General features: G+C 42.2%; 65 protein-coding genes and 1 tRNA gene. 7 read left to right on the top strand and 59 right to left on the bottom strand.

Going from position 1 to position 50,765, the window contains the following annotated elements; genetic code table 11:
* The first annotated feature begins 139 nt into the window (after positions 1-139).
* A complete protein-coding gene (locus HZA08_06580) occupies positions 140-463 on the top strand; it encodes a hypothetical protein (GenBank protein MBI5193092.1) in 324 nt (107 codons plus the stop codon).
* A gap of 151 nt (positions 464-614) precedes the next feature.
* Here HZA08_06580 and HZA08_06585 read toward each other — a convergent pair whose 3' ends face one another.
* The 12 genes from HZA08_06585 to HZA08_06640 form a co-directional block, all read right to left on the bottom strand.
* A complete protein-coding gene (locus tag HZA08_06585) occupies positions 615-1,019 on the bottom strand; it encodes a hypothetical protein (GenBank protein MBI5193093.1) in 405 nt (134 codons plus the stop codon).
* Between the two features lie 453 nt (positions 1,020-1,472).
* Entirely contained in the window at positions 1,473-2,324 is an 852-nt protein-coding gene (locus HZA08_06590; GenBank protein MBI5193094.1) for a M23 family metallopeptidase, read from the bottom strand.
* Positions 2,325-2,379: 55 nt separating this feature from the next.
* The gene (locus HZA08_06595; protein MBI5193095.1) at positions 2,380-3,648 is read right to left on the bottom strand and encodes an insulinase family protein; all 1,269 of its coding nucleotides are present in this window, start codon (positions 3,646-3,648) and stop codon (positions 2,380-2,382) included.
* A gap of 99 nt (positions 3,649-3,747) precedes the next feature.
* Positions 3,748-5,862, bottom strand: coding sequence for a polyribonucleotide nucleotidyltransferase (gene pnp, locus HZA08_06600; GenBank protein MBI5193096.1), 2,115 nt, complete (start codon positions 5,860-5,862; stop codon positions 3,748-3,750).
* 225 nt (positions 5,863-6,087) lie between these two features.
* Positions 6,088-6,357 carry a 30S ribosomal protein S15 gene (gene rpsO, locus HZA08_06605; GenBank protein MBI5193097.1) on the bottom strand — a complete coding sequence of 90 codons (270 nt, stop codon included), beginning with the start codon at positions 6,355-6,357 and terminating at the stop codon, positions 6,088-6,090.
* Positions 6,358-6,409: 52 nt separating this feature from the next.
* Positions 6,410-7,351: a tRNA pseudouridine(55) synthase TruB gene (gene truB, locus HZA08_06610; protein MBI5193098.1), complete on the bottom strand. Its 942-nt coding sequence runs from the start codon at positions 7,349-7,351 to the stop codon at positions 6,410-6,412.
* Positions 7,352-7,409: 58 nt separating this feature from the next.
* Positions 7,410-8,381 carry a bifunctional oligoribonuclease/PAP phosphatase NrnA gene (locus tag HZA08_06615; protein ID MBI5193099.1) on the bottom strand — a complete coding sequence of 324 codons (972 nt, stop codon included), beginning with the start codon at positions 8,379-8,381 and terminating at the stop codon, positions 7,410-7,412.
* Positions 8,378-8,731 (bottom strand): 30S ribosome-binding factor RbfA, encoded by a 354-nt coding sequence (rbfA, locus tag HZA08_06620; protein MBI5193100.1) that lies wholly within the window; start codon positions 8,729-8,731, stop codon positions 8,378-8,380. The genes HZA08_06615 and rbfA overlap by 4 nt, the downstream gene beginning before the upstream one ends.
* A gap of 46 nt (positions 8,732-8,777) precedes the next feature.
* A complete protein-coding gene (locus HZA08_06625; GenBank protein MBI5193101.1) occupies positions 8,778-9,059 on the bottom strand; it encodes a DUF503 domain-containing protein in 282 nt (93 codons plus the stop codon).
* Positions 9,060-9,061: 2 nt separating this feature from the next.
* A complete protein-coding gene (gene infB, locus HZA08_06630; protein ID MBI5193102.1) occupies positions 9,062-11,599 on the bottom strand; it encodes a translation initiation factor IF-2 in 2,538 nt (845 codons plus the stop codon).
* A gap of 65 nt (positions 11,600-11,664) precedes the next feature.
* The gene (gene nusA, locus HZA08_06635; GenBank protein ID MBI5193103.1) at positions 11,665-12,783 is read right to left on the bottom strand and encodes a transcription termination/antitermination protein NusA; all 1,119 of its coding nucleotides are present in this window, start codon (positions 12,781-12,783) and stop codon (positions 11,665-11,667) included.
* Positions 12,784-12,871: 88 nt separating this feature from the next.
* Positions 12,872-13,330: a ribosome maturation factor RimP gene (locus tag HZA08_06640; protein MBI5193104.1), complete on the bottom strand. Its 459-nt coding sequence runs from the start codon at positions 13,328-13,330 to the stop codon at positions 12,872-12,874.
* A gap of 305 nt (positions 13,331-13,635) precedes the next feature.
* Between HZA08_06640 and HZA08_06645 the strand changes: the two genes are divergently transcribed.
* A tRNA-Leu gene (locus HZA08_06645) sits at positions 13,636-13,722 on the top strand.
* 73 nt (positions 13,723-13,795) lie between these two features.
* Here HZA08_06645 and HZA08_06650 read toward each other — a convergent pair.
* A complete protein-coding gene (locus HZA08_06650; protein ID MBI5193105.1) occupies positions 13,796-13,996 on the bottom strand; it encodes a hypothetical protein in 201 nt (66 codons plus the stop codon).
* Between the two features lie 298 nt (positions 13,997-14,294).
* On the opposite strand from HZA08_06650, the gene HZA08_06655 reads away from it, so the two are divergent.
* From HZA08_06655 to HZA08_06665, 3 genes are read left to right on the top strand one after another with little or no spacing between them, the layout of a single operon-like run.
* Positions 14,295-16,283: a cation:proton antiporter gene (locus HZA08_06655; GenBank protein ID MBI5193106.1), complete on the top strand. Its 1,989-nt coding sequence runs from the start codon at positions 14,295-14,297 to the stop codon at positions 16,281-16,283.
* Between the two features lie 39 nt (positions 16,284-16,322).
* On the top strand, positions 16,323-16,673 hold the full coding sequence (locus HZA08_06660) for a hypothetical protein (protein MBI5193107.1): 351 nt from the start codon (positions 16,323-16,325) through the stop codon (positions 16,671-16,673).
* Positions 16,657-17,220 (top strand): hypothetical protein, encoded by a 564-nt coding sequence (locus tag HZA08_06665; GenBank protein ID MBI5193108.1) that lies wholly within the window; start codon positions 16,657-16,659, stop codon positions 17,218-17,220. Before HZA08_06660 ends, HZA08_06665 begins: the two co-directional genes overlap by 17 nt.
* A 73-nt stretch (positions 17,221-17,293) precedes the next feature.
* Here the strand turns inward: HZA08_06665 and HZA08_06670 are convergent, their stop codons facing one another.
* The 7 genes from HZA08_06670 to tatA all read right to left on the bottom strand — a co-directional run bounded on the left by HZA08_06670 (position 17,294) and on the right by tatA (position 21,709).
* Positions 17,294-17,635: a hypothetical protein gene (locus HZA08_06670; protein ID MBI5193109.1), complete on the bottom strand. Its 342-nt coding sequence runs from the start codon at positions 17,633-17,635 to the stop codon at positions 17,294-17,296.
* Between the two features lie 198 nt (positions 17,636-17,833).
* Positions 17,834-19,111, bottom strand: coding sequence for a molybdopterin molybdotransferase MoeA (locus tag HZA08_06675; GenBank protein MBI5193110.1), 1,278 nt, complete (start codon positions 19,109-19,111; stop codon positions 17,834-17,836).
* Between the two features lie 282 nt (positions 19,112-19,393).
* The gene (locus tag HZA08_06680; protein MBI5193111.1) at positions 19,394-19,993 is read right to left on the bottom strand and encodes a molybdenum cofactor guanylyltransferase; all 600 of its coding nucleotides are present in this window, start codon (positions 19,991-19,993) and stop codon (positions 19,394-19,396) included.
* 49 nt (positions 19,994-20,042) lie between these two features.
* On the bottom strand, positions 20,043-20,531 hold the full coding sequence (locus HZA08_06685; GenBank protein MBI5193112.1) for a MogA/MoaB family molybdenum cofactor biosynthesis protein: 489 nt from the start codon (positions 20,529-20,531) through the stop codon (positions 20,043-20,045).
* A gap of 133 nt (positions 20,532-20,664) precedes the next feature.
* Positions 20,665-21,177 carry a molybdopterin-guanine dinucleotide biosynthesis protein B gene (mobB, locus tag HZA08_06690; protein ID MBI5193113.1) on the bottom strand — a complete coding sequence of 171 codons (513 nt, stop codon included), beginning with the start codon at positions 21,175-21,177 and terminating at the stop codon, positions 20,665-20,667.
* Between the two features lie 97 nt (positions 21,178-21,274).
* Positions 21,275-21,511, bottom strand: coding sequence for a TatA/E family twin arginine-targeting protein translocase (locus HZA08_06695; protein MBI5193114.1), 237 nt, complete (start codon positions 21,509-21,511; stop codon positions 21,275-21,277).
* A 21-nt stretch (positions 21,512-21,532) separates the two neighbouring features.
* Positions 21,533-21,709 carry a twin-arginine translocase TatA/TatE family subunit gene (tatA, locus tag HZA08_06700; protein ID MBI5193115.1) on the bottom strand — a complete coding sequence of 59 codons (177 nt, stop codon included), beginning with the start codon at positions 21,707-21,709 and terminating at the stop codon, positions 21,533-21,535.
* Between the two features lie 180 nt (positions 21,710-21,889).
* Here tatA and HZA08_06705 point away from each other — a divergent pair, with 180 nt between their 5' ends.
* Entirely contained in the window at positions 21,890-23,062 is a 1,173-nt protein-coding gene (locus HZA08_06705) for an N-acetylmuramoyl-L-alanine amidase (GenBank protein MBI5193116.1), read from the top strand.
* 109 nt (positions 23,063-23,171) lie between these two features.
* Here the strand turns inward: HZA08_06705 and HZA08_06710 are convergent, their stop codons facing one another.
* Both HZA08_06710 and HZA08_06715 read right to left on the bottom strand, forming a co-directional pair.
* Positions 23,172-24,599 carry a hypothetical protein gene (locus tag HZA08_06710; protein MBI5193117.1) on the bottom strand — a complete coding sequence of 476 codons (1,428 nt, stop codon included), beginning with the start codon at positions 24,597-24,599 and terminating at the stop codon, positions 23,172-23,174.
* Positions 24,600-24,641: 42 nt separating this feature from the next.
* Positions 24,642-26,810: a hypothetical protein gene (locus HZA08_06715; protein MBI5193118.1), complete on the bottom strand. Its 2,169-nt coding sequence runs from the start codon at positions 26,808-26,810 to the stop codon at positions 24,642-24,644.
* Between the two features lie 332 nt (positions 26,811-27,142).
* Here HZA08_06715 and HZA08_06720 point away from each other — a divergent pair, with 332 nt between their 5' ends.
* Positions 27,143-27,712, top strand: coding sequence for a cob(I)yrinic acid a,c-diamide adenosyltransferase (locus HZA08_06720; protein MBI5193119.1), 570 nt, complete (start codon positions 27,143-27,145; stop codon positions 27,710-27,712).
* A 279-nt stretch (positions 27,713-27,991) separates the two neighbouring features.
* Here the strand turns inward: HZA08_06720 and HZA08_06725 are convergent, their stop codons facing one another.
* The 37 genes from HZA08_06725 to tuf all read right to left on the bottom strand — a co-directional run.
* Entirely contained in the window at positions 27,992-29,419 is a 1,428-nt protein-coding gene (locus HZA08_06725; protein ID MBI5193120.1) for a hypothetical protein, read from the bottom strand.
* Between the two features lie 40 nt (positions 29,420-29,459).
* Positions 29,460-31,778 carry a hypothetical protein gene (locus HZA08_06730; GenBank protein ID MBI5193121.1) on the bottom strand — a complete coding sequence of 773 codons (2,319 nt, stop codon included), beginning with the start codon at positions 31,776-31,778 and terminating at the stop codon, positions 29,460-29,462.
* Between the two features lie 337 nt (positions 31,779-32,115).
* Entirely contained in the window at positions 32,116-32,493 is a 378-nt protein-coding gene (crcB, locus tag HZA08_06735) for a fluoride efflux transporter CrcB (GenBank protein ID MBI5193122.1), read from the bottom strand.
* A 109-nt stretch (positions 32,494-32,602) separates the two neighbouring features.
* Positions 32,603-34,231, bottom strand: a complete 1,629-nt coding sequence (gene groL / locus HZA08_06740; protein ID MBI5193123.1) for a chaperonin GroEL — start codon at positions 34,229-34,231, stop codon at positions 32,603-32,605.
* 56 nt (positions 34,232-34,287) lie between these two features.
* Complete coding sequence (gene groES / locus HZA08_06745; GenBank protein ID MBI5193124.1) at positions 34,288-34,572, bottom strand: co-chaperone GroES; 285 nt, start codon at positions 34,570-34,572, stop codon at positions 34,288-34,290.
* 194 nt (positions 34,573-34,766) lie between these two features.
* Positions 34,767-35,141 (bottom strand): 50S ribosomal protein L17, encoded by a 375-nt coding sequence (gene rplQ, locus HZA08_06750; protein ID MBI5193125.1) that lies wholly within the window; start codon positions 35,139-35,141, stop codon positions 34,767-34,769.
* 5 nt (positions 35,142-35,146) lie between these two features.
* Positions 35,147-36,181, bottom strand: coding sequence for a DNA-directed RNA polymerase subunit alpha (locus tag HZA08_06755; GenBank protein ID MBI5193126.1), 1,035 nt, complete (start codon positions 36,179-36,181; stop codon positions 35,147-35,149).
* Positions 36,182-36,249: 68 nt separating this feature from the next.
* Positions 36,250-36,882, bottom strand: a complete 633-nt coding sequence (rpsD, locus tag HZA08_06760) for a 30S ribosomal protein S4 (GenBank protein MBI5193127.1) — start codon at positions 36,880-36,882, stop codon at positions 36,250-36,252.
* Between the two features lie 11 nt (positions 36,883-36,893).
* Positions 36,894-37,277 carry a 30S ribosomal protein S11 gene (gene rpsK / locus HZA08_06765; GenBank protein MBI5193128.1) on the bottom strand — a complete coding sequence of 128 codons (384 nt, stop codon included), beginning with the start codon at positions 37,275-37,277 and terminating at the stop codon, positions 36,894-36,896.
* Positions 37,278-37,306: 29 nt separating this feature from the next.
* Positions 37,307-37,675 carry a 30S ribosomal protein S13 gene (gene rpsM / locus HZA08_06770; GenBank protein MBI5193129.1) on the bottom strand — a complete coding sequence of 123 codons (369 nt, stop codon included), beginning with the start codon at positions 37,673-37,675 and terminating at the stop codon, positions 37,307-37,309.
* A 98-nt stretch (positions 37,676-37,773) separates the two neighbouring features.
* On the bottom strand, positions 37,774-37,887 hold the full coding sequence (gene rpmJ, locus HZA08_06775) for a 50S ribosomal protein L36 (protein MBI5193130.1): 114 nt from the start codon (positions 37,885-37,887) through the stop codon (positions 37,774-37,776).
* 78 nt (positions 37,888-37,965) lie between these two features.
* Positions 37,966-38,184, bottom strand: coding sequence for a translation initiation factor IF-1 (gene infA, locus HZA08_06780; GenBank protein MBI5193131.1), 219 nt, complete (start codon positions 38,182-38,184; stop codon positions 37,966-37,968).
* A gap of 101 nt (positions 38,185-38,285) precedes the next feature.
* Entirely contained in the window at positions 38,286-39,032 is a 747-nt protein-coding gene (gene map, locus HZA08_06785; GenBank protein ID MBI5193132.1) for a type I methionyl aminopeptidase, read from the bottom strand.
* A gap of 6 nt (positions 39,033-39,038) precedes the next feature.
* Positions 39,039-39,680, bottom strand: a complete 642-nt coding sequence (locus HZA08_06790) for an adenylate kinase (protein ID MBI5193133.1) — start codon at positions 39,678-39,680, stop codon at positions 39,039-39,041.
* A gap of 12 nt (positions 39,681-39,692) precedes the next feature.
* Positions 39,693-41,006, bottom strand: a complete 1,314-nt coding sequence (secY, locus tag HZA08_06795) for a preprotein translocase subunit SecY (GenBank protein MBI5193134.1) — start codon at positions 41,004-41,006, stop codon at positions 39,693-39,695.
* Position 41,007: 1 nt separating this feature from the next.
* A complete protein-coding gene (gene rplO, locus HZA08_06800) occupies positions 41,008-41,448 on the bottom strand; it encodes a 50S ribosomal protein L15 (protein MBI5193135.1) in 441 nt (146 codons plus the stop codon).
* Positions 41,449-41,478: 30 nt separating this feature from the next.
* On the bottom strand, positions 41,479-41,661 hold the full coding sequence (rpmD, locus tag HZA08_06805) for a 50S ribosomal protein L30 (GenBank protein MBI5193136.1): 183 nt from the start codon (positions 41,659-41,661) through the stop codon (positions 41,479-41,481).
* Positions 41,658-42,170 carry a 30S ribosomal protein S5 gene (rpsE, locus tag HZA08_06810; GenBank protein MBI5193137.1) on the bottom strand — a complete coding sequence of 171 codons (513 nt, stop codon included), beginning with the start codon at positions 42,168-42,170 and terminating at the stop codon, positions 41,658-41,660. Before rpsE ends, rpmD begins: the two co-directional genes overlap by 4 nt.
* Positions 42,171-42,239: 69 nt before the next feature.
* Entirely contained in the window at positions 42,240-42,587 is a 348-nt protein-coding gene (gene rplR, locus HZA08_06815) for a 50S ribosomal protein L18 (protein ID MBI5193138.1), read from the bottom strand.
* A gap of 29 nt (positions 42,588-42,616) precedes the next feature.
* Positions 42,617-43,156, bottom strand: coding sequence for a 50S ribosomal protein L6 (gene rplF, locus HZA08_06820; protein ID MBI5193139.1), 540 nt, complete (start codon positions 43,154-43,156; stop codon positions 42,617-42,619).
* A 176-nt stretch (positions 43,157-43,332) separates the two neighbouring features.
* Complete coding sequence (rpsH, locus tag HZA08_06825) at positions 43,333-43,731, bottom strand: 30S ribosomal protein S8 (GenBank protein MBI5193140.1); 399 nt, start codon at positions 43,729-43,731, stop codon at positions 43,333-43,335.
* A 26-nt stretch (positions 43,732-43,757) separates the two neighbouring features.
* Complete coding sequence (locus HZA08_06830; GenBank protein MBI5193141.1) at positions 43,758-43,943, bottom strand: type Z 30S ribosomal protein S14; 186 nt, start codon at positions 43,941-43,943, stop codon at positions 43,758-43,760.
* Positions 43,944-44,001: 58 nt separating this feature from the next.
* On the bottom strand, positions 44,002-44,541 hold the full coding sequence (rplE, locus tag HZA08_06835) for a 50S ribosomal protein L5 (GenBank protein MBI5193142.1): 540 nt from the start codon (positions 44,539-44,541) through the stop codon (positions 44,002-44,004).
* Between the two features lie 39 nt (positions 44,542-44,580).
* On the bottom strand, positions 44,581-44,901 hold the full coding sequence (locus HZA08_06840) for a 50S ribosomal protein L24 (GenBank protein MBI5193143.1): 321 nt from the start codon (positions 44,899-44,901) through the stop codon (positions 44,581-44,583).
* On the bottom strand, positions 44,901-45,269 hold the full coding sequence (gene rplN / locus HZA08_06845; GenBank protein ID MBI5193144.1) for a 50S ribosomal protein L14: 369 nt from the start codon (positions 45,267-45,269) through the stop codon (positions 44,901-44,903). The genes HZA08_06840 and rplN overlap by 1 nt, the downstream gene beginning before the upstream one ends.
* Positions 45,270-45,283: 14 nt before the next feature.
* Positions 45,284-45,547: a 30S ribosomal protein S17 gene (gene rpsQ, locus HZA08_06850; protein ID MBI5193145.1), complete on the bottom strand. Its 264-nt coding sequence runs from the start codon at positions 45,545-45,547 to the stop codon at positions 45,284-45,286.
* The gene (rpmC, locus tag HZA08_06855) at positions 45,544-45,738 is read right to left on the bottom strand and encodes a 50S ribosomal protein L29 (protein MBI5193146.1); all 195 of its coding nucleotides are present in this window, start codon (positions 45,736-45,738) and stop codon (positions 45,544-45,546) included. The genes rpsQ and rpmC overlap by 4 nt, the downstream gene beginning before the upstream one ends.
* A gap of 1 nt (position 45,739) precedes the next feature.
* Entirely contained in the window at positions 45,740-46,150 is a 411-nt protein-coding gene (rplP, locus tag HZA08_06860) for a 50S ribosomal protein L16 (GenBank protein MBI5193147.1), read from the bottom strand.
* Positions 46,137-46,793, bottom strand: coding sequence for a 30S ribosomal protein S3 (gene rpsC / locus HZA08_06865; protein ID MBI5193148.1), 657 nt, complete (start codon positions 46,791-46,793; stop codon positions 46,137-46,139). Before rpsC ends, rplP begins: the two co-directional genes overlap by 14 nt.
* 32 nt (positions 46,794-46,825) lie before the next feature.
* Entirely contained in the window at positions 46,826-47,167 is a 342-nt protein-coding gene (gene rplV / locus HZA08_06870) for a 50S ribosomal protein L22 (GenBank protein ID MBI5193149.1), read from the bottom strand.
* A gap of 82 nt (positions 47,168-47,249) precedes the next feature.
* Positions 47,250-47,537: a 30S ribosomal protein S19 gene (gene rpsS, locus HZA08_06875; GenBank protein MBI5193150.1), complete on the bottom strand. Its 288-nt coding sequence runs from the start codon at positions 47,535-47,537 to the stop codon at positions 47,250-47,252.
* Positions 47,538-48,362 carry a 50S ribosomal protein L2 gene (gene rplB, locus HZA08_06880; protein MBI5193151.1) on the bottom strand — a complete coding sequence of 275 codons (825 nt, stop codon included), beginning with the start codon at positions 48,360-48,362 and terminating at the stop codon, positions 47,538-47,540.
* A gap of 6 nt (positions 48,363-48,368) precedes the next feature.
* The gene (gene rplW, locus HZA08_06885; protein MBI5193152.1) at positions 48,369-48,659 is read right to left on the bottom strand and encodes a 50S ribosomal protein L23; all 291 of its coding nucleotides are present in this window, start codon (positions 48,657-48,659) and stop codon (positions 48,369-48,371) included.
* Positions 48,656-49,279, bottom strand: a complete 624-nt coding sequence (rplD, locus tag HZA08_06890) for a 50S ribosomal protein L4 (protein MBI5193153.1) — start codon at positions 49,277-49,279, stop codon at positions 48,656-48,658. Before rplD ends, rplW begins: the two co-directional genes overlap by 4 nt.
* A gap of 128 nt (positions 49,280-49,407) precedes the next feature.
* Positions 49,408-50,040 (bottom strand): 50S ribosomal protein L3, encoded by a 633-nt coding sequence (rplC, locus tag HZA08_06895; protein MBI5193154.1) that lies wholly within the window; start codon positions 50,038-50,040, stop codon positions 49,408-49,410.
* Positions 50,041-50,058: 18 nt separating this feature from the next.
* Entirely contained in the window at positions 50,059-50,370 is a 312-nt protein-coding gene (rpsJ, locus tag HZA08_06900; GenBank protein ID MBI5193155.1) for a 30S ribosomal protein S10, read from the bottom strand.
* A gap of 127 nt (positions 50,371-50,497) precedes the next feature.
* On the bottom strand, positions 50,498-50,765 hold a 268-nt coding region (tuf, locus tag HZA08_06905), incomplete at its 5' end, for an elongation factor Tu (GenBank protein ID MBI5193156.1).

Here is a 50,765-nt window from a genome sequence, read left to right on the forward strand (position 1 = left end):
ACGTACTTCGGCTATTTCCTCATGGGCGAATTCTCTGCCACGATATCTGACCGCCATCTCCATTCATCATGTTGTACCATAGATGGCAACCAGAACGCAAGTAGTTTTTTCGTGTCACCACGCCTCACTGAAGGGTTACATGGCTACTATTATTCTCGTTGACCGCATAGGCGTAAACAGCCGAATTGAGAGCATGGCAAAAGATGTACATGGTACAATTATTCAAATGAGTGCGGGATATTGGCCGAGACAAGTTGCCCAAGTATTGAACAAAACATTTGGATTTAAGCACGAGCTGATTCACATGGACGACAGCAATACAGAAAAATATTTGCGCAAAGCCATTCGGAAAGTTCCTTTAGAGCAATTTATCGGACTGTCCGAAAACTTTAGAAATCAGTATGTGAGAGAAGAACAACCGCAATTCAATGTGCTCGACGAAAATTTTGAAGACGACGAATGAGCAACAAATATTAGGTGATTTCGGGGACACTGGAATTCCGGAGACATTATATCGAATTCCCCGGATTATGTATGGTACGCAAAGGGGAATTTGATTTGCATGGTTATGGGCGTATCTTTTAATCGAATATCTGATTTTTGTAGCACAGTTTTCATAGATTGATTTTATTATATTCTTTATTATGATACAAGAAAACTTTATTGAGGATTATTATTTCTGTTATCCCGCAAAATAAGAGTAAGAATGTTAATGGCTCCGGTACCTGGGTTATTGTCTCTGTTGGAGTAGCAATAAAACCATGGTCGCCATTTCCCCAGTACCTTCCAACGATTTGTCCGGCATTATTTACTCCATGGGCTGAGCTCCATACTGCGCCAGGATAATCTATCGTATTAAAAGAATAATTTGATGCAAAGCAGTATGGTGGAGCATAGTTCAGTATCAGGATAATTATAAAACACACTATTAATCTTACAGGTCTTATATTCATTTTCAGTGTCATAAGCCCTCCCATGGTTATTGTTATGATGGCGATTAAATCATAAGTCAGGGACAACCATTGGTCAGTGTGACTCGATAGAATCTTTCCTGATTTTTATCATATAACTTCTGCAAATCTTGTATAATATAATACCCATGCTGAAACGTCTTTTGACAGGGCTTATCCTTGTAACCTACTTGTTTTTAACCCTGTCAGGGAAAATGTACCTGATATAACTTATTTAAATAACTACGGCCGTGCCCCGCCTGCATAGCATTTCCTTATTTCTAAATCAAATCATATTTTAATTAATTTCAGGCTTTCAATTTTATATTTTGATAACCCTATGGCTATGTGCGGAGCTTACAAATGAAAAAGTATATGTTTTTTATATTTTCAGCTTTATTGACCCTGTTAATCTATAGTTCAAAGGCCCTTGCAGCAGGGGAGTGCGGTCTGTCATGTTGTCTTGCAGGTGCTGCAACTTCAGGGGTGACGCTTGCAGGGAGATTTGGTCTTTCGGTAAAATCACTTCTCCCGCTTATCCAGAAGCGATGCCGGGTTTACCCTGGCACCGTTAAGTCTCATCCCCCAGTGCAGATGCGGGCCTGTGGCCCTGCCGGTACTTCCAACCTTTCCGATGACCTCTCCCTTTTTGATGGGCTGTCCCTCTTTTACAAGGATGTCCGAGAGATGAAAATACATGGAAAATAATCCAAGCCCATGGTCAATAACAATACTCTTTCCGCTGAAGAAGTGTTCACCGGTAAATATAACCCTGCCATGATTGGCTGCACTTATGGGTGCCCCCCCGGATGCAGAAATATCCACGCCGCTATGCGGCTTCCTCGGCTCCCCGTTGATAATCCTTCTCAAACCGAAGTCCTCCGATAGTTCACCCTCAACCGGCAGAATAAAATTCCCCTGCCAGAGATGTCCCTCTGTGATGATTCCCCAAATCTTTGCTATCTCCTCTTCTTCGAGCTTTATCCTTTTCAATGTCTCCTCATCCGGCTCTGCCTTTTCCTTTGGAACAGTCAATTCCTGTTTCCCGAACCCGGCAGAAATAACCTCAATCCCGTAATCCTTTTTTATCTCTGCACCCTTGTCATCTTTAAGAGATAAAGAAAGTGGATATTGTCCTTCTTCTGTTTCCATATCAACGCCCGCTAAGGCTGAGTAATAATCAGTGCCCGCCTCCGTATAAAAGCGGATGGGTTTATTGAACAGGCTTCCGGAAATATTATCTTTTCCCGGCTCTGCCTTCACTGTAATAAGAATTATATCCCCCTGTTTTATCTTGTCCGGTTTAACAGATACATTCAGAGAAGGCTCAGCAAAGACAGGGGTTGAATAAAGAAGTGATATGAGGATTAACAAATAAACAACAAGACAGCTCTTCACCATGGTTAATGAGTTATTTCTTTTGTGTTTTTTAGATTCTCAACAGGCCGTCGGGAATTTTTTCCCTGCTGACCGGGCCGAGGACTACAAGGGAGAGGTATTCAGACTTAAATAATTCATCTGTAAGGTGTTGTACCTTTGCAGGGGTTATCTTCTCAATTTCACTGATTATCTCTGCCGGCGAACAGTATTTACCGAGGTACATCTCGTCTCTGGCAAGACGGCTCATCCTGTTGCTTGTACTTTCAAGACCCAGCATTAGGTTACCCTTCATCTGGTTCTTAACCCTCTTCATCTCATCTCTGGAAATCCCGCTCTTTTCTATCTTACGTATCTCTTTCATAACAAGTTCCAGCACCTTTGGAAGGGCCTCGACGCTTGTACCTGCATAAATATTCAAAAGACCGGCATCTGTAAATGATGCAACATAAGAATAGATAGTATAAACCAGTCCCCTTTTTTCCCTTACCTCCTGAAACAAACGGGAACTCATACTGCTGCCAAGGATTGAATTCATCGCGTAAAGGGCATACCGGCTTTTGTGGCCCTGTGGTAATCCCATAGTACCAAGACAAAAGTGGACCTGCTCTGTTGTCTTTTTCTTTGTTAATATTCCGCTTTTAAGTGAAGGTGGAATACGTTTATTTAAGGAACCCGGATTCCTGAATTTCCCGATGCTCTTATTAAGGAGCTTTATAAGTTTTGTAAATTCAAAATTGCCTGCTGCTGATATTACAATATTATCAGGATGATAGTGCCGGCTTATATATTTAATTAATCCGTCTCTCTTCATACCCTGAATAGTTTCAACAGTCCCGAGGATAGACCGCGCAAGGGGATTCCCATCCCATACCATCATGGAGTGCATATCGTGAATGAAGTCTTCAGGGTCATCCTCTACCATCTTAATCTCTTCAAGGATTACCTGTTTTTCTTTTTCCATCTCCTTCTTTAAAAATGCGGAGTGGAGAAAAATATCAGATATTATATCAATACCCTTTGACAGATGTTCATCAAGTATCTTGACATAAAAGGTAGTGCTCTCTCTTGTGGTGAAGGCATTTAGTTCACCCCCTATAGAATCAATCTCCATTGAGATATCATGGGCACTGCGATGAGATGTCCCTTTAAAGAACATGTGCTCGATAAAATGGGACATCCCGCTCTCTATATCAGACTCATCCCTTGAACCGACACCTACCCATATACCGAGAGATACTGATTTTACCGAAGGTATCTGTTCAGCAACAACTCGAATACCGTTATCGAGATGTATTTTTTTGTATTCTATGTCGTGCACCTGAAAATAACCCCATCCCCACCCTAACCCTCCCCTTGAAGGGGAGGGAATAAGGACGTTTAACTTCTATTCACTATTCACCATTCACTATTCACTGCCTTATTTCCCCTTCTCGTCCTCGATACCCCGCTCCTTCAGTGCATCTTTCCTGCTGAGGCGTATCTTTCCCTGTTTGTCTACCTCTAAGACCTTAACAAGTACTTCATCGCCTTCTTTTACAACGTCGGTTACCTCTTTAACCCTGAAATCCGCCAGTTGAGAGATATGGACGAGGCCGTCGGTATTGGGAAGTACCTCTACAAAGGCGCCGAACTCCATGATCTTCTTAACCTTGCCGAGGTATATTTTACCTACCTCAACCTCCTCAAGTATCTTCCCTATAATATTCATTGCCATATTGGCAGACTCTTCGTTCTGCGATGCAATATTGATGATGCCTGCATCATTTATGTCTATCTTAACACCCGTCTTCTCAATAATACCTTTGATCACCTTACCGCCGGGGCCGATAACCTCACCTACTCTGCCGGGCTTTATCTTCATGGTATAAATCCTTGGTGCATGAGCCGACAGTGTGGTGCGTGGAGATGGAATTGCCTCAAGCATCTTGCCTAAGATGTGAAGCCTGCCGTCACGTGCCTGCTCAAGTGCCTTTCTCATTATCTCATGTGTTATGCCGGCAATCTTGATGTCCATCTGTATAGCAGTTACACCGGTAGCAGAACCTGTCACCTTAAAATCCATATCTCCGAGATGGTCTTCAAGACCTAAGATATCCGAGAGTATAACTACATTATCCCCTTCTTTTATCAGCCCCATTGCAATTCCGGCTACCGGCGCCTTTATAGGGACACCTGCATCCATAAGAGCAAGTGTACCGCCGCAGACTGTAGCCATTGATGAAGAACCGTTTGATTCAAGAATATCAGAGACAATCCTCAGGGTATATGGGAACTCCTCTTTAGCTGGGATTATGGGCTTAACAGCCTTCTCAGCCAGCGCCCCATGACCAATCTCCCTGCGGCCAGGGCCGCGAAGCGGTTTTGTCTCACCGACGCTGAACGGCGGAAAATTATAATGGAGCATAAATGCCTTTGTTGACTCACCTTCAAGTGCCTCAATAAGCTGTTCATCATCAGCAGTACCAAGGGTTACAACTGCAAGGCTCTGTGTCTCACCCCTTGTGAATAACGCCGAACCATGCGTCCTCGGCAAAATACCTACCTCACACGTAATCTGTCTTATGTCGGTCGTACCCCTGCCGTCTGCCCTTTTCCCTTTAAACAGTACCATATTCCTCATCTCTCTCTTTTCTATATGATGGAATATAATCCTGATATCCCTGCTCTTGTCCCCTTCCTCTCCAACAGGATTGATCTGTGAAAGTACATCTCCGAGTATCAGGTCCAGAGTAGTCTGCCGTTCCGACTTATTTGGAATAACGAGGGCATCCAGTACCTTGTCAAGACACAATCTCTCCACACTGGACAGAAGCTCCTCATCTAATGCCGGTACAGCAATCTGAATCTTTTCTTTCCCTGCAAGTCTTCTAAGTTCAATCTGTGCGTCTATCAGCTTCTGCATCTCTCTGTGGGCAAGGCTGATACCATCCAGTATGGTATCCTCATGAACCAGCTTTGCAGCGCCCTCTACCATCATCACAGCATCTCTTGTCCCTGCTACAACAAGATTCAACTCACTGCTCTCAAGTTCATTGAAACCTGGATTTATTACGAACTGCCCGTTAATTAAACCGATCCTTACTGCACCTAATGGGTTATCATAAGGAATCTGAGAGATATAAAGGGCCGCAGATGAGGCCATTATACCGAGCAGGTCTGATGTATAACTGAAATCAGCAGATAATACAGAAGAGATAATCTGTGTATCATTATAGTATCCCTCAGGAAATAACGGCCTGATGGGTCTGTCTATAAGCCTGCTCCTTAATGTCTCCCTTTCTGTAGGCCTGCCTTCTCTCCTGAAGAAACTCCCCGGTATCCTCCCGACTGAGTAAAATTTTTCCTGATGGTCAACCGTAAGCGGCAGGAAGTCTATACCTTCCCTCGGTTTTTTACCTGCAACAGCAGTTGAGAGGACTACGGTATCTTCATACCTTGCAACTACAGCCCCATCCGCCTGTTTAGCCATCCATCCGGTTTCAAAAGTTATTTTTTTACCGCCAATCTCAGTCTCTATTTTATGTATCATTATTTGTTACCTCTCTTTTTTAAGTTGTTATTCCCGCATGGTTTAACACATGATTAAACATATAACTAAACAGGGAATGGATATGACATAGTTTCTGCAAGTACCGCCGCATGGTAGTATGGAGCCTCAAAACTGAGGCCCCATATCCGGTATCAGAACTATTACCTTTTGCACAACGATATTTCTCAGGACTCATAATTTCGAAGTGAAGATATATAAGGCAATGCACTATTTTCTCAAACCAAGCCTTGCAATAACATCAGTGTACCTGACCGGCTCAGTATTCTTAAGATACTGGAGCAGTTTTCTCCTCTGATTTACCAGCTTTAAAAGTCCCATCCTTGAATGATGATCTTTCTGATGGACCTTAAAGTGTTCAGTAAGATAGGCTATCCTGTTGCTTAAGATGGCAATCTGTACTTCAGGAGAACCTGTGTCAGAGGTGTGCCTGGAGTATTCCCTGATAATGTTTTGTTTTACCTGTTTTTCAAGACTCATGCTAAAAATCCCTCCCTTTTAAAAATACATTATTCATTTTAATTAATTGGCATTATACCAGAACTCTTTCAACTTTTAAAACATTTTCACCATGAATGTTTATTATCTCATCACTATTGTAAAGAGATATCCCTATAGAAAGAAGTTCCCCCTCACTTCCCGTTATCCTTATCCGGTTATCCTTACTAAAATTACCACTTATCGTTTCTATGGCATCTGTAGTTATTGACCTGCCGTTCCTTACCGCACCCTCCCATGAACCCTTTACCTTAACACAAGGCATCCATGCAATCATCCCTTCTAAACTAATAAGTTTTGATTCAATCTGACCTGTTTTCCTAAGTCCCTCCACCTCGTCAAGGGTTACCGAATCCTTTATATTAAAAGCACCGGAGGCAAGCCTCTCAAGTCTGTGAGTATGTGCACCAACCCCAAGATATTCTCCAATATCATTACACAGTGTCCTTACATAAGTCCCTTTTGAACATACAACATCAAACTTTACAAACCTCTCCGAATAATCAAGGAAGTTTATCTCTCTTATATTTATTTCACGCGGCTCTCTTGCTATCTCCTTGCCTTTCCTTGCCATCTTATAAAGAGGTGTGCCGCCTATTTTTACTGCTGAGTACATAGGCGGAATCTGTTTTATTGTACCTGTAAATTTTTTAAAAGCCTCCAGTATATTCTCTTTAGTAATATTGAAATCCTTTACCTCTTTTATCACAATGCCGGAGGCGTCCTGTGTATCTGTAACCTCCCCCAGCTTCATCACAACCCTGTATTCTTTTTCAGATTCCGATGTATACCGGGCAAGCTTTGTTGCCTTCCCGATACATACACAAAGGACACCCGTTGCGTCAGGGTCAAGTGTCCCTGTATGGCCTATCTTCTGTATCCCAAGTATCCTCCGCAATCTATCAACCACATCATGCGATGTAATCCCCTTTGGCTTATTAATTAAAAGCAGGCCATCCATGTTATTTCCAATCAAGTGAGCAGTAAACAGTAAGCAGTTAGCAGATAAAAACCTTCCTTTTACTGCTTACTGCTTACTGTTCACTGTTTATTGCCTCTTCAATCCTTCCTAAAACCTTCTCCTTCACCTCTTCCAATTGCCCTTTTACAAGGCATCCGGCTGCCATGCTGTGGCCGCCTCCGCCGAACACAAGGGCGATTGTTGAGACATCTACTTTTCCGTTAGATCTCATGCTGATCTTATAGTCACTATTTGATTCACGGAACAATACCGCAACCTCTACCCCGATAATAGAACGCGGGTAATTTATAAAATCTTCTACATCATCCTTTGTAGTCCCTGTTTCTTTATACATCGCTTCCCTGACTGTTATCCATGCAATCTTCCCGTTATCATGAACTGTAAGGTTTGACAGTACCAGGCCAAGCAGGTTAAGCCTTCCCATGCTGTTTCTGTTGTAAATATTTTCAGCAATAATCCACGGGTTAGCCCCGGCCTTAACCATATCTGCCGATAGTCTGAATGTATCAGCATCCGTATTTGCATATCTGAATGACCCTGTCTCTGTAAGCAGTGCAGTATAAATACAGACCGCAATATCTGCATTAAGAGGAATGTTCAGCCTCTCCATTATTTCATATACAAGGCCGGCAGATGCAACAGATTCCTCAACAAAATTAACATCCCCGAATCCTATATTTGTAATATGATGGTCAATATTAATAAGTATGTCTCCTGGAATATTTCCTTTTTGAAGGAATCCGACCCTCTCAAGGTCCCCGCAGTCCACAGAAATGACCGCATCAAATCTTGTGGAAATATCTTCAACACCTTTTATCTGCTGAACATTATCACTGTGCGGAAGGAACTTTAAGTTAGCAGGAACAGGGTCTCTTGTGATAACCGACACCTTTTTTCCGGCAGAAGAAAGGGCATGGTATAGTGCAAGTGAAGAACCTATTGCATCCCCTTCAGGATTGATATGCGTAGTTATTAAAAAGGTCTCCCTATTTTTTATTTCCTGAACTACATCTTCTATGCTCATTTATTTTCTTCCTTTTCTAATTCACTAAGAATACTCAGGACATGTTCTGCCTTTTCCAGAGACTCGTCTAATCTGAAGTGCAGATCAGGTGTAAATTTAAGTGTTATCCTGTGCCCCACCTCTCCCTTTATAAATCCGGCGGCGCTCTTCAATCCCTTCATTGTCTCTTCCTTAGTCCTGTCATCGCCGAATACACTGACAAATACCTTGGCATGTCTTAAATCCTCACTAACTTCAACAGCAGTAACTGTAACAAAGCCGACCCTCGGATCATGCAGCCGCCGGGCAATAATATCAGATACCTCAACCCGTATCTGATCCCCTATTCTCTCTATTCTTTTAAATGACATGAATCAGTATCTTTCCTGCTACCTGCTTACTGCTTACTGCTACCTTTTACAAAATCTCTATCTTATAATTCAGTAGTTCTGCTGAACGGTTTTCCTGAACAAAGTTGACTATCTTGTCCAGCATACCGTTTATGTAACTCTTATCTGTGCCGATGCAGGCTACGCCGATAACATCCCTCTGCCAAAGGTCATGGTCGGCAATTTCTGCAACTGATACATTATAATTATTCCGTATCTTATCTTTTAAGCTCTTGATTACCTGCCTCTTTGCCTTGAGTGACCCGCTGTCAGGTATGTATATCTCTAAGGTACAGATCCCTACGAACATTTCTATAATTTAGCCGCTATCTTCTCTATTATAAATGCCTCGATTATATCCCCTGATTTTATATCGTTAAAGTTTTCTATACCGATTCCACATTCATAACCTGCGTGAACCTCTTTAACATCATCTTTAAATCTTTTCAGAGAACCGATCTTACCCTTATAAACCTCCACATTATCCCTGATGAGCCTGACTCCCGTGCTCGCACGTGAAATTGTTCCATCTAAAATATAACAACCTGCAATTGTACCGACTTTGGAAACTGCGAATACCTGCCTTACCTCTGCCCGGCCTGTTACCTGTTCCTTAAACGTAGGCTCAAGTAACCCCTCCATAGCCGCCTTAATATCTGCCACTGCATCATAAATTATATTATACAGTCGTATGTCCAGTTTTTCCTTCTCAGCAATTGAAAGCGCCTTGGGTTCAGGTCTGACATTAAATCCTATTATTATTGCATTGGATGCGGATGCGAGCATAACATCGGTTTCTGTTATCCCGCCGACTCCACCATGTATCATTCTGACTTTAACAACATCAGTACCCAGCCTTTCAAGCGCCTCACCTACTGCCTCAACAGAACCCTGCACATCCGCCTTGATGATAATATTTAATTCACGCATAGCCCCATTTTTGATCTGACTGTAGAGTTCATCAAGTGTCACCTTCTTTGCCTTCTCAAGCCCTGCAATCCTCTGTTTCTGTAACCTTGAGGCTGCAATGGATTTTGCTATATGCTCGTCATCAACAACAGCAAATGTATCTCCTGCCTGCGGAACACCTGAAAAACCTATAACCTCAACCGGCGTAGCAGGCTGAGCAACCTGAGTCGGTTTACCTTTATCGTTTAACAGCATCCTTACGCGGCCGGAGAATGTACCGCACACAAAAGAATCACCCTGCATTAAAGAACCGGACTCAACCAATACGGTTGCAACAGGGCCCCTTCCTTTGTCCAGTTTGGCCTCGAGTATCACACCTTTTGCATTCTTGTCAGGATTGGCCTTCAACTCAAGCACCTCTGCCTGCAGAAGCACCATCTCTATCAGGTGTTCAAGTCCAATCCTCTGCTTTGCAGAGACCTCAACAAAGATATTCTGGCCTCCCCATGCCTCAGGAACCAGTCCATATTTAGTCAGCTCCTGCCTGATCCTTTCAGGATTTGATCCGGGTTTGTCAATCTTGTTAATCGCCACGATTATCGGGACATTGGCCGCCTTTGCATGGTTAATAGCCTCAATAGTCTGCGGCATAACACCGTCATCAGCCGCAACTACAAGAATAACTATATCAGTAACCTTTGCACCCCTTGCCCGCATTGCAGTAAAAGCCTCATGACCAGGGGTATCAAGGAATACAACCCTCTTCTCCCCTGTCTCCACAACATAAGCACCTATATGCTGGGTAATACCGCCGGCCTCTCCCTCTGTCACCCTTGTCTTCCTGATGGCATCGAGAAGCGATGTCTTTCCATGGTCAACATGGCCCATAACCGTCACAACAGGTGCCCTTGGTTTCAGAACCTCCTGAGATTCTTCCAGACCCTCTTCAATATATTCTTCGAGGCTCTTCTCCGCAGCCACCTCGACCTTCAATCCATAAGTATCAGCAATAAGCACTGCTGCATCTATATCAACAGGATGATTGATTGTTACCATCATACCCATGTCTATGAGCTTTGCCATAATCTCACTGGACTTGATGCCAATCATGTCGGCAAACTCCTTTACTGTTGTCCCTTCATAAAGCTTTATAACCTTTTTCCGCGGCTTTGTAATTTCTACAGGCTGTTCAGCCTGTTTAAGCCTCCTATGTGCAGCGCCGAACCCCTTTCCCTTCTTTTCTTTCTTGGGTATTGTCTTAAAACTCTTCCAGCGGTGTGAGATTAAGGTCTCATCCTCAGGCTCAGTAACTATGACCTTGAGACCCTTCTTTTTCTGTTCTTTTACGCCTGCCTTTTCAACCTTATCGGGAGTACCTTTTTCTTTCGGCTTAACAGCTTCAACTGCCGGTTTCAATCCCAGTTTCACAGATATAGGGGATACGGGTTCAACTGCTTTGCCTTCGGACACAGAAGGAATAATAATCTCTCCAGGTTTCTCTATTGAAGTTGCAGACTCCGCGGGTGATTCCGTAGGTTCTTCTTTTTCTGATGGTATTATGAGCTTTTCTTCAACCTCTGTCTTTAACGCAATTCTTTCTTCAGCGCCGGCCGTTGAAACCGGAGACTCAACAGTAACAATAGTAACAGAAGCGGGTTGTTCTGCCTGTGTAACAGGGAGTTCTTCAACTGCTTCAGGCTTTACCTTTTTCTTAATAAGTATAGCCTTGGTAGAGCTTTTTACCCCTTTAAACACCTCACTTATTTTATGTGATTCTTCCTCTTTCAGGCTTGCCTTGTTTTTAATCATATCGAGGGTTTTATCATCAAGAACTGTCATGTGGCTGGAGACAGCTATACCGAGCTTTTTTATGTCATCAATAAGTTCCTTACTGCTGACCCCTAAATCCTTTGCTAATTCAAAAACTCTTTTTCCACTCATAGTTTATTTCACTCCGGGAAAATATAACAATACATGTTAGTGATTTGTTCACTATTCACTATTCTCTATTCACTATTCTCTCCACTTTCTACTTTCATCTCCCTTGCCATGCTCTGCTCTATCTCATTCTCCTTTTCTTTATTTCTCTTCGCCTCATAATCCGTCTCGCTGATAATATCTATTTTCCAATTAGCAAGTTTTGCCGCCAATCTTACATTCTGCCCCTTCTTACCTATTGCCAGTGATAACTGCTGATCTGTAACTACAACGAGTGCTGATTTTTCTTCCTCATTTATACCGACCCTTTCAACCACTGCAGGGCTGAGTGCCTCAGCAATAAACACCCTCGGATCTTCAGACCATGGTATAATATCAATCTTTTCTCCGCGTAACTCACGCACAACTGCCTGAACTCGGGACCCCTTCATACCCACACATGCCCCGACAGGGTCAACGGATGGGTCCTTGGAATTAACCGATATTTTAGTCCTGTCTCCAGGCTCCCTGACAACATTCTTTATTTCAACAATCTTTTCGTATATCTCAGGAACTTCTATTGCAAATAATTTGCTTACAAACTCAGGATGGCTTCGGGAAAGTATAAGCTGAGGGCCTTTAGACGAAGGCTTTACCTCACATAACATCGCCCTGACGCGGTCCCCCCGCCTGAATGTCTCCCGTGGGATCTGCTCTTTAAATGGAAGCAGTGCCTCTGTCTTTCCCAGGTCAACAATATAATTCCTGCTCTCCTGACCTAATATTACGCCATGAACAATATCACCCTGACGGTGAATGAAATCCTTGTATACAGTGTCCCATTCCGCTTCCCTTACTTTTTGAAAGATTACCTGTTTTGCTGTCTGTGCGGCTATTCTTCCAAAGTCACCTATCTCTATCAATGCACCTATTTCATCACCAAGGTCTGCCTCGTTGTCAATCTTTCTGGCCTCTTCAAGGGTAATCTCTTCTTTTGGATTTACAACATTTTCAACAATCCTTTTTATAAGTATAACCTGAATCTCCCCTGATTTGTTGTCAATCTCAATCTGTATGTTATCAGAGGCACCGAAACATTTCTTTGCCGCGGTTGTAAGGGCGGACTTTACAGCGCTTATTATTGTTTCGCTGTTTATCCCTTTCTCCCTGCTTATCTGTTCTATAACATTAACAAGTTCCCGATTCATGACTACTTCTTCCTCCTAATTAAATGATAGATAAATGATGGAAATTTAAAATTTTAAACTCAATTTAAACTCAAATTGGCGGGCAATACTAAAACTCAACAACGAGCTTTGCATTTGCCGCGTCAGAAAATAATATATCAATTACATCTTTATTTTCATTTTCTATTGTTATCTTTTCCCCTTCAACTGAAATAATCCTGCCCTTAAAAGAAGTCACGCCATTATAAGGTTTCCGTGTATTTATCTTAACCAGTTTACCGGTGAACCTTGAGTAATCACTAATCTGTTTAAGCGGCCTGTCGAGCCCAGGCGATGAAACCTCCAAGACATAAGCATGCTGAATAAGGTCCTCTGCATCAAGCGTACGGCTAAGCTCAGAACTCACACCTGCACATTCATCCAGAGTCACGCCACCTTCTTTATCAATATATATACGCAGAATCCACCTCTTCCCCTGCGTAATATATTCCATATCAAACAACGTAAGACCAAAAGAATCTACTACTGACTTAATGATGTCTTGAATATTTTCTGTCGAGTAGGTCATTCCGAAAATCTCCATAGCTCAGCCCCACCCTGACCCTCCCCCCTCAAGGGGGAGGGAATAATTTTGGCGATCCTTTTCCTCATGGGAGTTTTTTCTTACTTCTTATATCTTACTTCTAACTTCTTACTTCTCCCCGCCAAGCTCTTCCCCCCCCAAAAAAAAAGTGGGCTAAACCTCCGCCCACTTGAAAAGTCGAGCTCAATTGTACGGACTACATATAGCATATCAAAGAAAAAAAAGCAACCAAAAACAGGGTTGACATTTAGAACTGATTTAGGGATTATATGTAGCATCAGAAAAAACCGGCCGGAGTGGTGAAACTGGTAGACGCACGGGACTCAAAATCCCGCGAGGGCAACCTCATGTCGGTTCGATTCCGACCTCCGGCACCAATTACCCCCAAAAAAATAAAGGCCCAATGGTTTGTTCCCACTGGGCCTTTTATTACAACATACAAATACTTTATTACTTTCCAGCCGGTGCTGCAGGTGCTGCCGGCGCTGGTGCACCAGGAGCTGCAGGAGCCTGTCCTTCTGCTGGAGGAGCTGGCTGAGTCTCTGATGGAGGAGGCGGCGGTGGAGCCGGCGCTTCTTTTTTCTGACAACCGGCAATAGCGATAGAACCTGCCATAACCAGTGTTAACAACATTATCAGTCCTTTTTTCATTTTATTCTTTCACCTCCTTTCTGCATTATGAATTGTAATCACTTGTTTAATTATTAAATGACATCTTTTTCTCAAGTAGTTTATCTTGCGGATAACCGCAGGGCAGGAAATATTGTCTTATTATTATATCCATATAAATACCGGTAATGTTACCGACATGATATTAAACATGAACAAAAAGCCATTGTCAAGCTAAATTTATCATATCTCAAAACTCCCTTGCATCCGCTGTGTTGTTTTTGTATAGTAGACAAACAAAAATAGAATAAAAATAAGAAATGCCCTGCCTTCTCCAAGTATGGAATTTGAATTCTTAAAATCACTCGTTGCTATCCTTGGTGTCTCTGCAATTGTAGTATTTATCCTCGGCAGGCTGAGGGTCTCTTCAGTCGTCGGTTTCCTTATAGCAGGTGTAATCTTAGGACCTCACGGATTCGGACTTATTAAGAACGTACATGATGTTGAAGTCCTTGCTGAAATCGGAATCATTCTCCTGATGTTCACAATCGGGATGGAGTTTTCCTTAAAGAATCTCCTTCAACTGCGTCATGCGGTTTTTGGGGGCGGGCTGTTTCAAATTATTTTCACTACCGGTGCGGTTACTATATTAAGTATCCTGTTTCTTCATAACAGTATTAGTACGGCAATATTCAGCGGATTTATTGTATCCCTCAGCAGTACCGCCATTGTTATGAAAATACTCCACGACCGTGGAGAGATATACACACCGCACAGCCGCATGTCGCTCGGTATCCTGATATTTCAGGACCTTTGTGTTGTGCCGTTTATGCTGTTTGTGCCCATTTTGGGAGGTAATGGAGGCAGTGTATCAGACATCGTTTATACCATGTTTACCGCATCAGTTGTGATTGGGATCGTCCTGCTTGCTGCAAACTGGGGAGTACCTCATATACTGCATCAGGTTGTCAGTACACGAAGCCGTGAATTATTTGTTATTACTATTATATTTCTATGCCTCGGCACAGCCTTTCTAACGTCCAGATTGGGACTATCCCTTGCACTCGGCGCCTTTCTTGCGGGTATTGTCATTTCAGAATCAGAATACGCATCTCAGGCTGTATCAGACATCCTCCCATTTAAGGAAAGCTTCACAGGCCTTTTTTTTATTTCAATAGGCATGCTTCTCGAACTAAATTTATTGCACACAAACCTTATAACGGTTACAACAGTAGTCTTAGTTATATTTTTCTTAAAGATTATTATTACTGCTATGTCCGCGTCTGTTTTTGGTCTCTCTTTAAGGAGTTCAGTTCAGACAGGGCTATATCTCTCACAAATAGGGGAATTCTCTTTTGTCCTTGCTGCATCAGGTAAAACCTACGGACTGATAACTTATAACACCTACCAGATATTTCTGGCGGCATCCGTTATAACAATGATACTAACCCCGTTCATGATCTCTTCTGCACCGCATATATCCTCATGGCTAATCTCCATGCCGTTTTCACGAAGGTTTAAGAGGGTCAGACGGACACTGGAAAGGGATGTGCACAGCCGCAGGACTAATCATGTTATCGTTATAGGCTTCGGCATAAACGGGCGGCACCTTGCAAGCGTGCTTAAAGAATCGGAAATACCTTATGCTGTTTTGGAGCTGAACAGCAGTACAGTAAAAAAGATGAAAAAAAAGGGTGAACCTATCTCTTATGGCGATGGGACAAGGATCGAGATACTTCATAAACTCGGTATTGATAGTGCCAAGGTGCTTGTAATAGCAATATCCGATGCAGCAGCAACAAGGAGGATAGTACAGATTGCAAGAAAGGAGAATCGAAACCTTTATATCATCGTGAGGACCCGTTATATTGCTGAGGTAGATGACCTTATAAGAACAGGGGCCAATGAGGTTATACCTGAAGAGTTTGAAACATCTATAGAGATATTTTCAAGAGTACTTGATCATTATCACATCCCGAAAAATGTAATTACTGATCATATAGAAAACATAAGAAAGGATTGCTACAGCGTGTTAAGAGGAGTAGAACTTCCAGGTAAAGACCTTGCCGCAAGATATGAACTGTTAAAGGGGGTAGAAACAGAAACCTACCTTGTAAAAGAACGGTCCATGGCCGCAGGACATTCCCTCAAAGAATTAAACCTGAGGGCTGAGACCGGGGCAACTATTATTGCTGTTAAACGCGGAGAGATGCTTCATCAAAACCCACCACCTGAATTTGTTCTGACATCAGGAGACATTCTGCTTTTTATAGGAAAAAGAGAAGATATTAACAGGGCGATAGGGTATGTTGAATCATCATCAAAATAAGGTTGTAATTCCCTATTAGAGTGTCCTATAATTATCAATATGAAACGGCTTCAAATTGTATACCTTGATTCCATATCGGCCAATGAAATCAATAATACTGAAGACATAATCAGTGATGAGAGACTTCTAAAACATCTCTGGCTCGAACTTATTTTAAACCCTGAAATAGTAGTCAGGCTAAAACCTTATGCAGAAAATATTAAAATAAAAAAAGCAATAATTGATGCATTGAGCTGGTATCTTGCATTCAGATGGATATTCCCTGAAAATACTTCACTTGAAAATACATACAAATATGGCGGCGCAGTTCCCTACAAAATAACAGCAAGGATTTACAGGCAAAAAAACAGAGAATTCCTGAAAGGCCTTTTACATGCAGGACTTTGTTAAACCTTACATAGAAAAGATTGAGCGATTTGCAAAATCCGCAGAGTCCCCAAAGTCCCCAAAGTCCCCAAAGTCCAATGACAAACAAATAGAACTGCTGATTATCGGGGGACTTGCACTGAGCCTTTATGGATTGCCAAGGTATACAATTGACATAGATGCTGAAATCAAATGTGACAACGAAACCTATTTTGAGTTCCTTGAGTACATGAAGGGTGAGGGGACTGCCTTTAATATCAGTGACAATATCAGCGGATGGGGCATTGTGCCACTGCCGGCAGGTTATCGGGACAGGGCAAAGACTATTTACAGCAGTGACAACCTGACTATTAAGGTTCTGGATCCTGTAGATTTTGTATTCGCAAAGCTTATGAGAGGAACAGAGGAAGATATGATAGATATAATGGATGTCATCCGGAAGTTTAATATAACAAAAGAGTCGCTTGCTGAAAGGAAAATGTTTATAAATTTTCCAAAGGATCCTGAGACATTGTTTTTCAACAAGAAATTTCAGTATTTGTTGGAATTAATGAGTAAGCCAGAACATTAGGTTTTTTGTTAAATTCTGGGTCCATACTTAATTTAGAATAAAGAATTTTAATTATGTATGGATGTCCCCAGAATTAAACAACTAATGCCCCATCCTTGCATGAGAATATGCATGGATGGTCAGGACATTCTTTACATCCTGCTTTATCCTCTATCAGTATTGGAGTACCTATCCTTGCATCTTCATCTGAGTCCGAGCCCCTTATGCAGAAGTGGGGACATACTTTGATACACTCGTTGCATGTGGTGCATAGTTTATTAAATAATGATTCTTCAACAGCACCGGGCGGACGGGGGATTTTCTTTGTAGATGTAGTACGGCCCTTCTCTTTTTCAAAATCAAGGACTGCACTTACGATATCTGCAAAGGCGCTTTTGAAGAATTGCCTGCGGTTTAATGGTTTTTCATCGTGCATACAAATTTACCATTGCTCACCCTCCCCCTAACCCCCTCCCGTCAAGGGAGGGGGAATATTCTATGCACCCTCTCCCCTGGCGGGAGAGGGTCCGGGTGAGGGGGGTCTATTTTCATCATCCTTTGTGATCTGCCTTCTTGCTTCTAACTTCTGCCTTTAATCTGCTCACTGCTAACCGCTTACTGCTCACTATCTTTATTAACAGCAATCATGTCCATGCTCTTTTTTAATCGCAGTATCTCCTGAAGGCTGTTTTCCGTAATCCACAGGTCTTCCCAATAACTGTACCTTTACTGTTTCACCGGCCAGTACCTTTTCCTTGTCAGCCGGGAGTATAATGAAGCAGTTGGCGTAGGCCATTGACATGAGGATGCCGCTCCCCTGACTGCCGGTTGATTTTACATAGTATTTGCCGTCGTTATAACGGATTAATGATCTTACGTAGTGTGTCCTGCCGGGGCGGTCACTGAATTCATCCTCAGCAATTGCATCTACAACAGGTCTGAACAGGTTGGTGTGTCCGCACATCTTCTGTAATGCCGGCCGTGCAAAGACCTCAAATGTTACCATTGTGGAAACAGGGTTTCCGGGAAGACCGAATATCGGTTTATCACCGACTAATCCGAAGGCTATAGGATGCCCCGGCTTTATCCCTACTGTCCAGAACTTCATGTCAATCCCATACTCCTTCAAAATATCTTTAACAAAGTCGTAATCCCCAACCGAGACACCGCCGGATACAATCATCATGTCTCCTGAAAGCCCCTGTCCTATCTTTTCCCTGAGACTTTCCTTATTGTCCCGTGCAATACCAAGTACATGAGGGGTTGCACCTGCCTCAAGTACCTGCGAGGCAACTGCATAACTGTTGCTGTTAGGAATCTTATTCTCTGTGAGGGCTTCATCAAAGTCAGCAAGTTCATCGCCCGTTGACATTACCGTCACGACCGGTCTTCTGTATACCGTTACAACAGGTTTACCAACCATTGCCATGCTTCCAAGCTGGCCCGGGCCGATTGACGTTCCCTTTGTAAGGACAAGGTCTCCTTTTTTAACGTTCTCTCCCCGTTTCCTGATATTCTCACCCTGCCTGCTTGCCTTGAAGATACTAACAATCTTATCTTCAGTCTTCGTGTCCTCAACCCTTATTACAGTATCCGCTCCTTCCGGTACGGGGGCACCAGTCATAATCCTTATTGCCTCTTCATCCCCCACAGGTTTATCAGGCAAAAGCCCTGCACGGATGTCACCTACCACATTCAGTTTTGCCGGATTTTCTTTTGCCGCATTTTTTACATTTTCCCATCGGACTGCGTAACCATCCATAGCAGAATTATTCCATGGCGGCAGGAATAAATTGCTGTAAACATCCTCCCCAAGTACACGCCCAAGTGAATCCTGTATTGGGATTCTTTCTGTCCCAAGCACTTTTATGTTATCAAGAACCGTCTTCAACGCCTCTTCTACTGACCTCATAACCCATTCCCCCTTTCCTGATTGTTGGCTTTTTTCTTACTACTCGAAAATAACCCCATCCCCCCCCCTAACCCTCCCCCATTTAGCGTCGGGGAGGGAATAAACTTAGCACCCTCTCCCTCAGGGAGAGGGTCCGGGTGAGGGTGGGGGGTCAGTCTTTTCTTACTTCTTGCTTCTTGCTTCTAACTTCTTACTTCTTGCTTTCTTTGCTGCATAAGTGAATCTCCATAGCTCACCCTCCCCCTAACCCCCTCCCGTCAAGGGAGGGGGGATATTCACTATTCACTGTTCACTATTCACTGCCTTTAAATTCGCCTCTTGCCATTCTTCTAATGTATTCATATTAAATACAGTCTGCGCCCACACATCTTCCTGATTTAATCCGGTCATCTGAATCTTTTTTACAGTGAGTTCATCAGTCTCAGTAATAAACCTTGTTATATTCCTCTCTTTGTTTTCAATCCGTTTAATGATATACGGCATACATCTCTTACTGTATACTGCGTGAAGCGGATGCAGTCTTCCGCTGATCTCGGGGACTACTATATCATATTCCTGAGCCTCGTTTATAATAGCCGTGACTGGTGTGGAATGAAGAAATGGAAGGTCACATGATGCCGCAAATACCTTATCTGATTTTGCATAAAATAAACCAGTGTATATCCCACCCATCGGGCCGCTCTCCGGTATAAGGTCAACAACTTCATGATAACCGTAATCTGCAAATTTCCCCTTCTTGTCTGTTACAATAAGTATCTCATCAAATAAAGGCTCAAAGACATCGAGTATCCTGCGGAAAACCTTTTTCCCTCCTACAGACATAACTGCCTTATCCTGCCCCATCCTCCTGCTCTTCCCGCCGACTAAGATTATCCCTGTCATTTTTTTTGTTACACGTTAATGGTTATAAGTTATAAGTGTAAACAACCGTTTACCTGGCGCACTCTCCCTCATCCCCCTGCAGCTTCTCAATCACATGGGGAATGGTAGTCAGTATCACGTTCAACCCCTCCTTCACACCTTTCGGACTGCCCGGAAGGTTCACTATTAATGACCTGCCCCTTATCCCTACAAGGCCGCGTGATATTGCCGCCCTTATGGTCTTCTTGCACCCCTCTGCTCTCATAACCTCTGCAAGTCCCGGAATCTCCTTGTCCAATATATTCCTCGTAGCTTCCGGCGTAATATCTCTTGGGCTGACACCGGTTCCGCCTGTTGTTATTATCACATCAGCCTTCAGATTATCTGCAAAGTGCCTCAGCCGTTCTTCAATTATCTTCTGTTCATCAGGTATAACCTCATGCGTTATTACATCACCGGAAATCTCCTTCACCATCTCGCAAATCAGCCTGCCGCTCTCATCCTCCCTTTCTCCCCGGGAGCCTTTATCACTCATTGTTAATACAGCAACCTTTATCATAAGTTAATCCTCCTGTTTATATTCAAAAATCTCCATAGCCCACCCTCCCCCTACCCCCCTCCCGTCAAGGGAGGGGGAATAAAACTATGTACCCTCTCCCCTGGCGGGAGAGGGTCTGGGTGAGGGGGGATTTTCACGGTAAAAACGTCTTTTCTATAAAATCTGTTATAACTTCCGCATCATTTATGTCGAATACCGGTATTCCAACATTCGGAGAATCATCCGATGCCAGTGCTATAATTGACGGATCATTTATACATCTCAAATCTCCTGATATACCTTTTCTATACACCTCAATCTTTGGATACTTATCCTTTTTAAAACCTTCAACTATCAGGATGTTTGTATCTTTATAAATAAATCTTTCCGCCACCTCTTCTATTGTTAATTCATGGTCTGTATCCGACATCACGGCAAACTGCAGCGGCGATGCAAGTACAACTGTTTTTGCCCCTGCTGTTTTGTGTTTATAACTATCCTTTCCTTCTGAATCCATTGCAAACTCTTTATGGGTATGTTTAACAGTTGAGACATTATAACCCCGTTGTGCGAGCATGCTGATTACTTTAGTTATAAGTGTAGTCTTGCCGCTGTTTGATGTTCCAACAAAACAAAGGACTGGTATGGGCTGTTTATCTTTTTGCATCTGTCACCCCCCTCACCCTTACCCTCTCCCCTAAGGGGAGAGGGTAAGGGTGAGGGGTATTCGTTCCCTGCGGGGGTAAGGAGAGATTAAAAACTCTCTAATTTATCTTTTCTTCTTTATTGCCTTTTTTTGCTTCCTCAGTTGTTTGTTCAACCTCTTTGCCTGAATTCTCTATCTCCTTTGTGATGCTCTCTTTAAATTCATCTGATGCACTTTTAAAACTCCTGTACGCCTTACCTAACTCACGTCCTATCCTCGGCAAATCCTTTGGGCCAATAATAAGAAGTGCAAGTATCAGGATTACTATAAGCTCCGGTGTCCCTATTCCAAACATTTTTGCTTAAACACCTCTTACCTATTTATTAGTGTCTTTTTTTTCGTCTTCAATCTTTGTTGTATCGTTCATGCCCTTTTTAAAGCCGCTGACGGCTTTGCCGAGGCTTTCCCCGATTTGAGGAAGTTTTCCACCCCCAAATATGATAAGAACAATAACAAGGATTACTAATAGTTCCGGAAAACCTAATCCAAACATAGTAAATCTCCTTTCCCTGAAAAATACTTTTTACATATCTCAGGTAAACCGATAAAGTTGTGAATCCCTTTTTGTAATTTAGAACCTATTGTAAATCTTATGGATAATTGCCGTCAAGCAAATTATCTATATTCTATTTTTTTTGTTGACAATGAGATGCAATTAGGTTAATTATAAGACATGCTGAAGTACCCGAAAATTGTAGTGTTTTCAATATTATTCTCTTTATTTTTTTTACTTAATCATTCTCAGGCAAAATCTCCGGAAAGTTCCTCCGTTTTTTTAAATAACATCAACTACTCTCAGGAAACAGATTTTACAAGAATAACTATTGAGATCAGCAATCCGGCAGTCTATCATGAAAAATACCTTTCCAATCCTGACAGGATTTATTTAGACATCGAAAATACAAACCTTTCCGGAAATATAAGGCCAATACTGATTGACAATGGAGTCTTAAAACAGGTACGCACAGCCCAGCATGACAAAGACACTGCAAGGGTAGTATTGGAATTAACACGTCATGCGGATTATAATGTTACTGCATTAACCTCTCCTGACAGGCTGGCCATAGATATTTATAATGGGAAGCCGGTTAAGAAGGCCGTAAAAAAGGAAACAACCAAAACACAAAAATCATCTCATAACTTTGTTAAACATATAATAGTGATTGACCCCGGACACGGGGGTAAGGATCCGGGTGCTAAGGGTAAAAGCGGCCTGCAGGAAAAGGATATTGTGCTTGATGTCGGCCGCCGCGTAAAGAAACTTATTGAAGAAAAACTCGGCTCTGATGTAGTAATGACACGAGATGACGATGTATTCATTCCGCTAGGTGAGAGAACGGCAATTGCCAATAAAAAGGATGCTGACCTGTTCGTTTCTATTCACGTAAACTCAGCCCCAAGAGAAGGTGCAAGGGGTGTTGAAACCTACCTGCTCGGAAGGGCTACAGACAAGGATGCAATGGACCTGGCGGCACGCGAGAACAGCACTGCTGATAAATCATCATTAGATGACCTTCAGTTTATACTGACTGATTTAGTTACAACTGTAAAAAAGGATGAATCTTTCAGGCTTGCCCATTATATTCAGGAAAATTTGATAGATACTTTGGAACCACGGTATAACACCATGAATCTCGGTGTAAAGCAGGCGCCTTTTTATGTACTGGTTCACACAAAGATGCCGAGCATACTTGCAGAGATATCATTTGTCAGCAATCCTGAGGAAGAACGCCTTATGTATGAAGGTAAATACCGTCAGGAGATTGCAGAATCCATATTTGACGGCATCAAGGAATATCTTGATGCCACGCCATTATTAGCCTTTCCAAAAGAAGCCCGGAAATAAAACTATTTGATAAAATGAGGCCGTCATTCCCACTTTCGCCCACTTTAGTAGGAATGACATTTGTTTTCTTGCCTCTTACTTCTAACATCTAACTTCTTATTTCTATTCACTACTTACTTGGTTTTATAAGCTGTTGTACACACATATTTGCCTGTCTGGTTGCTTCTTCCTTCAAACCGAGTTGATCAGTTGTATCAGCCACTATCCTGAAATACCTGATTGCACTCCCGCAATCACCGGAATCCCTGTACCTCTGTGCGAGTTCCAATTGTATTGCAAGCCTCTCATCTCCTGTTGCAACATTTTCTACACTTTGCAGATGAGTCATGGCATTATTTTGATGCTGTAGGCTAACCTTTTTTGCATCTATAATGATTGCATCTTTCACATCCGGGCTTGCGGCTAAAGCAGCTGCGGCCTCAGCATTCTTTATTACCATCCTTGCATTTGTATCTTCACTCTGTGCAGCTCTTACAGCAGAACTTACCTGAGGATTAGCAGAGTTGGCAAGGTCTACCGGTAATATAAAAAGCTGGACACCAGGGGCATGAACTTCTGAGGCCCCTGAACGGGTTATTAACTCCACATTAGTGTTAATAGTAGCACCCACATTAACATTAAAACTGCCTTGTTGAAGTACAATAACGCCATTAGAAAGACCACCTGCGTTCAGTGCATTCTGAAGATTTTCATAAGGAAATACAAAAGAGCCGGTCTGTATCCACCATGCAAATGGGGCGTTACGGTTCACATAAATTGGCATCCTAGTGTAAAGCCTGGCCCTGTCAGTATCCCCCTGTGAACTCATCCTGTCCATCTGACATGGCGAGATGCGGCGCTGCGGTTCACTTGTATGGTACGACATAATATTGTTAAATGTCATGTTCACCTGATCCTGCTGTGTTGCATTTAAATTGGCATAAGTCGTACCAAAATTGTTCTGTGCTATCTGATCCTTAGTCCATCCCGTATTATCCGTGAGGGTATCCGTGCATTCGTCCTGGTTAGTGCAGCATGGCTCATGTGTATGCATGAGGTTAAAGCTGTGCCCCATCTCATGGAGGATGCATGACGGTGTATTGCCGCACCACTGGTTCATCAGGATCATATTATTATTTGGCGGAAAGTCACTGCAGGCGCTGCTGGTTCCGCCGTTTATATAGATATTTAATGCATCGGTCCGCCAGTGATAAGTCGCTGGGCTGGCAATTGCCGCATTCCTGAGATTGCCGAGCTGTCCGCATGCATCTGCGCTATACCATTGGCTCAATCCTGACAGGTCTACAAACTCAATAGTATCAATACCGTATTCAGTAATCACCTCCCGAAGAATTGAGTCCCCCTGGTTTATTTCATTCCAGATTTCCGCATCCGTATTCAGATTCCCGAATCCAGGACGGTTACCATTAACATCAAGTATAAACTTCACGGAAATCCTAAGCGGCACTGCTGCCATTGAAGTATAGGCAACGGCTATTAAGGAAAGGCAGACCATGACGGTCAAAACATATTTCTGTATTTTTCTTGTTGATAACATTTGTTATTTACCTCCTTTCTCTCAAAAAGGGGAAAAGCCTGATTATTGTAATGAAACCAATACCAGTACAAGTCCCTTCCCTTCAGTCAATGTTGACATTGCCTTTCCTATTATTGCACCCTGTGCCTTATTATAATCTGTGACCTTCATGGCATGTCCGGGGGTATCTGATGTTGTTAACAGGTCTCCCGGTTTTACAGCCCCGTAAGATGCGTCAACATAAGTATAGACACGGCCGGTTAAAGCCACAGGAGCAGAGTTTTTCTCCGTTATCCCCTGTTTTTCCATTACAACTCCGGGGTCAAGCCCGTTCGCACCGCTGATGACACCTGCAACAGTCTGGTCATATCTTTTATCCGCAACCCTGAGTTCTCCCGGATGTTCAACATCAATCGCCATGACCATTCCCGGCCTGATTGCATCATTGTCCTTAATATTAAACGGCTCTGCAAGGTCTGCACCACCTGTGATATGAAGGGCACCTACGTAAAGATGCATATATAAGCCTGAACCGGGATTGTATAATGCAACATTTGTTATTGCACTATTTAGACTCCCTATCTGCACATCGCTTCCCCATCCATCACCGCCTATATATGCCTGCTCATTGCCTCCTCCATCTACCCTCATAAAAGATCCGGCCACATGTAATTTCTGTGCAGGAGCAGATGTCCCTATACCGACGTTTCCACCGGTATTTAAGAAAATCCTATTAAATCCCTTAACTTCTAATGCATCATCCTGACCGGTCATCTCTCCAATTGCAACATAATCCCCATCACCGAAGCGTATCCTCTTTTCAACTGTAGTATCTACTGCATAAGCCCCAACCCTGATGCTGCCGCCGTTGCTAGCTGAGCTTTTTACGTTTAAATTTGAATCAGGATATGTATTTGCACCAACGCTTAACATCCCTTTATGATATGCATTTCCTGCAGCATCAAAGGAGTGGGCCATGCTTGCATTATCAATACTTGAACAGTTTCCGCCGCCGCAGGAGTCTCCCCAGATAGAAAATTTGTCAACAGCATCATCAAGGATATAAAGCCTGAGATCTGAATCTGTACCTACAGTGTTTGTAGGCAGTAAAAATGCTGCATCATTATACATAAATCCGGGAGCCAGAGTTGTTCCGCCTGTTGGGGTAAATCCACCCTGAAAGAATATCCGGCCATTAACATCCAATGTATCACGAGGTGTTATCGTTCCGACACCGACCCTCGAATCGGAAACAGTTAGTACATCATTGATCCCGCCGCCGAGTATCAACCTATTGGTACCTCCATGTGAGCGAATTCTTACATCACCGGCTCCGCCGCCGGCCGTTGCAATTCCTATTTTTAACCTGTAAAGGCTATCACCAATCTTTAAGTCTCCCTCTGTGTTGGTAAGATCCCAGAAGCCGCCTGCAATATGAAGAAAGGTATCCGGTGTAACACCAAGTCCGATACGGCTGATATTTAGTGCCGCCAATGATGAAATGTCCGTACCGGTTATTGAGCCATCAGCAATGGCTGCTGAATCAATGGCGCCGGGAAGGATGTGGTTACTTTGTATTGCACTATTGCTTATCTGACCTGGCCCTACTGCTGCCGGGGCAATCTTTGTACTGTCTACTGCATTAGCAGCAATCTTTGCAGTAGTTACCGCATTGTCGGCAATCATTGCGGCAGTAACCTTAGTAAGGGCCGGGCTTGTTGAATTTGTAGGGCCGTCAATTACAAGGCCACCTGAATCCTTTGTAGTTACGGAAACATACTGTGCAACTGTAACACCGTTATTTACTGTATCGCCTATCATAAGCCTTATCTTTGTATTTGCCGCCACATTAGGCGGGGTAAGTGCAGAAACAGTATATGTCAGTGTCTGCCCTGTTGCAGGAAGACCTGTTATTGATATACCCCCTGCCCCTATATTAGCCGTTTCTATCAGTTTTGCGTTTCCTAAGTTAAAATTGGCAGGGAATTTTGCCTCTATCTTCTTTATTGCACCGGCAGTACCTGTATTAAATGCAATAGTATAGTATCCTTTTGCATATATAATATTGTTTGACGGCATTGCCTGTACAGATGTCAGCGGGGCCAACGGTACAATATCTACAACAGCAGTATCCGGTGCCACCTCCTGTGCCATAACCCGATCAGCAGAAAATGTGAACGCTGAAAAAGCAATTAATGAAATTGACAATGTTTTAAGTAATTTGTGATTCATATATTTTCCTCCTCCTCTCTTAAAACCATAAGTTGTTAAAGAATACCGGTTGATACAAGTTGTTTTTTTAATAGGGACATCACCTCCTTGTAAAAATTATTTTTAAAACCGACCAATAAGACGCAAACATCAATGCGATGGTGTCTCGTTATTCTTAACCTAATAAAAAGATTGTCTCCTCACAGGCAGGCAAAGGGATTATTACGTTTCATATTCATATCAAATTTCATTGTTTAAATCAAGAACTTTTTTGTCTGATTTTTTATAAAATGTAAGCCCAAAAATAAGCATTTGCTTTTCCTGTCATATTATGTTATTTCATAATACCAAATATGGAGAACAATCAGAAACTAAAAGTATTTGAACCAAAACAAAAGACCGGCATTGTGGTTGTCATAACCGGAGACGGAAAAGGAAAGACTACGTCTGCATTTGGAATGGCCTTACGGGCGGCAGGCCATAACATGAAGGTCTGCATAATTCAGTTCATAAAAGGGGACATGTACTCCGGCGAGATAGACGGGGTAAAGAGGCTTGCCCCTGATGTAGAACTTCATCTTACAGGAAAAGGGTTCGTCGGAATAATGGGCAATCCTCATTCCCATGAAGAACATAGGGCAAATGCACAGGAAGCAATATTACTTGCACACGACAAGATGTTATCAGGAAAATTTGATGTAACTATCCTTGATGAGATAAATAATGCACTGAAGCTTGAACTGGTTGACCTTTCACAGATAACAGAGTTGATTGATGTTAAACCTTACTCTATGCATCTCATTCTCACAGGCAGGGATGCCCACCCTGAGGTAATAAAACGTGCACACACTGTCACTGAAATGAAAGATGTAAAACACGCATTAAGTCAGGGAATAGAGCCACAAAAAGGGATTGATTTCTGATAATCATTTAAAAATAACAAGAGATATCATTTGTCGGCAATCCTGAGGAAGAACGCCTTATGTAGGAAGGTAAATACCGTCAGGAGATTGCAGAATCCATATTTGACGGCATCGAGGAATATCTTGAGGCCATACCATTATTAGCCTCTCCAAAAGAAGCCCGGAAATAAAACTATTTGATAAAATGAGGCTGTCATTCCCACTTTCGCCCACTTTAGTAGGAATGACATTTGTTTTCTTGCCTCTTACTTCTAACATCTAACTTCTTATTTCTATTCACTACTTACTTGGTTTTATAAGCTGTTGTACACACATATTTGCCTGACGGGTTGCTTCTTCCTTCAAACCAGGTTGATCAGTTGTATCAGCCACTATCCTGAAATACCTGATTGCACTCCCGCAATCACCGGAATCCCTGTGCCGCTGGGCGAGTTCCAATTGTATTGCAAGTTTTTCATCTCCAGTTGCAACATTTTCTGCATTTTGCAGATGCGTCATGGCATTAATGAGATGCTGTGCACTCACCTTTTGTGCGTCTATAATGATTGCACCTTTAGCTTCAGGAGTTGCAGCTAAAGAAGCTGCTGGCTCAGCATTCTTAATGACCATCCTAGCACTTGTATCCTCACTCTGGGCTGCACTTACCGCCGCACTTACCTGAGGATTACTGGAATTTGCTAAATCTACAGGTAAGGTATAAAGCTGGACGCCGGGGGCATAAACTGCTGAAGGCCCGGAACGGGTTATAATCTCAACATTGGTATTAATAGTCGCTCCCAGGTTAACGTTAAAACTACCCTGTTGTAATACAAACGCCATACTTGAATAACCGCCTGCGTTCAGTGCATTCTGGAAATTTTCATAGGGGAATACAAAGGATCCGTCCTGTATCAACCATGCCCAGGGGGCAAAACGATTTACATAAATCGGTATCCTTGTGTAAAGCCTCCACCTGTCAGCATACCCCTGTGAACTCACCCTGTCCATCTGACAAGGAGAGATGCGGCGCTGGGGTTCATCAGTATGGTATGACATTATATTGTTATACGTCATATTCACCTGGTCCTGCTGTCCCGCTGTCAGATTGGCAAACGTTGTACCAAAGTTATTCTGTGACATCTGATCTTTAGTCCATCCTGAATTATCAGATAGAGTATCACTGCATCCGTCGCTCCCGCCGCCTTCATGCGTGTGCATGAGATTGAGGCTGTGCCCCATCTCATGAAGGGTACATGAGGGTGTATTACCGCACCATTGATTCATAAGTATCATATTATTATTAGGAGGAAAATCACTGATAGCAGAACTTGTTCCACCGTTGATATAGATATTTAATGCATCAGTTCGCCAGTGGTAAGTTACAGGATCAGCTATTGCAGCATTCCTGACCGCATCTCTTCCTGCTGTTGTAGCAGCACTTGTACTATACCATTGACTCAATCCCGACAGGTCTACAAACTCAACCGTATCAATGCTGTATTCAGTAAGAACCTCCCGCAGTATTGAAACCCCCTGATTTATTTCATTCCATATTTCCGTATCCGTATTCATGTTCCCGGCTGCAGGGCGGTTACCGTTTGCATCAAGTATGAACTTGACGGAAATCCTGAGCGGTATTGCGGCCATTGCAGTATATGAAGTTGCAACAAAGAAAAGGCAAACCAGCACGGGCAATATTGATATTAGTAATCTTCTCGTTGATAACATCTGTTTTTACCTCCTTTCTCTCAGCAAGGAAAAAGCCTGATTATTGTAATGAAACCAATACCAGTACAAGTCCCTTCCCTTCAGTCAATGTTGACATTGCCTTTCCTATTATCGCACCCTGTGCCTTATTATAATCTGTGACCTTCATGGCATGTCCGGGGGTATCTGATGTTGTTAAAAGGTCTCCCGGTTTTACCACCCCGTAAGATGCATCAACATAAGTATAGACACGGCCGGTTAAAGCAACGGGTGCTGAGTTTTTGTCCGTCATCCCATCTTTTACCATAACAACTCCGGGGTTAAGCCCGTTTGCACCGCTTATGACACCTGCAACAGTGTGGTCATAGCTTCTATCTGCAATCCTGAGTTCTCCAGGATGTTCTACATCAATGGCCATTACCATTCCAGGCATTATTGCATCATTGTCTTTAACATCGAAAGGTTCAGCAATGTCTGCCCCTCCGATTATCCTGATTGCACCAACCTCAATAACGGGTTCCAAAGTATCTCCACCGCCTGGAGAATCCCTGAAGTGGAATGTGTTATTGCTGTAATAAATCTGGTCTTCTGAAAATCCCGGATGACCAAAGGATATTACATTCCCTCCCTGTACCTCAGGCCTGGCAGGATATGAATTCGGGAAGAATAACCCTCCCTGTGATGTATCTAAATATATTCCAGTCCTGGCCTTTATATCCATCGCATCATCTTTTCCTACCTGTTCTCCAATTGCTACATAATCCCCGTCACCGAAACGTATCCTTTTTTCAACTGACGTATCTACCGCATTTCCTCCCACTCTAATTGAACCATAATTATTAAACATATATTTTACATTAAGCGTAGAGTCAGGGGCTGTTTCACCAATACCGACATTACCATTCCTTGTGATGGTGAGAAGGTCACCGTTTACCTCTGTCCAGAATCTTGCACTGCCGTCAGGATTGTACCAGACATATCTGTCGCCGGCAGCTACTAAACTGGGCCATGATGTTAGGCTACGTTTTACAAAAGATAACTCAGCCATACTACCGCTTGCAACAACTCTGCCGGTTGCCGGAGATACCCCGAATAGCCCCACATTTAACGCACCAGAGACTACTCCTGAGAGAGTAAGACCATTTGCATAAAGATTCATATAATTTCCACTGGTTGCGTTATATAATGCAACATTAGTGACGCCTAAGTTCAGGCTGCCTAACTGAACATCACTGCCTGCACCATCTCCGCCCAGATATGCCTGCTCACCTCCAGCTCCGTCCACTCTCAGAAATGCCCCTGCTACGTGTAGTTTTTGTGATGGGGAAGTTGTGCCAATACCAACATTGCCGCTCACCGCTAACGACCCTAATGTACCTACCCCGGTTATATTTGGATAACTCCCGGCAGCTAAGTCAACATTACTTATCCCGGCATCAGCTATATCTGTAGAATCAACACATCCGGTACATACAACATCAGAAGCAGTACCGCCTGTATTATCAATTCCATCTGCAAAGCCGGCAGGTACGCTTTTCAGCTTTGTCCAGTCCACCGGATTAGTTACCGTGTTAATAGTTCCCGCTGTATTTAACTCTGCCTCTGTAAAATATCTACCATCATGGTCAGCACTAAGCTTATGTGCATCTAATTCAGCCTGTGTGGCAGGATCAAATGCTAAATCAGCAATACTAACCTGTCCATCAAGGATGTGGTTACTTTGTATTGCACCATTGCTTATCTGACCTGGCCCCACTGCTGCCGGAGCAATCTTTGTTCCATCTACTGCATTGGCAGCAATCTTTGCAGTAGTTACTGCATTGTCGGCTATCATTGCGGCAGTAACCTTAGTAAGGGCCGGATTTGTTGATGTATTAGGTCCATCAATTACAAGACCCCCTGAATCCTTCGTTGTTACGGAAACTGACTGTGCAACTGTAACACCGTTATTTATTATATCGCCTATCATAAGCCGTATCTTTGTTCCTGCCGGTACATTCGGCGGGGTAAGTGCAGAAATAGTATACGTCAGTGTTTGCCCGGTTGCCGGTAGACCTGATATTAATATGCCCCCTGCCCCTATATTAGCCGTTTCTATCAGTTTTGCGTTTCCTAAGTTAAAATTGGCAGGGAATGTTGCTTCTATCTTCTTTATTGCACCGGCCGTAGCTGTATTTAATGCAATAGTATAGTATCCTTTTGTATATATAATATTGTTTGACGGAACTGCCTGTACCGATGTAAGCGGGGCCAACGGAAGAATATCTACAACAGCGGCATCCGGAGCAGCCTCCTGTGCAATGACACGATCAGCAGAAAATGTGAAAGCTGAAAAAGCAATTAATGAAATTGACAATGTTTTAATTAAAGTGTGCTTCATATATTTATCTCCTCCTCTCTCAGAACCATAAGTTGTTAAAGAAACCCTGTTGAAACAAGTTGCCTTTTTAATAGAGACATCACCTCCTCAAAAAGAATTATTTTGAAAACTGAACAATCAGACACAAACAGGACATGTAATCGTCTCGTTGCACTAAACCTAATAAAAAGGATTGTCTCCTCACAGGCAGGCAAAGGGGTTATTACGTTTCATATTCATATCAAATTTCATTGTTTAAATCAAGAACTTTTTTGTCTGATTTTTTATAAATTTCCAGCCCAAAATCAGCATTTGCTTTTTCTGTCATATTGCAATTCCAACTTAATTCACCAATGTCTTATATCAGTTGCCTTGCCGCTAACACACCGAACCAGGTAAATAAGATGCATGCAACAAAATTGGCAGTGCCGTTTATTATGGCAAGGAAAATCTTTCCGTCCTGAAGTAGTCTGAATGTTTCATAGCTAAGGGCTGATAGGGTTGACAGACCTCCGAGGAATCCTACAGTTATACCCACACGCAGGTCAAAGGATATAACCTCTGTAAGAATTCCGTATTCCATGACAAGACCTATTATAAAAGCACTTACTATGTTTACTGCAAATGTACCATAAGGAAAATTCCTCCCAAGTATATGATATACCCATCCGGACAGGTAATAACGTGATACACAGCCAAGTGCACCGAAGATTATAATGTATAAAACTACTCGCATTTTAATGCAACAATAATAACCAAAACCTTCATAAAAAACAATAAAAAAAGCCCTCCGGAAATTTCCTATCCGGAGGGCTTCTATACTTAAAGAAGTTATTTTGTTTTAATTAATACATTCCGCCCATTCCTCCGCCGCCCGGCATTGGAGGCATTTCCTTCTTATCTTCAGGAAGTTCAGTTATCATAACCTCTGTTGTCAGCATAAGTGAGGCCACTGATGCTGCATGAAGAAGGGCGATCCTTGTAACCTTTGTAGGGTCAATGATACCGGCCTTTAACATATCAACATACTCTTCCTTTGCCGCATCAAATCCGGCAGTACCCTTTTCGCGTTTTACACGCTCAACAACTACTGAACCTTCAAGACCTGCATTGTTTGCGATCTGTCTGATAGGCTCTTCAAGCGCCCTCTTTATAATATCAATACCGATCTGCTGATCTCCATTCATCTTAACTTTATCAAGGCATGATAACGCACGGAGTAAGGCAACTCCGCCGCCCGGTACAATACCCTCTTCAACAGCCGCCTTTGTGGCATGAAGTGCATCTTCAACCCTTGCCTTCTTTTCTTTCATCTCTGTCTCAGTTGATGCACCTACGTTTATAACAGCAACTCCGCCTACCATCTTTGCAAGCCTTTCCTGGAGTTTTTCCCTGTCATAATCAGAGGTAGTCTCTTCAACCTGAGCCTTTATCTGCTTCACACGACCCTGTATCTTATCATGTGCACCTGCACCTTCAACAATTGTTGTGTTGTCCTTGTCAATTGTTATGCGCTTCGCACGGCCCAGGTCAGAAATCTTCACGTTCTCAAGTTTGAGACCTAAATCCTCAGAAATAACCTGTCCGCCGGTTAGAATAGAGATATCCTCTAACATTGCCTTTCTCCTGTCTCCAAAACCAGGTGCCTTTACAGCGGAAACATTCAAAGTACCTCTGAGCTTATTCACAACTAATGTTGCAAGGGCCTCTCCTTCAACATCCTCAGAGATAATTAGAAGCGGCCTTCCCATCTTTGCAATCTGCTCTAATACAGGAAGAAGGTCTTTCATGGAGCTGATCTTCTTTTCGTATATAAGGATGAATACATCCTCAAGGATAGCCTCCATCCTTTCGGCATCTGTTACAAAATATGGTGAAATGTAACCGCGGTCAAACTGCATACCTTCAACAACATCAAGGGATGTTGCCATAGTCTTTGCCTCTTCTACAGTTATGACGCCGTCTTTTCCGACCTTCTCCATCGCCTCTGCAATAAGGTCTCCAATGGTATTGTCATTATTTGCAGATATTGTCCCAATCTGGGCAATCTCAGAGCGGTCCTGACATGGCTTGCTCATCTTCTTGATCTCATCAATAACAAGCTCAACCGCCTTATCAATACCCCTTTTGATCTCCATTGAGTTTGCACCTGCAGAGACATTCTTTACACCTTCCCTGAAGATTGCCTGGGCAAGGACAGTTGCAGTTGTTGTGCCGTCACCGGCAACATCACTTGTCTTACTTGCCACCTCTTTTACTAACTGTGCCCCCATGTTCTCCCATGGATCTTTCAGTTCGATCTCTTTTGCCACTGTAACACCATCTTTAGTAATGGTTGGGGCTCCAAATTTTCTATCGAGTAAGGCATTACGCCCCTTCGGTCCGAGGGTTGCCTTTACTGCATCAGCAAGCTGATTAACCCCCCTCAGGATAGAGGCCCTTGCCTCATCACTAAATTGTATTTGTTTTGCCATTCAACATTCCTCCTTTATGAAATTTTAATTAGATATATACGATTTGAAAACAAGAACTAACTTCCAAGAATGCCGAGGATGTCCTCTTCTTTTAGAATCAGAAAATCATTCCCGTCTATATTAATCTTAGAACCGGAATACTTATCAAAGAGTACAGTGTCTCCTACTTTAACCTCTTTTACTTCACTCCCGACTGCCTCAACCTTTCCCTTCTGCGGTTTTTCCTTTGCAGTGTCAGGTAAATAAATTCCGCCTGCAGTCTTATCAGACTCTTCAGCAAAACTAACGAATACCCTCTCTTTTAAAGGTCTAAACTTAGTAGATGTAACGGCTTGTCCCATTCTTCCCCCCTCCTTTCTAATTGTCTGTTTTTAAAGGTTAGTATAATTATTACTTTTCTCCGATTAATCGCGGCCGCTTTTTTTCGGAAGAAAAGTACAGAAAAATTTATAACCACTTATGCTTAAAAGGCAAGTACCCAAATCCCAATTCTATGTATCGAATCTATTTGATCGCAGGTACTCATTTCGAATTTTTATTTGGTCTCTTTCGTACCGGCGTCAACTAATTCAACTATTGCCATAGGAGCAGAATCACCGAGTCTTCTTCTTGTGCGTATTATCCTGAAATATCCTCCTGCCCTGTCCAGAAGCCTCGGAGCAATACTATCAAATAATTTGGTCACGACAGTTTCACTCTTCACATAAGCAAGGACAAGTCTCCTGTCATGAAGAGTCCCGCTTTTCCCTTTGGTTATGATCTTCTCTGCAATAGGCTTAACCATTTTCGCCTTTGTTACAGTAGTCTCAATCTTTCCATGTTCAAGGAGGGATGTGACCAGATTTCTAAATAAAGACAACCTGTGCTTAGTGTCTCTTCCTAATTGTTTACCTGCTTTTTTGTGTCTCATTCTTTTTACCCTTCATCATTTTTGTTTAATTCATCTATCTTCATCCCAAAGGTTAATCCCATGCTGTGTAACAACAGCTTTATTTCATTAAGGGACTTCCTTCCAAAATTCTTTGTGTCAAGCATATCAGCCTCTGTCTTTTGAACAAGGTCTGATATAGTAAATATCCTGGCATTTTTAAGACAATTGGCAGAACGTACAGAAAGCTCAAGCTCTTCTACACTTTTAAGAAGATTTTTATTTATCTCTTCAGCGCTCTTTACTGCTATTTCTGAGGGGTCAGTAACAATAATCTCTACATCATCATCGTCATCCTCTTCTTCATCATATTCTTCACACTCTTCAGTTGTGATAAATATCGCCATGTGGTCTTTCAAAATTCTTGCAGCCTGAGATACCGCATCATCAGGTTTTATACTGCCGTCCGTCCATACATCCAGAATAAGTCGGTCATAGTCCGTCTGACCTCCGACACGTGTGTTTTCAACGCGAAAATTTACCCTCTGAACAGGAGAGAATATTGAGTCTATCGGAATCACTCCTATAGGCATACCATCTTCCTTATTATTCTCAGCTACAACATACCCTCTCCCCAGTTTTACTGCCATCTCAATCTCAAGTTTTGCATCTTTTTCAAGAGTAGCAATTAGAAGGTCAGGGCTTAAGATATCTACATCTGCATCATGAATAATATCCTTGCCGAGAACAGTGCACGGTCCCTTCTTCTGAATATAAATAGTCTTGGGTTTTTCAGAATATAATTTTACCCTTAATGTTTTTATATTAAGTATTATGTCTGTTACATCTTCCTTAACTCCAGGAATTGTAGAAAACTCGTGAGGTACCCCTTCAATCTTTATAGATGTGACGGCAGCCCCGACAATAGATGAAATGAGTATTCTCCTTATAGAGTTCCCGATTGTTGCCCCGAATCCCCGTTCAAAAGGTTCAGCAACAAATCTGCCATAAGTATTAGTAATTGTTGACTCATCAAACTCTAACTTCTTTGGAATCTGAAAATCTTTCGTCTTTACTATCATATATTCCCCCTCAAACATAGTAATGACAGTTAATTATATAAAACCTAATATATATATCACTGTAAAATTTACTTAGAATAGAGCTCAACTATAAGTTGTTCATTAATAGGCAGAGGTATTTCTTCCCTAGTCGGCAGACTGATTATCTTTGCTCTATAATTTTCTTTCTCAACTTCTAACCATGTTGGTATAATCTTACTTCCTATACACTCTATCGCATCTTTAAATCTTACATCTTCCCTGCTCTTTTCACGGATTTCTATTACATCACCATCACTAACTAAAAATGACGGGAGATTTACTTTTCTTCCATTCACGATAAAATGTCCATGCCTGAGTAATTGTCTTGCCTCTCTCCGTGACTGGACAAAACCTGATTTATAAATAACATTATCCAATCTTCTTTCGAGCATCTGAAGGAGGACTTCTCCGGTAATCCCTTTAGTCTTTGCAGATTTCTCAAAGTATCCCCTGAACTGTCTTTCCAGAACTCCGTATATGTGCCTGACCTTCTGTTTCTCCCTGAGCTGTATAGAGTAATCAGTCGGCTTCCCTCCTTTGCCTGACTGACCGTGCTGTCCAGGCGGATATCCCCTCCGGTCAAATGCACATTTCTCAGTTAAGCATCGTGTGCCTTTCAGGAATAGCTTTATTCCATCTCTTCTGCATAATCTGCAGACTGGTCCTGTATATCTTGCCAATTAAATCCCCCCTACACCCTTCTTCTCTTTGGCGGCCTGCAGCCATTATGAGGAATTGGTGTCACATCTTTTATTGCGTTAATCTTTAAACCAGCCGCCTGAAGTGCCCTGATTGCTGATTCCCTTCCTGCCCCTGGCCCTTTTACCATAACATCAACCTGGCGAAGTCCGTGTTCCATACCCTTCTTTGCCGCTGATTCTGCAGCCTTTTGTGCAGCAAATGGGGTACTTTTTCTGGATCCCTTAAAACCCTCTGACCCTGAACTGCACCAAACTACAACATTCCCGTTCATATCAGTGATAGTCACAATAGTGTTATTAAATGACGCCTGAACATGGGCAACGCCTACCTGTATATTCTTTTTCTCTTTCTTTTTTTGTGTCTTTTTAGCCATCAGTTACCTCATTATTTAAAGCAGTAAAATTACTTTTTCTTTGATCCTATTGCACGTCTCGGACCCTTTCTTGTTCTTGCATTGGTCTTGGTACGCTGTCCTCTTGCCGGAAGAGAACGGCGGTGCCTTGAGCCTCTGTAACTTCCTATATCCATAAGACGCTTAATACTCATTGAAACTTTACGGCGAAGGTCACCTTCAACCGAACAGACCTTGTCAATGAACTCTCTTATCCTGCCGAGTTCCTCATCAGTAAGATCCTTTATCTTGGTATTCAAATCTACACTAGTACCTGTAAGAATCTTTTTTGCAGTACTGCGGCCTATGCCAAAAATATAAGTCAAGCCAACCTCTGCTCTCTTGTTCCCCGGTAAATCTACGCCTTCTATCCTTGCCAATTTACTTACCTCCCTGATTCATCTGCATCTATTTCAACCGAAAATAACCCCATCCCCACCCTGCCCCTCCCCTTGAAGGGGAGGGAAATAATGGGGGGCTATCCCTGTCTTTGTTTATGACGTGTGTTTTCGCACAAAACACGCAGAACGCCTCTCCTTCTGATAATCTTACACTTTAAACACATCTTTTTAACCGATGACCTGACTTTCATTTTGTATTCCTTCCTATATCCTTACCTGTTCTTACTTCTATCTTATTGCTTCTAACTTCTGCTCACTTTTAGCTGTCTTTACTTAAATCTATACGTTATCCTGCCCCTTGATAAATCATACGGAGATAATTCTATTGTCACCTTGTCACCGGGTAATATTTTTATAAAGTGCATCCTCATCTTCCCCGATATATGTGCCAACACTTTATGACCATTCTCCAGTTCCACCATGAACATAGCATTGGGCAATGTTTCAATTATCGTACCCTGAACTTCAATCGGTTCTTCTTTGCCCATATTTTTATTTTCCCTGTTGTTCTTACTATCAGGGTACAGTATTTCTGCAAGTCCCCAATTTTCAATTATCAATTCTTAATTCTCAATTGTTTTTTGCTGCATTATAACATAGTCAGAATCAAAGGGCTATCCCCTATAATAGCAACTGTATGTTCAAAGTGGGCAGAAAGACTTTTATCTTTTGTTACCGCAGTCCACCCATTGTCAAGGACATTCAGGTCACTCAACCCAATATTCACCATCGGCTCTATGGCCAGTACCATTCCGTTTTTTAGCCTCGGCCCTTTCCCACGTTCACCGTAGTTTGGAACTGGGGGGTCTTCATGTAATGACCTTCCGATTCCATGACCGACATATTCTCTTACAACCGAATAACCGGCATTCTCAACATAATCCTGTACAGCACAGGATATGTCGGATACCCTGTTGCCCGGTATTGCCTTATCTATTGCCTTATATAAGGACTCCTCTGTAATTCTCAGGAGTTTCTCTGCATCTTCGCTGATTTTACCGACAGGGACTGATAGAGCCGCATCACCATAATATCCATCACGAATAACACCTATATCTATACTGACTATATCCCCTTCTTCGATCATCCTTCCGGATGGTATCCCATGTACAATCTCTTCATTAACAGATATGCAGGCTGTGCTTGGAAACCCTCTATATCCTTTAAATGCGGGGATTCCGCCCTTTTTTCTGATAAGTTCTTCTGCTATCCGGTCTATATCCCTTGTTCTTATTCCATCAATTACCCTTATTTTTAATTCTTCCAGTACTTCTGCAACTATCCTGCATGATACCTTTATCTTATCAATTTCCCGTGATGACTTTAGTATTATCATTTGAGGTTACTGAACAGCAGCACAGATATTGTCAAAAACTATGTCAATATCATCACTTGCATCAACCTTTTTCAGTAATCCTTTTTCTGAATAATATGTTACGAGTGGTTCAGTCTTTTCCCTGTATACCCTTAGCCTTTCACGAATTGTCTCTTCTTTATCATCATTCCGTTGGATAAGCCTGCCGCCGCAATTATCACACACACCCTCTTTTTGGGAGGGGCTGAAAAATATATGGAATGTAGTCTGACATGCCTCACAGCTTCTCCTGCCGCTGAGCCTTTTTACTACTTCACCTTCATCTACATCAAGATTTAAGACATGCCCGACTGGAGTATTTATTCTCTGCAGCATTGAATCAAGTGCATTAGCCTGCTGAAGTGTCCTTGGAAAACCATCCAGTATCCACCCTGTACTGCAGTCTTTTGCTTTTAATCTCTCTTCTACAATTCCTATAACAACTTCATCAGGAACGAGCTGACCGGCGTCCATAAAAGATCTGGCCTTCAAACCAAGATCCGTACCATTCTTAATTGCGTCCCTCAGCATATCTCCTGTTGATATTTTGGGGATATTAAATTTTCCTGTAAGTTTATTAGCCTGTGTCCCTTTTCCGGCTCCCGGGGCACCCAACAAAATTAGTCTCATTATAAATCCCTTTTAGGCCCCTACACCTTTTAACTTTCCCTTTTTCAGGAAACCGTCATAGTTTCTGTTTATCATGTGTGTCTCTATTTGCTGGGCAGTTTCCATTGCTACTACAATTACTATCAACACAGAAGTTCCACCCAGATAAAATGGTACCTTTGTGTATGATATTAATAATTCCGGAAATACAGATATTGCCGTTAGATAAACTGCCCCAACAAAAGTAATGCGGGACATCACCTTGTAGATATAATCAGAGGTTCTCTGTCCAGGCCTGATGCCCGGTATAAACCCGCCGTATTTTTTCATGTTGTCTGCAATATCCACCGGATTCAAAACCACTGCTGTATAAAAATAACAGAAGAATATTATTAATGTCCCATATAAAAATGTATGCAAAAAAGACCCGGGGCCGAACTGTGTTGCTATTGCATTTACCCATGGAATCGCTATAAACCCTGCAATTGTTGCAGGAAATGCAAGCAATGATGATGCAAATATCGGGGGTATAACCCCTGATGTATTAAGCTTCAGAGGTATATGTGTACTCTGTCCTCCATAAACTTTTCTACCCACCACTCTCTTTGCATATTGAACAGGGATTTTTCGCTTTGCACTTTCTATGTACACTACTACAGCAACTATTAAGAGTACCATTGCTATTATAACAATAAGTAATAATGCACCTATTTGTCCTGATTTGAATAATTGAAATGTATTAATAAATGCCCGGGGAATCCCTACAATAATACCGGCAAATATTATAATTGAAATGCCGTTACCTATACCTCTCTCAGTAATCTGTTCTCCGAGCCACATAACAAATATAGTTCCGGTTGTAAGAGTTAAGGCCGTCATTATACGGAATGCCCATCCTGGTGATGAAACAAACATACCGTTTTGCATACCTTCAAGCCCAATAGCAATTCCGAATGACTGAATAAGGCTTATGCCGACTGTGCTGTAACGTGTATATTGTGTAATCTTTTTGTGACCGCTCTCTCCTTCTTTTGCAAGGGCCGCAAGACTTGGTATTACAACAGTAAGCAATTGGAATATAATAGATGCCGAAATGTACGGCATAATACCCAATGCAAAAATAGATAGTTTTGACAAGGCACCGCCGGAGAATATATCGAAGAAGCCCATCAACGCCCCGCCCTTTTCCCTAAGAAAAGTGCTTAATGCCGCTCCATCAATACCTGGAGTCGGAGTATGAGCACCAAGACGGTAGATGGCCAGAAGGCCAAAGGTAAAGAGTATCCTGTTTCTTAGCTCCGGAATCCTGAAGATATTCTGTAAATTAGTGATTAGACGATCAAACAACTCAAATTACCTCTAACGAGCCTCCAGCCTGCTTAATCTTTTCTTCAGCACTTTTGCTGAATTTATTTGCCTTAATGACCAGAGACTTTTGTAACTCTCCGTCACAGAGGATCTTTACTCCTGACCTTCTCTTTATTATTCCCTTTTCTTTTAATGACTCAGGGGTTACAACGTCGCCTGTATTAAAATGTTTATCTATCAGTCCAAGATTGACAACCTGATAAACAGTCTTGAATGGATTCGTAAACCCTCTCTTAGGAATTATTCTTTGTAAAGGCATCTGCCCGCCCTCAAAACCTGGTGTGGTACTTCCGCCGCTCCTAGCAAGCTGTCCCTTGTGACCTTTACAAGCTGTTTTTCCATGACCGGAACCTGGTCCACGGCCGACTATCTTTTTCCTTTTTCTTGCCCCTTTTGGGGACCTTAACTCATTAAGCTTCATTATCTCCCTCTCAAGTTACTATCGCTAATACTACAGTGCCTTAACTGTAACAAGATGTCTTATCTTATGTACCATGCCCCTTGTTTCAGGGGTATCCTGTCTTATAACTGTATGTCCAATCTTTCTCAGACCCAACCCGACCACTACTCTTCTATGTTTCTCAGGAGTACCTATCTCGCTTTTTAACTGCGTTATAGCAATCATTTTCATCATGCACCTTCCTCTGCCGATATTTCCTCAGCCTTATATTCCCTGGCTTTAAGTACGTCTTCAGGAACACGAAGCAACATCAGTCCCTCAACAGTTGCACGCACTACATTAAACGGGTTCCCGCTGCCCAAAGACTTGCATAATACATTCTGAACACCGGCTACCTCCATCATAGCCCTCACCGGTCCGCCTGCAATAACTCCGGTACCGGATGATGCCGGTTTTATAATTATTGTTTCAGCCCCAAAATGTCCTACAACTTCATGAGGGATAGTTGTACTTCTGAGTGGAAATCTGATAAGGTTTTTCTTTGCATGTTCTGTGGCTTTTCTTATTGCCTCCGGCACTTCTGCGGCCTTTCCTTTGCCGAAGCCGATACAACCATTCTCATCTCCGACAACAACAAGCGCACTGAAACTAAACCTTCTGCCGCCCTTAACCACCTTAGCCACCCGGTTTATATATACTACCTTATCTCTTAATGTAAGCTCATCCGGATTAATCTTCCTCAAAACTACCTCCCCATCATTAGAATTTTCATGGAAATTCCTAATGAAATTTCTAATTTCAAATTTAAAAAATTAAAACTCAAGCCCGTTTTCCCTTGCACCATCAGCTAATGACTTTATATTTCCATGGTATTTATAACCGCAACGATCAAAGGAAACCTTGCTGATCCCTTTATCTAAAGCCCGTTTTGCTATAAGACCCCCGACCTGTTTGGATATTTCACAGTTTACACTCTTTGCATTCAAATCCTTTTCCAGAGATGATGCACTCACAAGAGTATGCCCGTTAAGGTCATCAATAATTTGTGCGTAAATATATTTGTTACTTTTAAAAACACTGAAGCGTGGACGTTCTGCTGTCCCACTAATCTTTTTTCTGATCCTCCTGCGTCTTTTATCTCGTAATTCTACCTTACCCAAAACATCTCCCCCTATTCACTATTGCGGATTTACTTTCCGGTCTTACCTTCCTTCTTTACAATACGTTCTTCCTTATACTTAATCCCCTTACCCTTATATGGTTCCGGCTCTCTGAGGCTTCTGAGATTTGATGCAACAAGGCCTATCATCTCTTTATCAATCCCTTTTAGGGTAACCACAGTATTTTTTTCTATTACAGCATCAACACCATCCGGCAGAGGATAATTTACCTGATGCGAAAAACCAAGATTAAGCAAAAGGTTTCTGCCCTGCAACTGAACCTTGTATCCGACCCCGTTTATCTCTAAGGTTTTTTCAAATCCTTTGTTTACACCCTCTATCATATTGGAGATTAGTGTCCTTGTTAGTCCATGCAATGCGCCTGCATCTCTATTTGTACTGGAATGTGTAACATGGATAGTACCGTCCTCTTTTTTAATCTCAAACTCCGGCCTGAAAGTCTTCTGTAAACTCCCCTTTGGCCCTTTAACGGTAACATTATTCCCATCAATATTTACATCAACAATGCCCTTTGGAAACTCTATTATCTTTTTACCTATCCTTGACATATATTATTTATCCTCTTCTTCCCATGCACTCGAATATAACCCCATCCCCGCCCTAACCCTCCCCTTGAAGGGGAGGGAATAAACTTAGCACCCTCTCCCTCAGGGAGAGGGTCCGGGTGAGGGTGGGGTTTTCATTTTCCTTTGTGAACCCTCGGTTCATGTGGGTTCTTCCGAAATCACCACAAATGACAAAGTAGTTCTCCACCGACATTAGCGCGTTTTGCCTCCCTGTCAGTGAGCAGTCCTTTTGAGGTAGATATAATTGAAATCCCTATACCACCCATTACCTTAGGTATAGATTCCTTATTAACATATACCCTGCGTCCGGGTGTACTCACCCTTTTAATGCCTGTAATAGTTGGAATATCATCATTACTGTATTTTAAATATAAGCAGATGCTTTTCTCAACCCCTTCACCGGTTACCTTGTAGTCTGTAACGAAACCACTCTCTTTAAGAATCCTTGCCATTTCAACCTTCATATTGGACAGAGGTATTTCTACTGATGAATGTTTCTGCATATTCGCATTTCTTATCCTTGTCAGCATATCTGCTATAGGATCCGTCATTACCATGTTCTTTGCTCCTTAAAAATTATCTATTACCAGCTTGATTTTATAACTCCGGGAATATCACCCTTCAGGCTAAGTCCCCTGAAACATATACGACACATCTGAAATTTCCTCAGATAGCCCCTCGGTCTCCCGCATAAACCACAACGATTATATTTACGCGACGAAAACTTAGGTTCTAACTTTGCCTTTGCAATTAAAGACTTCTTTGCCACAATTCCTCCATTTTTTTTAGTTATTAATGAACATTCACTATTCACTATTCACTATTCACTAGTTCCTAAACGGCATCCCCATGTGTTTCAACAATGCCTTTCCCTCCTGGTCGGTCTTGGCATTTGTTACAATTGAAATATCTAATCCATGAACAAAGGTCACGGTATCATATTTTATCTCAGGAAATATAATCTGCTCTTTAATACCAAGTGTATAATTTCCCCTTCCGTCAAAGGCATTTCCATTTATACCACGGAAGTCTCTTATTCTCGGAAGGGCAATACTTATTAGCCTGTCAAGGAATTCATACATTATGTTTCCTCTGAGAGTTACCTTGCATCCTATAGGCATTCCTGCACGAAGTTTGAAGGTGGCGATTGACTTCTTTGCCTTTGTTATTACAGGGCTCTGTCCTGAAATCTGTTTTAACTCGTTAACAATGGTATCCAGAATTTTTACATTCTGAACAGCCTCTCCAACACCGACATTAATAATTACCTTTTTAACACACGGCGTCTCCATAGGATTCTGATAGGCAAAATCACGGATTAACGCAGGTTGAATCTCCTTCAAATATCTTTCTTTTAACCTTGGCATTTTAATATTTTCCTGTGTCATTTCTATTCAAACCTATTCTCAGTCAATAACCTCATTGCATTTTTTACAATAACGTATACTCTTGTTATCACTTGTCTTGAATCCTGTTCTAACAGCCTTACCACATTTAGAACATACTATCATAACATTGGAAACGTCTAATGCAGCCTCCATCTCAATTATGCCGCCTTCCTTATTTTTGTTTGAAGGCTTTGTATGTTTTTTAATAATATTCAGGTTTTCTACCAGCACATGTGCATTGCCGGCAGCAGATAGGACTCTCAGTATCTTTCCCCTCTTGCCTTTTTCCTTGCCTGAAATAACTTCTACTGTATCACCTTTTTTTATCTTATTTCCCATCATACCACCTCTGGTGCAAGAGAGATTATTTTCATAAATTTCTTCCATCTGAGTTCTCTTGCAACCGGCCCGAAAATTCTTGTCCCAATCGGTTCACCCTGAGCATTTATGAGAACTGCTGCATTCTTATCGAACCTGATGTATGAACCATCATCCCTGCGTAAGCTGTTTACTGTCCTAACTACCACTGCCTTTGCAACTTGTCCTTTTTTTGCAGTCCCTTCGGGAATAGCCTCTTTAACGCTGACTACAATTATATCCCCTATGGCAGCATATCTCCTGTTGGAACCTCCCATGACACGGACACACATCACCTTTTTTGCACCCGAATTGTCTGCAACTTCTAATACTGTTCTTGGCTGAATCATTAGTCACCCACCCCTTATACTTGTGTAGACTCCAAAATATCTATAACCTTCCAGTGTTTTCTCTTGCTCAATGGCCTCGTTTCAATTATTTTAACTTTATCGCCTATATTGCATTTATTTTCTTCATCATGTGCCATAAACTTCTTTCTTCTCTTTACAACCTTCCCATACACAGGGTGACGATAAAGGCTTTCTACCACAACTGTTACAGTCTTTTCCGCCTTGTTGCTTAAAACAGCTCCTATATATTCTTTACGCCTTTTCTGTTCCAATTTTATCTCCCTGCCTTCCTCTCGTTTAATACAGTCTTTACTCTGGCAATCTCTTTTCTAACCAGTCTTATCCTCATTGGATTTTCAAGGCCGCCAAGTACCTTTTGGAATCTGAGATTAAACAACTCTTTTCTCATTTCCTTTTCATGAACATTTAATTCATCGCTTGAAGCATCTTTCATCTCTTGTAATTTCATCTTATGTACCCCTGACAATAAACTTAGTAGCTAAAGGGAGCTTATGTGCTGCAAGCCGTAAAGCCTCCTGAGCAATCTCTATTGGAACTCCATCCATCTCATAGAGTATCCTTCCCGGCTGTACTACTGCTACCCATGATTCTACAGGCCCCTTACCTTTACCCATTCTTGTTTCTGCGGGTTTTTTGGTAATAGGTTTATCAGGAAATATGCGAATCCATATCCTGCCGCCACGCTTTATATGCCTTGTAATGGCAATTCGCGCTGCTTCAATCTGTCTTGCGGTAATCCTGCCTGGCTCCATTACCTTAAGCCCGTAAGTCCCATAACTTAAATCAACACCTCTCGATGCGATTCCATTAGTACGCCCTTTATGAGTCTTTCTATATTTTACCTTCTTAGGCGATAGCACCGGCACCACCCTCCTTTTCCGGGAGTATCTCTCCTTTGTATATCCACACCTTAATCCCTATCTGTCCATAAGTAGTCTTAGCTTCTGCAAATCCATAATCTATGTCCGCCCTCAGTGTATGTAACGGCACCCTTCCCTCTTTATACCACTCAGCCCTTGCTATCTCAGCACCCGCAAGCCTGCCGGAGCATCTTATCTTTATACCCTGTGCACCGAACCTCAATGCAGTCACAACACTCTTCTTCATTGCCCGCCTGAACGCTATCCTTTTTACCAACTGCATAGCAATATTTTCTGCAACAAGCTGGGCCTCTATCTCCGGCTTCTTTACTTCCATTATATTTATATAAATCTGTTTGCCGGTAAGCGTTACAAGGTCCTTCTTCAGCTTGTCAACCTCAGCGCCTTTTCTGCCTATAATAATTCCAGGCCTAGCAGTAAAAATATTTATCTTCGCTGTTTGTGCGGAACGCTCTATCTCTATTTTGGACACACCTGCATGTGACAGCTTTTCCTTTACAACCTTCCTTACCTTTATGTCTTCATGGAGCAATGCAGGATATTCTCTTTCAGCGTACCAGCGCGAACCCCAGAATTTTGTAAAGCCTAATCTAAACCCTATTGGATGAACTTTCTGACCCAAAAAAATACCCCCCTCGTCCTGTAACCCCTCGATTACTTATCACCTTTAGGAGTTAACACCATTGTTATATGACTCATGAACTTTTTTCTTGTCATGCCACGTCCCATTGGCCCTGCCTTAAACCTTTTTAAAGCAGGCCCCTGGTCTACAAAAGCCTGTGACACAATAAGTTCATCTATATCACCGACATTTTTTTGCTTGGCATTGGCTATAGCAGACCTTAACACCTTTTCAATCAGGAATGAGGAATGTTGAGGCAGAAATTTTAAAATAGAAATCGCCTCGCCGACATCTTTTCCCCTGACAAGGTCAATTACCTTCCTTGCCTTCCTTGGTGCCACCCTTGCGTATCTTAATATTGCAGTTGCTTCCATTTATCAGTTACCTTTCACTTCCGTGTTTTATTATGTCTTACTTCTTGCTTCTAACTTCTTACTTCTTCATAATGATTGTTCTTTATTTAACCGACGTTGCCTTCTCAGATTTTATCCCCGCATGAGCCTTAAAAGTCCTTGTTGGCGAAAACTCTCCAAGCTTATGTCCTATCATATTCTCTGTGATATAAACAGGAATAAATTTTTTTCCATTATGTACTGCAATGGTATGACCTATCATTTCCGGTGTAATCGTTGAACGTCTGGACCATGATTTAATAATTTTTCTGTCACTTGTCTGATTCATTGCTTCAATCTTTTTCATCAGATGAGCATCTATAAAAGGTCCTTTTTTAACCGAACGAGCCATTTACTTATTCCTCCTCTTCACGATAAACTTATTCGTAGACTTATTTTTCCTCGTCTTATAACCTTTAGTAGGTTGACCCCATGGAGTAACAGGATGTCTTCCACCTGAAGTCTTTCCTTCTCCACCTCCGTGTGGATGATCTACAGGGTTCATGGCAACACCTCTAACGTGAGGACGCTTCCCAAGCCATCGGGTTCTGCCGGCTTTTCCAAAAGAGACATTTATATGATCCGGATTACTGACCTGTCCGATTGTAGCCATACACCTCACATGAACTAACCTTACCTCACCTGACCCCATTCTGATGGTAGCATAGTCGCCTTCTCTTGCCATTAACTGTGCAGAACATCCGGCACTTCTAACAAGCTGTCCGCCTTTTCCTGGGCGTAATTCAATATTATGAATTGTAGTACCTACCGGTATATTTGATAATGGCAGTGCATTGCCTGTCTTTATCTCACTATCAGGTCCGGAAGTAACAGTTTCTCCAACCTTCAATCCATCCGGAGCAATTATGTACCTCTTCTCTCCATCAGCATAATTGAGCAAGGCAATCCTTGCTGACCTGTTAGGGTCATATTCAATGCCGGTTACTTTCGAAAAAATTCCGGTTTTATTTCTCTTGAAGTCAATAATCCTGTAATGCTGTATGTGTCCGCCGCCCTGATGGTCAGCAGTAATCCTTCCGTTATTGTTCCTGCCGCCGCTGCTCCTTTTGTGTTCTATTAAAGACTTCTCAGGTTTTGTTTTAGTTATCTCTTCAAAGGTAACCGCTACCTTTCCCCTAACTCCGGGAGATGTTGGATTATAAGTTTTTAAGCCCATTTAATATTAACCCTCAAATATTTTAATTTTTTCCCCTTGCTTCAGGGTTACTATTGCCTTTTTTCTATCAGGTTTTTTACCTTCAAATCTGCCGAGTTTTTTTAACTTCCCGGCAACGTTTATAATATTTACCTTCGCTACCTTAACATTAAGCGTCTCTTCAACTGCACGCTTAACCTGATGCTTATTTGCAAACCTATTCACTATAAATATTACCTTGTTCATATTCTCACGGAGGTCAGTACTTCTCTCTGTTATCAATGGAAATCGCAATACATCATGAATATCTAAGTTCATGCCAATTCCTCCGTCAATTTTGCAATATCAGCCTTACTGATTATCAAACTCTCATACCTGATAACATCATATACATTCACCTGCCTTGTATCCATGATTACTGTATCAGGCAAATTCCTTACAGCCCGATATGCCATGCTATTGGCATAATCACATACTATCAGAACACTCCCTTTTATATTCAGGTTTTTTAAAATAGCTACCACGTCTCTGGTCTTACCTGTTTCAACATCGAAAGAATCTATCACAAAAAGTGTTTTATCCTGAAGTTTTGATGACAATGCAGAATAGAGTGCACTCCTTGACTTCTTTTTTGGAATCCTGAATGAATAGTCTCTCGGCAATGGCCCGAATATAGTTCCACCGCCTACCCATACAGGTGACCTTGATGAACCCGCCCTTGCATTACCTGTCCCCTTCTGCTTATAAGGTTTTTTACCGCCGCCGCTTACAAGGCCTTTCGTCTTTGTACAGTGAGTACCCTGCCTCATATTATTGAGCTGCATTACCACTGCCTCATGAAGTAAGGGAACATTTACCGTCCGTCCGAATATTTTTTCATCAAGCCCGACAGTTCCTACTTTATTATTATTAATGTCAACTACAGGTACTTCTAACATGCTATCTCCTCTTATCTGAATCAACCATTCATTAAGTAAACAGTAAGCAGTGAACAGTAAGCAGACAAAAACATATATCACTGGTTTCTATTTTCTGCTCACTGCTTACTGCTACCTGCTTACTGTCTTTATGCCTTACCTTTAACGGCCTTCTTCACAACCACAATAGTCCCGGGGCTTCCTGGTACAGCCCCCCTGATAAGAAGCAGATTATCCTCTCTGCGTACACCGACTACTTCAAGATTTTGTATTGTCCGCTGTTTATTACCCATCTGACCGGGCATCCTCTTATTTTTCCTTACCCTTGATGGATATGCACTACTTCCTATAGAACCAGGCGCCCTGTGAAACATGGAACCATGCGTTGCAGGTCCTCCGGCGAACTTGTGTCTCTTCATAACGCCCTGAAATCCCTTACCTTTAGTAACTCCAGTCACATCTATCAGGTCACCCTCTTTAAAAATCTCTACAGTAAATTCATCTCCTGACTTCATCTCACTGCCATCACCCTTAAATTCCATAAGGAACCTTGAGGGAGTTACACCGTTCTTTTTAAAGTGCCCAAGAACAGGTTTAGTAAGATGCTTCTCTTTTGCGTCTCTGAAAGATAATTGTACTGCTTCATAACCATCCCTGGTCTTTGTCTTTTTAGTTACAATACGGCAAGGCCCAGCCTCTACTACAGTAACCGGTATCACCTTTCCATCCGCAGCATATATCTGCGTCATTCCTACCTTTTTGCCAATCAATCCATTAACCACTTTTTCCCCTCACATCCCTTATAATTTTATCTCTACGTCCACCCCTGCTGATATATCTAATTTCATCAGTGCATCAGCAGTATCCGGTGTAGGCTCATATATATCTATCAAACGTTTGTGTGTCCTGACCTCAAACTGTTCCCGTGATTTTTTGTCCACATGCGGGGACCTTAATACAGTAAACTTATTTATAGAAGTAGGAAGAGGTATAGGCCCGGACACTCTCGCTCCTGTCCTTTTTGCTGTTTCCACAATCTCAGCCGCAGACTGGTCCAACAGCTTAAAATCATATCCCTTCAACCTTATCCTGATCCTCTGACCCGTTACCATCTTTTAATTTCCCCTATTCATTAAGTAAACAATATATGTTGCAATATCATATTTTACTGTTTACTGCTGACTCATCTATTGCTCATCCCAAAATCTAACTTCTTGCTTCTAACTTCTTTCTTCTTTCCTACTCTATCACCTTACTAACAACTCCTGCCCCGACTGTCCTGCCGCCTTCCCTGATTGCAAACCTTAATCCCTCATCCATTGCAATAGGTGTTATCAATGAACCCTCTATGGAAACATTGTCTCCAGGCATTACCATCTCTACTCCCTCAGGCAACTGCGTAATTCCTGTCACATCCGTTGTCCTGAAGTAAAACTGCGGACGGTATCCATTAAAGAACGGTGTATGACGACCACCCTCCTCCTTTGTCAATACATATACCTCTGCC

Source organism: Nitrospirota bacterium (genome assembly GCA_016212215.1).
In the GTDB taxonomy this organism is placed as follows: Bacteria; Nitrospirota; 9FT-COMBO-42-15; order HDB-SIOI813; family HDB-SIOI813; genus JACRGV01.

Coding starts and splice junctions, on each gene's coding strand:
- HZA08_06580 (MBI5193092.1), top strand. CDS start 140: ATGGCTACTATTATTCTCGTTGACCGCATAGGCGTAAACAGCCGAATT.
- rpsO (MBI5193097.1), bottom strand. CDS start 6,357: ATGAGTCTTGAAAAACAGGTAAAACAAAACATTATCAGGGAATACTCC.
- HZA08_06615 (MBI5193099.1), bottom strand. CDS start 8,381: ATGAGCATAGAAGATGTAGTTCAGGAAATAAAAAATAGGGAGACCTTT.
- rbfA (MBI5193100.1), bottom strand. CDS start 8,731: ATGTCATTTAAAAGAATAGAGAGAATAGGGGATCAGATACGGGTTGAG.
- HZA08_06625 (MBI5193101.1), bottom strand. CDS start 9,059: ATGTTCGTAGGGATCTGTACCTTAGAGATATACATACCTGACAGCGGG.
- infB (MBI5193102.1), bottom strand. CDS start 11,599: ATGAGTGGAAAAAGAGTTTTTGAATTAGCAAAGGATTTAGGGGTCAGC.
- nusA (MBI5193103.1), bottom strand. CDS start 12,783: ATGAATCGGGAACTTGTTAATGTTATAGAACAGATAAGCAGGGAGAAA.
- HZA08_06640 (MBI5193104.1), bottom strand. CDS start 13,330: ATGACCTACTCGACAGAAAATATTCAAGACATCATTAAGTCAGTAGTA.
- HZA08_06650 (MBI5193105.1), bottom strand. CDS start 13,996: ATGAAAAAAGGACTGATAATGTTGTTAACACTGGTTATGGCAGGTTCT.
- HZA08_06655 (MBI5193106.1), top strand. CDS start 14,295: ATGGAATTTGAATTCTTAAAATCACTCGTTGCTATCCTTGGTGTCTCT.
- HZA08_06660 (MBI5193107.1), top strand. CDS start 16,323: ATGAAACGGCTTCAAATTGTATACCTTGATTCCATATCGGCCAATGAA.
- HZA08_06665 (MBI5193108.1), top strand. CDS start 16,657: ATGCAGGACTTTGTTAAACCTTACATAGAAAAGATTGAGCGATTTGCA.
- HZA08_06670 (MBI5193109.1), bottom strand. CDS start 17,635: ATGCACGATGAAAAACCATTAAACCGCAGGCAATTCTTCAAAAGCGCC.
- HZA08_06675 (MBI5193110.1), bottom strand. CDS start 19,111: ATGAGGTCAGTAGAAGAGGCGTTGAAGACGGTTCTTGATAACATAAAA.
- HZA08_06680 (MBI5193111.1), bottom strand. CDS start 19,993: ATGACAGGGATAATCTTAGTCGGCGGGAAGAGCAGGAGGATGGGGCAG.
- HZA08_06685 (MBI5193112.1), bottom strand. CDS start 20,531: ATGATAAAGGTTGCTGTATTAACAATGAGTGATAAAGGCTCCCGGGGA.
- mobB (MBI5193113.1), bottom strand. CDS start 21,177: ATGCAAAAAGATAAACAGCCCATACCAGTCCTTTGTTTTGTTGGAACA.
- HZA08_06695 (MBI5193114.1), bottom strand. CDS start 21,511: ATGTTTGGAATAGGGACACCGGAGCTTATAGTAATCCTGATACTTGCA.
- tatA (MBI5193115.1), bottom strand. CDS start 21,709: ATGTTTGGATTAGGTTTTCCGGAACTATTAGTAATCCTTGTTATTGTT.
- HZA08_06705 (MBI5193116.1), top strand. CDS start 21,890: ATGCTGAAGTACCCGAAAATTGTAGTGTTTTCAATATTATTCTCTTTA.
- HZA08_06710 (MBI5193117.1), bottom strand. CDS start 24,599: ATGTTATCAACAAGAAAAATACAGAAATATGTTTTGACCGTCATGGTC.
- HZA08_06715 (MBI5193118.1), bottom strand. CDS start 26,810: ATGAATCACAAATTACTTAAAACATTGTCAATTTCATTAATTGCTTTT.
- HZA08_06720 (MBI5193119.1), top strand. CDS start 27,143: ATGGAGAACAATCAGAAACTAAAAGTATTTGAACCAAAACAAAAGACC.
- HZA08_06725 (MBI5193120.1), bottom strand. CDS start 29,419: ATGTTATCAACGAGAAGATTACTAATATCAATATTGCCCGTGCTGGTT.
- HZA08_06730 (MBI5193121.1), bottom strand. CDS start 31,778: ATGAAGCACACTTTAATTAAAACATTGTCAATTTCATTAATTGCTTTT.
- crcB (MBI5193122.1), bottom strand. CDS start 32,493: ATGCGAGTAGTTTTATACATTATAATCTTCGGTGCACTTGGCTGTGTA.
- groL (MBI5193123.1), bottom strand. CDS start 34,231: ATGGCAAAACAAATACAATTTAGTGATGAGGCAAGGGCCTCTATCCTG.
- groES (MBI5193124.1), bottom strand. CDS start 34,572: ATGGGACAAGCCGTTACATCTACTAAGTTTAGACCTTTAAAAGAGAGG.
- rplQ (MBI5193125.1), bottom strand. CDS start 35,141: ATGAGACACAAAAAAGCAGGTAAACAATTAGGAAGAGACACTAAGCAC.
- HZA08_06755 (MBI5193126.1), bottom strand. CDS start 36,181: ATGATAGTAAAGACGAAAGATTTTCAGATTCCAAAGAAGTTAGAGTTT.
- rpsK (MBI5193128.1), bottom strand. CDS start 37,277: ATGGCTAAAAAGACACAAAAAAAGAAAGAGAAAAAGAATATACAGGTA.
- rpmJ (MBI5193130.1), bottom strand. CDS start 37,887: ATGAAAGTCAGGTCATCGGTTAAAAAGATGTGTTTAAAGTGTAAGATT.
- infA (MBI5193131.1), bottom strand. CDS start 38,184: ATGGGCAAAGAAGAACCGATTGAAGTTCAGGGTACGATAATTGAAACA.
- map (MBI5193132.1), bottom strand. CDS start 39,032: ATGATAATACTAAAGTCATCACGGGAAATTGATAAGATAAAGGTATCA.
- HZA08_06790 (MBI5193133.1), bottom strand. CDS start 39,680: ATGAGACTAATTTTGTTGGGTGCCCCGGGAGCCGGAAAAGGGACACAG.
- rplO (MBI5193135.1), bottom strand. CDS start 41,448: ATGAAGCTTAATGAGTTAAGGTCCCCAAAAGGGGCAAGAAAAAGGAAA.
- rpmD (MBI5193136.1), bottom strand. CDS start 41,661: ATGATGAAAATGATTGCTATAACGCAGTTAAAAAGCGAGATAGGTACT.
- rplF (MBI5193139.1), bottom strand. CDS start 43,156: ATGTCAAGGATAGGTAAAAAGATAATAGAGTTTCCAAAGGGCATTGTT.
- rpsH (MBI5193140.1), bottom strand. CDS start 43,731: ATGGTAATGACGGATCCTATAGCAGATATGCTGACAAGGATAAGAAAT.
- rplE (MBI5193142.1), bottom strand. CDS start 44,541: ATGCCAAGGTTAAAAGAAAGATATTTGAAGGAGATTCAACCTGCGTTA.
- HZA08_06840 (MBI5193143.1), bottom strand. CDS start 44,901: ATGGGAAATAAGATAAAAAAAGGTGATACAGTAGAAGTTATTTCAGGC.
- rplN (MBI5193144.1), bottom strand. CDS start 45,269: ATGATTCAGCCAAGAACAGTATTAGAAGTTGCAGACAATTCGGGTGCA.
- rpmC (MBI5193146.1), bottom strand. CDS start 45,738: ATGAAATTACAAGAGATGAAAGATGCTTCAAGCGATGAATTAAATGTT.
- rplV (MBI5193149.1), bottom strand. CDS start 47,167: ATGGAAGCAACTGCAATATTAAGATACGCAAGGGTGGCACCAAGGAAG.
- rpsS (MBI5193150.1), bottom strand. CDS start 47,537: ATGGCTCGTTCGGTTAAAAAAGGACCTTTTATAGATGCTCATCTGATG.
- rplB (MBI5193151.1), bottom strand. CDS start 48,362: ATGGGCTTAAAAACTTATAATCCAACATCTCCCGGAGTTAGGGGAAAG.
- rplW (MBI5193152.1), bottom strand. CDS start 48,659: ATGAACTTAGATATTCATGATGTATTGCGATTTCCATTGATAACAGAG.
- rplD (MBI5193153.1), bottom strand. CDS start 49,279: ATGTTAGAAGTACCTGTAGTTGACATTAATAATAATAAAGTAGGAACT.
- rpsJ (MBI5193155.1), bottom strand. CDS start 50,370: ATGGTAACGGGTCAGAGGATCAGGATAAGGTTGAAGGGATATGATTTT.